Raw genomic sequence first — 57,671 nt, 5'->3', positions numbered from 1 at the left:
TGAACTCTGAGAATGTCAGAAGGGGGCGGGTAGAGTCAAATGAAATTAACACGAGAACATCTATGGAGATTCACACCCGCGCAGGTAATTGTGTTTTATTACTTTCTTGCAATTACTTTTTCCTTTTTACTTTTAAATCTACCAGGCGTTTATCAACCGGGCGTTAAAATTTCTTTGATAGACAGTCTTTTTACCGCTGTAAGTGCAGTTAGTGTAACGGGATTAACCACAATTGTTATTTCGGAAACGTACTCTCCATTCGGTATCAGTATGATTATGATTGTTTTACAAATCGGTGGAATTGGAATTATGTCGATTGGTACGTTTTTTTGGCTGCTACTAAAAAAACGTATAGGGATGCGCGAACGAGAACTGATTATGGTAGACCACAATCAATACAGCCTTAAGGGCGTCGTCGATCTTATTCGACAAATTGTGAAAATTATTTTTCTAATTGAGCTAGTAGGCGGAATCATATTAACAGTCTATATTATGAAATACTATGACACCTTTAGCGAAGCTTTTCTCCATGGTATTTTTATGGCAGTTTCTGCAACGACGAATACTGGATTTGATTTAACGGGAGAATCATTAATGCCTTATTTTAATGATTATTTCATTCAAATTGTAACGATGATACTAATTATACTTGGGGCAATTGGTTTCCCAGTACTAATTGAAGTGAAAAGTTTTTTCTCGAAGAAAGTGCCACATTTTCGTTTTTCTTTATTTACTAAGATAACGACTTCGACATTTGGTATCCTATTGGTTTTTGGTGCAGTGATGATATTTATTCTTGAATCATTTAACTCCTTCAAAGGAATGGCGTTACATGAAAAAGTATTTACATCAATTTTCCACTCTGTTTCTTCAAGGTCAGGGGGATTAACGACTTTTGACATAACTAAATTTAGCGAAGCGACTGATCTTGTGATTAGTTTGTTGATGTTTATCGGTGCTTCCCCAAGCTCTGTTGGTGGGGGAATACGTACAACAACCCTAGCTATAGCTGTATTATTTCTTGTTAATTTCGCCCGCGGACGAGGGGTCATTCATATTTTTCATCGCCAAATAAAATTAGTTGATGTCTTTCGCTCCTATGCAGTTATTCTTTTGGCGGGGCTTATGGTGATGATTGCACTTCTCATACTCTTAATCACAGAGCCGAATGTGCCAGTTGTGTCAATACTATTTGAAATTACATCTGCCTTCGGAACGAGCGGCATGTCCCTTGGTATTACGGGTGATCTTTCAACACCAGGGAAAATGATAATAATGTCACTCATGTTTATAGGTAGGGTTGGGCTAATTTCATTCTTGTATACCCTTGGAGGAAGAACTAAAAATCCTCATTATCATTATCCAAAAGAACGAGTCATTATTGGATGAAAAATTAGATGTTTTGCGGCATCTCAAATAACGTTAAGTTTATTTGTAGAAAGACCAATTTTATTGATTGAAGTAGTCGAAAGTCATACCGTGAATCCCAATAACTTTAACAGTTATTGGGATTATTTTTTTCGAGAATGTGAAATAAATAATAATATATGGGATAATTATGCAATTTTTATACCTAATCATTGTAACGAGTATACTTGTTATGAAATAACCAGTCCTTTTGGACTATACACTTATCATTCATAATGTGAAATAATTTGATTAGAGAATATTTTTAGAAAACTTGACTTTTACGCATGAATCATAAACGTTCTTCATACTGTTTTAAAATGAGGACGGGAGGAATATACGTGAAAAATGAAAAAGAAGAGGCTAATGATCGTGAATACATTCGAATTATTTTAGCAGATCCTAATAACCCAACCGTATTATTGAACCTTGATGGTGAAATTTATCAAGCCAATGACCGGTTTTTTGAATGTTTTGGTTTGGCTCGCTTTGATAATGTTGACAATCTAATGATTGAAGGGTCATCCCAGACATGGGGGAGACATATAAAACTTGCGAATGAAGTGGGATTTAGTACTTTTACCTTCGACACTATTTTACCTACTAATAAGACATGTTCTATTAAGGCGCGCCTTATATACAGTGAAAGGCTAGGGAAAACTATTGCGGATTTTACTGACCCGGTATATTTAGAAATGGAACAAAAAATAAGAAACTTAAACGTGTTTCGAAAATCGACTGAATTAATGATTATTGTTGATCGTAATGGGATTATTCAAGATGTTAATGATTTAACCTATGACTTTTTTGCATTGCCTAAGGATTACTTTATCGGAAATAATTATGAAAAAGTTACATTGTTGTTGAATGTTACACCGTCGGAATCAGAGTCTTATAGAAAGAATATTCGCGAAAAAGGTTATGTAGAAATATTGCGACGTTTTGAACACTCACCCGAAGACATTAGATACTATCAAATTAGGACGTTTCTCGATGAAGAAAGCGGATTGATAATCACTAGAGTAGCTAATCATACTGAAAAAGTTGTTTTGCGACAACAACTATCCTATAAGGAACCTTTGGCGGAAATAGGTCAACTAGCCGCCAGTATCGCGCACGAAATACGGAATCCGATGACTACGCTAAAAGGTTTTACGCAGTTACTTAGGAGTTCCGCCACAGAAGAGTCGAATAAATACCTGGATGTTTTAGATGATGAGATTGGACGAATGGAGTCAATATTAAGCGAGATGTTGGTATTATCAAAACCTAGTACAATGGAAAAAAAACTCTTATCATTGGATGTTGTGGTGGCAGATATGATTACGCTTGTTCAACCTAAAGCTAGGTTAGAAGGTGTTTCATTTGAGCAAAATGAGGAGGTCTTTCCACAGATATTAATTTATGGGGATGAGACTAAAATCAAGCAAGTGCTGCTCAATCTATTTAAAAATGCGCTTGAGGCAATGACTTCTGGCGGGGTTATTAAAATTAAGTTAGAAGAAGTTGATGAAGATCAAATCCTTTTACGAATCTCTGACACCGGAAAAGGAATGACAACGACTCAGTTGAAGAGTATATATTTGCCTTATTTTACAACCAGGCAAGAAGGAACTGGACTTGGTTTACCGTTTGTCATTAAAACAATTGAAGATCATGGAGGAACAATCGAGGTTTCAAGTATTGTTGGGGTAGGATCTGAATTCACATTGACTTTTCCAATGCCAGTTTCACAGATCAAAAATGAAGTTCTAGTTGAGAGAGAATTGTTCAATGTAGGGTTGAAAATTTGATATTGTACCTAGACATCATATTTTGACAACTACCTTTCATTTCCGTTATAATTAATTGACTAATACTGATCGGAATAATAGAAGGTGGAAAAAAGTTATGGAAAATAGCACTGATCGTGCACTGAAGTTATTTATCGTTCTATCCCGTGCAAGTAAAGTGATTTCGGAAGATGCTCATCGGTTGATCGATAAGTATGGATTAAATCCGACTGAATTTGCGGTAATGGAACTTCTTCATCATAAGGGAAAGCAGCCAATCCAAAAAATTGGTCAGAAAATATTGTTAAGAAGCGGTTCAATGACATATGTCGTGGATAAGCTTGAAAAAAGGGGATACCTAGAACGGCTACTTTGCGAAAAAGATAAGCGTGTAACTTACATTTCAATTACAGAAAAGGGCGTAGAGCTTATTGAGTCGATATTTCCTGAACACGCAAAAAATATTGAAGCGCTTATGTCTGGATTGGATGCTGAGGAACAAGATGCGGCGATTAACCTAATTCGAAAATTGGGTTTGTCTGTCAGAAATTTATCATGAAAAAAGCGGCAACTCTTCGAAGAGAGCCGCTTTTTGTTTTTGCAAATTTCCCAGAATCCAAGTTTATACGACAAATTCAACAAAGAATGGATGAGTAGTTTTGCAATACTTGCGTAATCCAATTTCATTCTGTTATTGTATTAACAGAGCGTTTTGACTTGTCAGAAATATAGGTCGCGCTTAACTTTTGCAATCCATGTGTTTTGGTAGTTAACAAAATATAGGGAGGGATCTTTTGAAGGATGAAATTGAACGTACACGGAAGTTGATGATAAGCATCGCAATTAATAAGGGCTTAGCCGCTAATGAGACAATAGAGATGAGTAAAAAATTAGATAGGCTGTTAAATCAGTATATGAGAGAAGGGAATAGAAATCAGTTCTAATCATATATATATAAATTAATGAGCTTTAATTTGAAAACTCCAACATTGTTTATGGTAAATTATATTGCTATACACGCTAATCGTTTATGTTAACAAAATTTTGGACAAGATGAGCTTGATGGAATATATCCTTGTTTTTTAAGGTGCATTTCTTAAATGAATAGGGACCAAGTGAGAACATTTATATTGTGTAAGATAAGCCAGGGGAAAGCGCTTTGTCGATTACTGGAGAAGATAGTCAGAAATTTGATTGCATATTAGGAAAAAAGAAAAAAAGAAATAATATTAAAAGATGTTTAAAGCATTCTAAAATGGGGGACACTAACTATGAACACAGTAACATTCTCATTTCCCCCTTTTAAGGACGAACCTGGTCAAAGGTTTGTCCTCTTTTTTTTGTCCTTTTATTGAAAATTAAGTCGGAACAAGCATTATCTGATAGAATAAGCAGAATAGAAGAATAAAATAGGGGGAATATAGATGTCATTAAATAAGATTGCGTTTATAGGTACTGGTGTTATGGGAAGTAGTGTGGTTCGGCATTTACTTCAGGCAAATTATGAAGTTACAATATATACACGGACAAAGGAGAAAGCAGCTACATTAATTGAAGCGGGTGCCAAGTGGTCTGAAACAGCAAGCGCGGCTACTGAAGAGGCGGATATTGTATTTACGATGGTAGGCTATCCTGCAGACGTGGAAAGTATTTATTTAGGTGAGAATGGGATTTTTGAAGGAAGTAAAGAAGGACAAATTATTGTAGACATGACGACATCTAGTCCTGCACTTGCGAAAAAAATAGAGCTAGAGGCGAAGAATAGAAATATGGCTTCAATTGATGCGCCTGTTTCAGGTGGCGATATTGGTGCTAAAAACGGCACGCTTTCAATAATGTGCGGCGGAGATCCAGAAGTGTTTGAAAAAATATCCCCCATACTTTCAGTCTTTGGGAAAGATATAGTTTATCAAGGATTAGCGGGCGCCGGACAACATACTAAAATGTGTAATCAAATTGCGATTGCGACCAATATGATAGGTGTTTGTGAAGCAATTGCGTATGCAGAACAAGCAGGACTTGATCCAAAAACGGTTCTTAAATCGATTTCTTCGGGAGCTGCTGGATCATGGTCGTTATCGAATCTTGGGCCGCGTATGTTGAAAGGTGACTTCGAACCTGGGTTTTATATCAAACATTTTCTAAAGGATATGGATATTGCTCTGAAGGAAGCCGAGGAAATGAAGCTTTCGTTACCTGGGCTAGAGCTGGCGCGAAGTATGTACAATCGACTTGTGAGCAAGGGACTTGAAGATAAAGGGACACAAGCACTATATAAAAGTTACCGTACGGCTGAATAGCATTTTGATTAAGCTCGTAAAGGAAGGGGGACTGGCTACACTTGTAATTATCAACCCCCTTCAGGTAACAAGAATTCCGCATTCACATCCATCTATAAAGTGGATGATTCAATTGCGTGGCGAGCTACTTCCTGTCGTTGATTTGTAAAAAAATGATGGGCTGAACCAGTAAGGATGACGGTACCATTCTGCTTATAGATTTTGAATAAGCGATTGGAAAAGAGTTTGAATCAGAACAGGTATATATTTATCATAATAAAAACAGGCCGATTCGCAACGATATTCATTGCGAATCGGCCTGTTTCATCTTCCGTCTAAGTAGGACGAACGAAAATTATTTGTGTTCTGCATTTTATGAACACTTTTTTTGGGTGGTCTACTTACTTTCTTTGGGTTAATTTTTGGAGGGACTCCAATAAAATCGATGAGTAGCTTTCTGGCCGTGCGCACACTCATGCGTTCTTGTGGGTTTCGGGAAGTTTGGTCTTGTTGACCAAGATGTGGTAATGATGTGAAGTCCTCCTTTTCCGGAATCATGTGGAATTGGAAGTCGCAACAACGGACTAAGGTTGTTGAGTGTTGTTTACTAAACTTTGGATTATCGACAAAATGTAATCCGATTTTAGTAGCGTGACCTTTACTTATAAGCTTATCAAGTGCCTTTTTTTTCAGCTCATATAATTCTTTATTATCTGGGGCAGTCTTTGCATGACGATTCACTGTATAAATGGCGATTGTTAGTTGGCGAATTGAGTGCAGATTCAAAATAAACCTCCTTCATTCATGTAATAATGGGTCCCATTACTGGGCAACCACTATCTATTCTACCAAGATAGGCACGATTTGTACATATAATTAAAGAGATACTCGCCAAAGAGGAAATAAATTAGTAACGTCTGAAAGCATATACTCAAAGAATTTCTTATAATACGAGCATCTGCTTCTTGCTCAAAGATATTTCTTTATCGTCATTGTATTAATTTTATGGTACTATAATGAGTGGGTATTCATTCATTCCAAAAAGGGGGAAATAAAATGTATGAGGGAAAAGTGATGATTGTTACAGGCGGATCGAATGGAATGGGTAAGTATATGGCGAAAAAGTTTGCGCAAGAAGGTGCTAATGTTGTAATCACAGGTAGGGATTTGGATCGTTTAAACGCAGCTAAAGAGGAAATCGGGGAAAACGCACACATATTTCAGATGGATGTTCGAAATGTTGAATCTGTACAGGCAATGGTCGACTTTGCGGATGAAAAGTTCGGGCGCATTGATGGACTTGTGAACAACGCAGCGGGAAACTTTATCGTACGCGCGGAAGAATTATCACCAAACGGTTGGAAGTCAGTAATCGATATTGTGTTAAATGGTACGTTTTATTGTTCTAGTGCGGTCGGGAAATATTGGATCGAGAAAAAACAAAAAGGAACAATTTTAAATATGCTTGCAACCTATGCATGGGATGCGGGAGCGGGAATTATCCATTCGGCAGCAGCCAAAGCGGGTGTAATGTCGCTAACGAGGACACTGGCGGTTGAATGGGGTACGCAATATGGAATAAGGGTAAATGGTATAGCTCCAGGACCAATCGATCGCACAGGTGGCGCAGAGAGGCTTTGGCAATCCGACGAGCAGGCAAAACGCACGATGGCGTCAATCCCGCTAGGTAGACTTGGACAGCCTGAAGAGATTGCGGAATTAGCAGCATTTATTATGTCTGATAAAGCATCGTATATGAATGGTGAAATAGTTACGCTTGACGGAGGTCAGTGGCTGAACAAATTTCCTTTTTAATGCATAAAAACAATCACATTAGCCATCCTTTGATTGAGTAGGAGGGATTGGCTATGGACATATGGAAAGGTCCGCTAACTGTTGTGGTTGTAGTGATTTGCTTGATTTGCATATTTGCGGTTAGAAAATCGTCAGGTGGAGTTCCAGAAGAAGAAGCTCGCTCTGAAATAAGTAGTACGATTGTAGAACATCCATTTACGTTAAATCCGATTCTATGGATTATTTTAATTGCGGTTACATTCATGGGAATTGTCATAACTTATTATGCAACCTCTTTCTATTGAAAGGGGTTTTTCTGATTCTTGTTCAGCAGAGAGATTAGGAATAGATAGCACTTTTCGGGAGGTTTGCCTTAGCTACTTGTGATATGATAGATAAGAAGTATTTATCTGCTTAGCAAATAGGTGTAAGGAGCCGATTTTATGATTACAGTTGAAAATAAAGAGTTTTTATTTAGACCAATCGCCGATTATATTATACCTGCTGAAAAGGTTGTGCACGTACAGATTGGCAATAATGCGGAACATGCGCTGCTTGTTTTAACAAAAACAGGTTATTCGGCAGTTCCAGTACTAGATGCGCAAGATCGACTAAAAGGTCTGCTTAGTATACGAACTGTTACCGATTCTATCTTAGGGTTAGCCCATATTGAATATGAAAGATTACCTGATTTAAAAGTAGATGAAATAATGAGAGTAGACATTGCAACAATCCGAACGGGAGACCGAATTCAAAAAGGACTCGATATGGTTATCGACAATCCATTTGTTTGTGTTGTTGAAGAAGACGGAACATTTGCAGGTATATTAACAAGAAGAGTGATTTTAAAAGAGTTTAAAAAATATATATATAATATCCATTAAACGCAGTTTAAGTGCGCCGGATATAAAGGGCATGCTAAGTATGTCAATTAAGAAAGGCTCCTTGACGGGGTCTTTTTCTGTTTGGAAGGTGAAGGAATGAAGACTTCGAGAATTACCAATCGCCCATTAGTTCTAATAGCGGTCATGCTCGCAATGTTTGTAAGCGCGATAGAAGCGACAATTGTGACAACTGCAATGCCTGTAATCGTATCTGATCTCGGTGGTTTCTCGAGATACAGTTGGATATTTTCTGCTTACCTACTTATGAGTACCGTTACTGTTCTTATTTATGGGAAATTGGCCGATTTATTTGGCAGAAAGCCGATTCTTTTTATCGGTATGTTTATATTTTTAGTCGGTTCGATTTTATGTGGATTCGCTGTATCAATGGAGCAATTAATCTTATTTAGACTTATTCAAGGTCTTGGTGCGGGTGCGGTGATGCCAATAGCGACAACGATTATTGGAGATATTTACTCAACGGAAGAGCGGGCAAAAATTCAAGGTTATTTGGCAAGCGTTTGGGGGATTTCCGCTGTTCTCGGTCCTTTAGTTGGCGGTGGAATTGTCCATTATTTTAGGTGGGAATATATATTTTGGATAAATGTCCCTTTAGGCCTCCTTGCGATGATTGGAATTGGATTGTTCCTTCATGAGCCGGAGCGAGAGAAAAAAATTTCAATTGATTATAAAGGTGCGGTACTCTTAACGTTATCCTTGTCAGCAATTTTATTTTGGCTTGTAGAAGGTGGCCAATCATTCGCTCGATTATCATTTTATAGTATTGTGTTATTACTTTTTGGTATAGGATTACTGCTATTATTCTTTCTCGTTGAGCGGACTGCAAAAGATCCAATGATGCCGTTTTCGATTTGGAAAAACCCAGTTATATTCTATGCAAATCTAGTATCGTTTACAACTGGGATTATATTAATAGGAGTCACTACATATTTACCTACCTATGTAACTGGGGTTATGGAGCAACCTGCAATCGTCGCAGGCTTTACGCTAACGGCCATGTCGATAGGCTGGCCGATTGCATCATCGGCTGCGGGGCATTTATTACTCAGGCATGGGCCATTTGTTGTGTCATTTATCGGAGGCATTTCACTCGTTATCGGGTCCGTCTTATTTATTTTGATGAATGCAACTTCAGGACCGTGGTGGGCGGCAATGGCAAGCTTCTTCGTTGGCGTCGGAATGGGGCTGACGGGGACTTCATTTACCGTTACGATACAAGGGTCCGTGCCAAGGAAAGTTCGTGGTGCTGCCACTGCGGCAAATATGTTCATGCGTAATTTTGGGAATACGGTAGGGGCTGCATTTTTCGGAGCGATACTAAATACCAAACTGATGGGGCATTTTAAAAACAAAGGGTCCGATTTCGAATTAAATGATATAAATTTACTGCTTACAGAGGAAACCCGGCAATCAATTTCAGGTGGAGAGATTCGGCTGCTTCAAGATGCGTTAAATATTTCACTGCAATGGGTTCACATAAGCGTAGGGGCACTTGCAATCATTAGTGTATTGCTTATTTTACGGATACCTCGGGGAAAGGGGCTATTAGATGTCGATGATTGAATTGGAAATAATAAAAGCGCTTGCCGAAGAAGGAAATATGCGTAAAGCTGCAGATCGTTTATTTTTATCACAACCGGCACTTTCGCAAAGACTTCAATCGATTGAAAAGGAATGGGAAACGCAGTTATTTATACGATCTCAAAAAGGATTGGAACTAACCCCAGAAGGCGAAATTATCGTTGATTATGCAAAAGAAGTACTTGTCAAACGCGAAGAAACATTTGAAATGATTGCTTCAATGATTGATAAAGTACATGGGACGTTGAAAGTTGCATGTGCATCAATTGTGGGGCAAACATGGCTTCCACAAGTATTGAAAGAATACATTGAGCGTTACCCTGATGCACAAATTTCACTTATGACAGGATATAGTTCCGAAATTGTAAAGGCTCTTAATGAGCGGGAAGCGCATGTAGGAATTGTTCGTGGTCAAACAGATTGGAAAGGGCGGAAAGTGCATTTATTCCGTGATCAATTGTATTTAGTAGACCGTGAAATTACATCAATTGATCAATTAAAAGAAACGAGCCGTCCATTTATACAATTCAAAAGTGATTCGAACTATCACCGTGAAATACAGCATTGGTGGCATCGACATTTTTCCCGAAAACCGGGCAGGCAAATAACCGTAGACCAAATTGAAACGTGTAAGCAACTTGCACTTAACGGAATTGGCTATGCTATATTGCCGGCAATTACCTTAACTGGAGATGAGGATGTAAATAAAATTCCTTTATTAAATAGCGAAGAGGAATTTGAGTTAACACGGGATACTTGGCTTATTGGCTATGAATCGTCATTCGAATTAAAACAAGTGGGCGTATTTACGGAAATGGTCCAAAAACATGCGAAAATCATAAGAACAAATAATAAGCTTTCACTAAAGTAGGAAAAAGGAGTAAAGATACTAGCTATAAAAAAGCCGTTACACCGGATTGAACTTCGGTGTAACGGCTTTTTAGCGTCTGTAAATACTAGACTATTATTTATTAACCATCCATAACTTATTCTAACTCGCTAAGTAATTCTGTACTTCGCTTCGACCAGTAAAAGGCGATGACAAAACAAACAAGCAGAAGGAATGTACCCATAATATAAGGATAAGTAATGTTAATATCGAACATAATACCAGCAAGTGCTGGACCAATCATGTTCCCTAGGCTCATATAGGCTGTTATCATTCCGGCCGCAAAACCTTGTTCATCCCCCGCAAGTTTAGAAACAAGCGTATTAACTGCCGGACGAAGAAGGGACGTTGCGGTAAAGAATATCATTGAAACAAAGAGAATCATTGAGAACGAATCAACAAATAATATGCCAATCATTCCAAATGCCGCAAAGATAAGATTTACTAGGATGACGCGCATCTCGCCAAAGCGTTTAAACAATGGATTGATAAAGAAAGTTTGAGCGATGACGCCGACAAAGCCACCAATAGTAATGATCACTGCAATTTGTGAGGGTGTGTACCCATATTTTTGATCAACGTAAAGTGAAATCGTTGATTGAAAATTAGCGAGTCCAAAGGAAAAGACAAACATAACGATGAACATAACAAAATATGGTGTTGATGCTGATCGTTTCAATTGCTGGAACAGGTTTTCGCGCTTTTTCTTCTTTTGTGTTTCTGATTGAGCCCGCGGTGGCGGATTAGGCAAGGCGAAAAATGAAATGACAGCTGCTAATAATGCGGCGGCGGTTGCAAAGTAGAAAGGGAACTCCAAGCTGATTTTCGAAAGGAAACCGCCAATTGCAGGTCCAATCATGAAACCAAGGGACATAGAAGCACCAAGAAGTCCCATTCCTCTACCACGCTCTTCAAATGTCGTAATATTTGCCACAAATGCCATCATGGGCGGGACAAGAAAAGCAGCACCTAATCCAGTGAAGAATCTTGCAACAAATAACATCCATAATTCATCGGATAAACCAAATACTAATTGAGATAACCCGAAGATAATTAATCCGACAATAATTAGATTTTTTGGCCCATGCTTATCAGATAAATCGCCCGCAATTGGTGCGAAAATAAACTGTGCAAGGGAGAATATCGCAACGAGAAATCCGAGGACTTGACCGGCAACGCCAAACGTGCCAAGATATTCTGGCATAATTGGAATAATTAGGCCGATACCAGACATAGCAATGAACATGTTAAACATAAGTATATAAAGAGCAAAGTTATTCGATTTCAAAGACAAAGCATCCCAACTTCCCAAACTATTTCGTGCTACTAAATTACTTTACCATACGTCTAATTCGAATACACCTTCTTGGAACGGTAAAGTTGTCATATTTATATAATTCACAGGTGATAGTAAGAAGAGTTATTTGAGTTGTTAATATCATCAGGAATAAATTTTACTTGAAGGTTGGCACCCACTTGAAATATGAGGTGCGTGATTTGGTAATTCAATAGAGTTGGAAAAGTCATTTAAAAAGCAGTGACTCTTGTAATTGAAATCTTAGCGTTTCGTGGTACAATATAGCGAATAAAGGGGTGAAGTTGATTGGGTAAGAAAATGGTTATTTATTTGGACCCTGATGAGCGGAAATGGACGATGGAGGATCTCGGACTTAGCTGGGATGATGTGCTACAAACGGCAGTAGAGAAGGAGCCTTTTGAAGGTATATTTCTTGCGAAAAATAGAAAGATTATTGATTGGGTTGAATTACCTAATCATTGTCCCGAGTGTTTGGAAATTCTTTCTTATAATGATGAATTCGATTCAATCTACTGTAAAGATTGTGATGAATGGCGAGACGTTCCATGTGAAGATCCAAATTGTGAATTTTGTGAAGCTAGACCTGAAAAACCTTCGAGCTGTAACTGAATATTATAATTACCTGGCACTGTCATAAATTAAACATCTTTTAATAGAAGACTCTAATCTTCAATGCGCGTTGTTTGAATTTGGCTTATTGCTTTGATTCTCTTAATAAGACTTGAGCAGGACTTAAATGTCATGACAGAATTTATGAAGGAATTTTTAATGTGAATACACATATGTTAGGTGAACAGACTCCAGCCTTTACAATGGATGCTCTAATTTTTATTTAGCTAAATCTCCACGCGAAATAACCGCTGTGGGGATTTTTTAAATAAAGGAGGATAAACATTGAAGTTACGTGAGTTAATGCCGGAACTAGTAGGCGAAACAGCTTGGTTAAACGGTGAAAAAACAAAAGCAGAGTTGATTGGTGAAAAACCGACACTAATCCACTTTTGGTCAGTAAGCTGCTATATGTGTAAAGAGTCAATGCCGACTGTAAATGATTTTCGAGATCGCTTTAAGGAACACTTGAGCGTAGTTGCTGTTCATATTCCACGTTCTGAAGCTGATTTAGATATTGATTTTATTAAATCAACAGCAATTGAGCATGACATTAAACAGCCGATTTTTGTAGACAATGAAATGAAGTTGACTAATGCTTTTGGCAACGAGCATGTGCCAGCTTATTATGTATTTGATAAAGGTGGGCAGTTGCGACATTTCCAAGCAGGTGGTAGCGGGATGCAAATGTTAGAAAAACGTGTGAAACGCGTACTTGATGAAATAAAATAAGCGGAACAAGAATAATATTTACTTTATATCAAGCCGAGCCCAGTAACGTATACCATACGTTACTGGGTTTTTCTTTTAGGTAATGGTGAGCGTGTGTTAAACTATTCCTATTCACATAGCGAACGAGGGGGAAGATTTAGATGAAGAAAGAATTTGTTGTCATAGGGCTTGGCCGTTTTGGAGGAAGTATCGTTTCTGAGCTGATAAATCTGGATGCTCACGTAATGGCTATTGATATATCACAAGATAAAGTAGAGGATTTTGCTTCTATAGCAACACAGGCCGTTACTGCTGATACAACTGATGAATCAGTCCTAGAATCTTTAGGTATCAGAAACTTTGAACATGTCATTGTGGCGATCGGTGAAGATATACAAGCGAGTATTTTAACGACGCTCATGTTAAAAGAAATAGGTGTGCCAAAAATCACAGTGAAAGCACAAAACATCCTTCATGAAAAAGTGTTGAAGAAAATAGGTGCTGATATTATCGTTCATCCAGAACGTGATATGGCAATTAGAATTGCAAATAGCATGGTATCTAATAATATACTTGATTATCTCGAATTATCCGATGAACATTCAATCGCTGAAATGAAGGCGACTGATAAAATTGCAGGAAAGACAATTATTGATTTAGACATTAGGGCGAGGTACGGGATAAATATCGTTGCCATTAAACGTGGCTATGAGATTCTCATATCCCCCCAAACAATTGAGGAAATTCAAAAAGAAGATATTCTTATAATTATAGGCTCTGATGTAGATCTTCATCTCTTTGAAAAAAAGCTACTTCGCTAATGATAATATATTAGTTCGACAAATATAAACAAAAAACCCGTTGCATTTTATATGCAACGGGATTTTTATAGTTATTATACTTCTAAAATTACAGGTAATACCATTGGTTTTCGTTCTGTTTTTTCGTATAAATAGGGTCCTAATACATCGACGATTTCTGTTTTCAGCGCCGCAACATTACCAGGAGAATTTGCAATTTTTGTTTGCAATTGTCTTGTTAACATACGCTGTGCATCATGAATCATGACACCTGATTCACGCATGTAGACAAATCCACGTGAAATGATATCAGGTCCAGAAACGACACGGTTTTTCTTTTTATCAATAGTAGCAACAACGATAACTAGTCCATCTTCGGATAGCATTTTGCGATCGCGTAAGACAACGTTACCGATATCACCGATTCCACTTCCGTCAATGTAAACATCCCCGGATGGTATACGTGCAGCAAGTCTTGCACTGTCTGCGGTTAGGGCGAGCATGTCACCGTTACCTAAGACAAACGTGTTTTCGACAGGCACATCACAGTCAACTGCGAGTTCTGTATGCATTTTCATCATTCTATATTCGCCGTGTATGGGCATAAAGTATTTTGGTTTAATAAGTCTGAGCATTAGCTTTTGTTCCTCTTGAGAACCATGGCCAGAAGTATGGATATTATCAAGTGAACCATGTAAAACATCTGCGCCAGCACGGAACAATGAGTTAATAACTTTATTTATGCTAAGCGTATTTCCAGGAATAGCAGAAGATGAGAAAATCACTGTATCCCCAGGATGAATTTGTACTTGGCGATGTGTACCGTTTGCGATACGCGAAAGTGCAGCCATTGGTTCTCCTTGGCTACCTGTACATAAAATCATGACTTCGCTTGCTTGTAGCTTATTTAACGAGTGTGTATCCACAAAAAGCTCTTTTGGTGCATCAATATAGCCAAGTTCACGACCGATTCGGATTGCGTTGTCCATACTCCGACCGAAAACGGCAATTTTACGACCGAATTCCTGTGCGGCTACGATTACTTGTTGCAGTCTGTGGATATTCGAAGCAAATGTTGCGAAAATAATACGACCATCAACTTTTCTGAATATCTCATTCAGGCTGTCGCCAACTTTACGTTCAGACATTGTAAATCCTGGTATTTCGGCATTCGTACTGTCGGATAAGAGACAAAGTACACCATCGCTACCGATTTTTGCCATTTGGGTTAAGTTTGCCGGTTCTCCAACTGGTGTGAAATCGAACTTGAAATCACCCGTATGAACAATATTACCGGATGGAGTTTTGACAACCACACCAAATGCATCTGGAATACTATGGGCAGTACGGTAAAACGATACAGAAGTTTTACGGAATTTAATGACATCGTCTTCATCGATTGGAATCATCGTCGTAGAACGTAATAGACCGTGTTCTTCAAGTTTGTTCCGAAGTAGACCTAAAGCAAGCTTCCCGCCATAAACAGGTACGTTTATTTTACGAAGTAAATATGGAATCCCACCGATGTGATCTTCGTGGCCGTGTGTAATGAAAAGGCCTTTAATCTTGTCAGCATTGCGTTCGAGATATGAGTAGTCGGGTATAACATAGTCAATTCCGAGTAGCTCGTCATCTGGGAATTTAATGCCTGCATCAATTAAGATGATTTCGTCTTGAAACTGTACACCATATGTGTTCTTCCCGATTTCGCCTAGTCCGCCTAGTGCGAAAACGCCAGTTTCATTATTTTTAATAGGATTCATAATTAAACCTGCTCAAGCTCGAAGTGTGATAAAGCTTGCTCGAATTCAAGATGCTTTCCTTCAAGTAGTTGAATGTACTCGACATTGTAGTTGCGACCCTGTAATAGTTCGCGCACCTTTTTTTCTGAGTCGGCTTGGATATACATGCTTTTGGTATTTTCGCGGACTGGCACTTCTAGCACATTTTCTTGGTAATAGACTTTGTAAATCATCATTTTAGCTCTCCTTTTAACGTTCAATTGAAATCATTCTCTATATAATAGCATGTCATTTGGGTAAAATAAAGAAAAGCCGACAAATTATTACTGTCGGCTTAAATGTTATGCGATTGTTTTTTTTCCGAGTATGCCATTAAGCCGTCTTAACACTTTTCGTTTTAGGCGTTTATACATGGCTATATCACTCCTTACTACTGATTATAGTCCATTCAGAACTTTCTGTCAAGTTAGGAGTTTGTTTATTAGTCTCGGTAAAAGTAAGTAAAGGGGTTATTCTAATCGCGCATGAATGGGACCGCACCGGGAATCTCTTTATAAGGATCAGCTTTATCTATATGGTCATAAAACATGATACCGTTTAAATGGTCGAGTTCATGTTGGAAGGCGATTGCAGCTAATCCCTTCAGTCGCAATTTAAATTCATTACCTTCAACGTCAAAGGCTGTGATAGTTATTCGTTTGTAGCGGGGAACATAACCTTCAATATTTCTGTCTACGGATAAACAGCCCTCACCAGATTCCAAGTATGTTTTTTCAACAGAATGGCTAACAATTTTAGGGTTGATGGCGATAAAGCTTAAAGTCTCACCTTTTAGCTCAGGCAGATGCAAAGCGAAAACTCTTTTAGTTACATTTATTTGCGGTGCGGCTATTCCGACGCCAGCACGCAAGCTATATTTTTCTGAAATCTCGGGATCAGCACTATTTTTAAGATAGTTAAGTAAATCATCGCAAAGTGTTCGGTCTTCAGTAGATAGTGGGAATGTAACCTCTACCGACTTTTTGCGCAGGGCAGGGTGTCCTTCCCGTACAATGTCTTCCATTAAAATCATCTTAATAACATCCTTTCAGTCTTTATTATATACAAAAGTATAAGGGAATGGGAATAAGCATGAAAGGAATTTAGCACGTGGTTGAGTTTTTTGCAAAAACAAGCTATAATTCAAAGTAAATTGGAGGGGTATAATTTTGAGAAGATACATAGCAGGGTTAGCAATAGTTGGTACATTACTCCTTTCAGGGTGCACTTTCGGTTCTTCTACTGAAAAAGAGCTTTCAAATGCCTTATCGGATATGAGCAATGCTGAAAAGGACTACCGTGGATTACAAGAAGAGCTTAATAGTCTTGAGAAATCAGAACAAGCGACCTTTAACGAAATGATGAATTTAACACAGGAACAAAAGGATGAGTTGAAAACAAAACTAGGGGAAGTTGAAGAGTCCCTTGAAAAACGACTTGAACAAATCAAGGACGAAGAAGCTTCTATGAAAAAAGCGAAAGAAACAGTTGCATCTTTTGACAAGGTAATCGAGAAGGCGGAAGGCAATACGAAAAAAGAAGTTGAGGAATTAAAGAAAGCGATAAATAGTCGATATGATAATCATTCGATTTTTATTGAAAATTATAAGAAATTAAGTGAGATGCAAAAAGATCTTTATGTAAAACTTTCCGATGAGGAAGTAGATATTACGGTGTTACAAGAATTAGTTGGTGAGGTAAACAAGCAAAATGATGTAGTTAAAGAATCAATCGAATCGTTTAATGGGTCGACTGTTAAGGTGAATGATATTAAAGAAAAAATTTTTAACGACCTAGAAAAAGAGTAACATTAAAGAATTAGGGAAAGGACTAGTAGCTTAAGCAGCTTATTAGTCCTTTTTATTATTGGCGAAGATGACATTAAACGACACACTTTGTTATAACACAGCTCCCTCATTGTACTAATACAGAAGGGGGCTGTGTGTGAATTCCGATTATTGTATCGGTATAATAGGCTTGCGAATACAATGTTTGACCGTACGGTTTCAATTAAGTATACTTACAAGTGAATAGATTGTACCAATAAACACACTACGGATTCATAATACAGTTACGAAGGAGAGTTGCCGAAAATGGCTGCAAAAACTAATAAGAGCTTTGATCCAGTTAAAACGCTTCACGAGATTGAAGACAAGTTTGAAATGGTTCAAATATTAAATGAAGAAGGCGAAATCGTCAACGAAAGCATGGACCCGAAAATGTCCGACGAGGAACTTGTCGAATTAATGACGAGAATGGTTTATACGCGTATTTTGGACCAACGATCAATTTCACTAAACCGACAAGGCCGTCTTGGTTTCTACGCACCTACTGCGGGACAAGAGGCTTCACAAATAGCATCTCATTTCGCGCTAGAAAAAGAAGATTTCATTCTACCGGGCTATCGTGATGTTCCACAAATGATTTGGCACGGACTTCCATTATCAATGGCGTTTTTATGGTCACGTGGTCACTATATGGGTGGAGCTATTCCAGAAGGCGTTAATGTATTCCCACCACAAATTATTATCGGAGCACAATATATCCAGGCGGCTGGAGTTGCGCTTGGTTTCCAAAAACGCAAACAAAAATCAGTTGCAATGACATATACAGGTGACGGTGGAACTTCTCAAGGTGATTTCTATGAAGGAATTAACTTTGCGGGCGCTTACCGTGCTCCAGCAATATTTATTATTCAAAACAACCAGTTTGCAATTTCTACACCAAGTAGTGTGCAATCTGCTGGTAAAACATTTGCGCAAAAAGGAATTGCAGCAGGAATTCCAAGTATTCTCGTCGATGGTATGGATCCACTTGCAGTCTACGCAGCTACAAAAGATGCACGTGAACGCGCAGTAAATGGCGATGGACCGACATTGATCGAGACCTTCTGCTACCGCTACGGTCCACATACGATGGCCGGGGATGACCCGACACGTTACCGTACGTCTGAAACAGACAGCGAATGGGAAAAACGCGATCCACTTATCCGCTTCCGTAAGTACCTAGAAGCAAAAGGAATATGGAGCGAAGAGCAAGAAGCTAAAGTGATCGAAGACGCAACAGAAGACATTAAAGTTGCGATTAAAGAAGCAGACGCAGCTCCTAAACAAAAAGTGAGCGATTTCATCAATATTATGTATAAAGGCGAGCTTCCATATAACTTGAAGGAACAGCTTGATATTTACACTGAGAAGGAGTCGAAGTAATCGATGGCACAATTAACGATGATTCAAGCGATAAACCAAGCGCTAAGTACTGAGTTGAAAAATGATGAAAACGTTCTGGTCTTCGGTGAAGATGTTGGAAACAACGGAGGAGTATTCCGTGCCACTGAAGGGTTACAAAAAGAATTTGGCGAAGAGCGTGTATTTGATACGCCGCTAGGAGAATCTGGTATTGGTGGATTAGCAATCGGTCTATCTCTAACAGGATTCCGTCCAGTTATGGAAATACAGTTTTTCGGCTTTGTTTATGAAGTTATGGACTCTATCAGTGGACAACTTGCACGTATGCAGTTCCGTAGTGGAGGACGCTTCAATGGTCCTGTTACAATACGCGCACCATTTGGTGGTGGCGTAGCAACACCAGAAATGCATGCGGATAGTCTTGAAGGACTAATGGCAGCGCAACCTGGATTGACAGTAGTTATTCCGTCAACACCATATGATGCAAAGGGACTTCTTATTTCAGCAATCCGTGATGAAAATCCGGTCGTCTTCCTTGAGCATATGAAACTATACCGCTCATTCAGACAAGAGGTTCCTGAAGAAGAGTATACAATTCCGCTAGGTAAAGCAGACGTGAAGCGCGAAGGTTCTGACATTACGATTATTGCTTATGGTGCGATGGTTCAAGAAAGTTTGAAAGCTGCTGAAGAGCTAGAAAAAGAAGGGCATTCTGTTGAAGTAATCGATTTACGCACAGTGCATCCACTTGATATTGAAACGATTATCGCTTCTGTTGAAAAAACAAATCGCGCAATCGTTGTACAAGAAGCACAGAAACAAGCTGGAGTTGCGGCGAATGTTGTTTCTGAAATTACAGAACGTGCTATTTTGAGTCTTGAAGCACCGGTACTTCGTGTAACTGCACCAGATACGATCTATCCATATGCACAAGGTGAAAATGCTTGGTTACCAAATGCTACCGACATCATTGAGGCAGCTAATAAAGTTTTGACATTCTGATTTAATGAATGTCATTTTGAAACATTGTTATTTATAAAAAGGAAGGGTGAATTATGTGTCGTATGTATTCCGTTTACCAGATATTGGAGAAGGAATTCATGAAGGAGAAATTCTGAAGTGGCTTGTTGCCGAAGGCGATAAAGTTAATGAGGATGATATTCTTTTTGAAGTTCAAAATGATAAGTCAGTTGTAGAAATTCCATCACCAGTTACAGGTACTGTTGAAAAACTATTGGTACCTGAAGGAACAGTTGCAATTGTTGGAGATAAACTAATTCAAATAGATGCACCTGGTTATGAGGATTTACATGAAAAAGATACTGAGGTTGAAGCAGAAAAACCAACAGAACAAGAAAAACAAGAGGTTAATGCGCCAGCTAAAGAAGTAGAAGCGCCGAAAGAAGAAAAAGAAGCATCTACACCAGCACCCGCTGCTGAAACAGACGTAGATCCCAATCGTCGGATTATCGCAATGCCATCTGTTCGAAAATTTGCGCGCGATAATGATATTGAAATACGTCAAGTAGCTGGCTCGGGTAAAAATGGTCGCGTTTTGAAAGAAGACGTTGAATCATTTATGAGCGGTGGTCAAACATCAACAGAAACTACAGAAACTATAGAAACTTCTGAAGAAACAAATAGCGCAGCACCAGCTCAAGAGCAGCCGGTAACACTTGAAGGTGATTTCCCTGAAACGCGTTCTAAGATGCCGAGTATGAGAAAACTTATTGCCAAAGCAATGGTTAATTCGAAACATACGGCTCCTCATGTTACACTACTAGATGAAGTAGATGTATCAGAACTCGTTACACATCGTAACAAGTTCAAGCATATCGCAGCTGAAAAAGATATTAAACTTACGTATTTGCCTTATGTTGTAAAGGCTCTTGTAAGTACGTTGCGTAAATTCCCAGAGCTCAACACTTCATTTGACGATGCTACTGAGGAAGTAATTCAAAAGCATTATTACAATATCGGTATTGCGGCGGACACAGAGCGTGGCCTAGTCGTACCTGTTGTGAAGAATGCTGATCGTAAGTCGATGTTTGCTATTTCAAGTGAGATTAATGAACTAGCAGTAAAAGCTCGTGACAGCAAATTAACGTTAGCTGAAATGAGTGGAGCTTCATGTTCGATTACAAACATTGGCTCTGCAGGCGGCCTATGGTTTACACCGATTATTAACCATCCGGAAGTTGCTATTCTAGGAATTGGTCGTATCGCTGAAAAGCCGGTCGTGAAAAACGGTGAGATTGTTGCAGTTCCGGTACTTGCTTTATCACTTGTATTCGACCATAGAATGATGGATGGTGCTACAGCACAGCGTGCATTGAACCATATTAAGGAAATGCTTAGTAATCCAGAATTATTATTAATGGAGGGGTAAACAAATGGTAGTAGGAGACTTTCCGATTGAAGTAGAAACACTCGTTGTTGGATCAGGACCTGGAGGATATGTTGCAGCAATTCGTGCAGCTCAATTAGGTCAAAAAGTAACAATTGTCGAAAGAGGCAGTATTGGTGGCGTATGCTTGAACGTAGGGTGTATCCCGTCTAAAGCACTAATCTCTGTAGGTCAGCGTTTCGCGAAGGCGAAAGATTCTGAAGCGATGGGTATTACTGCAACTGATGTAAAACTAGATTTCACGAAATCACAAGAGTTTAAAGATGGCGTAGTTAGTAGATTAACAGGCGGCGTTGAAGGACTTCTTAAGGGAAATAAAGTTGAAACTGTTCAAGGGGAAGCTTACTTTGTAGACGGAAACACAGTTCGTGTTATCACTGAGGACTCTGCTCAAACCTACAAGTTTAAAACTGCAATCGTTGCGACAGGTTCGCGTCCAATTGAAATCCCGAGTTTCAAATTTACAGAGCGAGTGATTAACTCGACAGGCGCATTAAGCTTGAAAGAAGTACCGAAAAAACTTGTCGTAGTTGGCGGCGGTTATATTGGAACTGAACTTGGTTCGTCTTATGCGAACCTTGGATCTGAAGTTACAATTATTGAAGGTGCTAATGACATTCTTGCTGGCTTTGAAAAGCAAATGACAGGTATTGTTAAACGTGGCTTGAAGAAAAAAGGCGTTACAATAGTTACAAAAGCTTCTGCAAAAGGCGTGGAAGAGACTGAAACAGGCGTTACAGTTACATATGAAGTCGGCGGAGAAGAGAAAAAAGTTGAAGCTGATTATGTACTCGTAACAGTTGGTCGTCGCCCGAACACGGATGAAATGGGTCTTGAAGAGATAGGTATTAAAATGGATGATCGTGGCCTTGTCGAAGTTGACAAGCAGTGCCGTACTAGCATTCCATCAATCTATGCAATTGGTGATATCGTACCTGGATTACAGCTTGCACATAAAGCTTCATATGAAGCGAAAATTGCAGCTGAAGCAATTTCAGGAATGAAATCAGAAGTCGATTACATGGCAATACCCGCTGTTTGTTTCACAGATCCAGAAATGGCAACTGTTGGTTTGAATGAAAAGCAAGCAAAAGATGAAGGTTATGAAGTAACAGGCGGACGTTTCCCATATGCTGCGAACGGGCGTGCAATCGCTCTTGACGCAACAGAAGGATTTGTGAAACTTGTTGCACGTAAAGAAGATGGACTACTACTTGGAGCGCAAATCGTAGGGGAAAGCGCATCAGATATGATCGCTGAACTTGGACTTGCTATCGAAGCGGGTATGACTGTTGAAGATATCGCAATGACAATTCATGCTCACCCAACACTAGGTGAAATTACTGTTGAAGCAGCAGAAGTGTTATTAGGTCGACCAATTCATATGATGTAATAAGTACAAAAATAATCGTCTGCAGGGTGTTAATTACACCTTGCAGACGATTTTTTTACTTAATTATTTTATTATGTTTTCTTGAATATTAGTAAATTAACAGGAAAAATTAAGCGCAATATCTTTAGTCTTAGATAAATAACTATGATACATAATAGAATGGCATCAATTAGCACATATAACTCCGGATTTACGGTTAATTATCAATTGTTTGCAACCTAATAATCGCGGTTTAATTCAGAACGGTCTCTATGATATAATGTACAATTGAGAGGATGGTAACTAACTTGAAAAAACAACTACTATTTATAATTGCGGCACTTACACTGTTAATATCTGCTTGTTCAGGTGGGAGTGCAACAGAGAAAACTGAAAAAGAGGTATTGGAGCCAGAAACGACTGATAGCGAGCAAGAACAAATTGAAGAAGTAGCAGAGGTCGAAGAACCAGTAGTTGAAATTGTGGAACCTGAATATGAATTAGACGCTACGTGGGGATTTACCCCGATTGGTGATGCCAATTCAAAAGTGGCCCTTCTAACGATTGACGATGCACCAGATAAGCGTTCGCTTGATATGGCGAAAACATTAAAAGAATTAAATGCGCCCGCAATATTCTTTGTCAATGGCCATTTTATTGATTCCTATGAAAAGAAAGAAATTATTAAAGAAATTCATGATATGGGATTTGAAATTGGGAACCATACAATGACACATGCAGATTTACAACAACTTTCAGAAGATGAACAACGGGAAGAAATCATTTTAGTTAGTGATATGGTTGAAGAAATCATCGGCGAGCGTCCGCGATTTTTTAGAGCGCCGTTTGGACAAAACACTGACTTTAGTAGAGATTTAGTAAAAGAGGATGGAATGCTTCTTATGAACTGGTCCTATGGCTATGACTGGGAAAAGCAGTATATGGAAAAAGATGCAATCGCAGATATTATGATAAATACGGAGTTATTACGCGACGGTGTCAATCTTTTAATGCATGACCGTGAATGGACTGCGGATGCATTGGAAGAGATAGTTGTGGGATTACGCGGGAAAGGCTATGAAATGCTGGATCCTGCGCTCATTAAGGGTGTGGAATAACAAAGAACTATAAAATCGATACATAATGGGGGCATTGATTATGGAATGGAAAACACGTTTGACTGACTTACTTGGGGTAAAGTATCCCATAGTGCAAGGAGGGCTTGCGTATCTTGCTTACGCTGATCTTTGTGCAGCAGTATCGAATGCAGGGGGATTGGGACAGATCACAGCTATGAGTTTGGATTCACCCGAAGCGCTGCGTGAAGAAATAAAAAAAGTGAAAGAAATGACAGATAAGCCGTTTGGTGTCAACTTTGCTATTGGCCAACATGGTCGACCGTTTTCACATATGGTAGATGTAGCAATTGAAGAGGGTGTCGAGGTAGTATCTGTGACGGGAGGAAATCCAACCCCATTTTTTGAGCAACTAAAAAATACGGACATTAAGAAGCTTGTCCTGGTCGCTGCTAAACGCCAAGCCGTGAAAGCAGAGGAGTTAGGTGCAGATGCGGTAATGGTCGTTGGGCAAGAAGGCGGCGGCCACCTGGGTCGTGATGATATCGGCACGATGGTGCTGACCCCACAAGTGGTGGATGCTGTTTCGATACCTGTAATTGCATCGGGAGGTATTGGAGACGGTCGTGGTTGGATGGCAGCCCATGCGTTGGGGGCGGAGGGCGTTGAAATGGGTACAAGATTTATCGCAACGAAAGAGTGCGTACACGCGTCTCAGGCATACATAGATGCACTACTTGCAAGTAGTGAAGTAGATACGACTGTTATTAAACGGACGCTTGGGGCTCCGGCACGAGCATTAAAAGGCCCGTGGACGGAAAAAATAGTGAGTATGGAAGCGGAAAATGCTGATTATGATGCCCTTAAAGATTTGATAAGTGGCAAAGCTAATCAAAGATTTATCCACGATGGTCAAGTAGAAAATGGATATGGTTGGGCTGGGCAAGTTGCTGGTCTGATTCATGATGTGCCATCTGTTGAGGACTTATTCAGACGCATGGTGAGGGAAGCAGAAGCAATACGCAACGGTTGGAATTTCGAAAAGAGAACGGATGAAATATAATGGATTATAGTTACCCGCTTAGGATAGATTGGACAACGAATGAAATCATTAGCGTAACTGCTTTTTATGATGTTGTAGAAAAGGGGTATGAAGATGGGGTAGAACGGGCAGAAGTAATAAGAGCATATCGTGAATTTAAAACCATCGTACCTTCAAAGTCAGAAGAAAAGACGTTATTTAAGGAGTTTGAGCAGGCTAGTGGATATAGTAGTTATCAAATTGTAAAGGCCGCACAAGAAGGAGAGGATGGGCAATTGATTAAAGGGAAACAGCGATAAGTTGCATCCCTTTAACTTTTACCAATAATAACGTCGTAGATGGGTAATAATAAGTCAATTGTTTCTTCAGCAAACGCAATAAATTCTTCATTTGACATCCGGATGGCATCTTCGCTTAGTAGATGGCGTCCAACAAGTAACTCGGCTTTTTTGACAGATTTTAGTCGAGTAAGCAATTTCTCAATTCCATCGTTTCCTGCTTCACTGATATGCACGGCCTCAGGTTTCATATGATCACCAGACACGACATAAGATTCGGGAAGTGATGTGAGCATGCTCACGTTACGCTCGAGTCGTTCGGAAATTGCTATTTTATCCGGATTTTCATAAATGACAGCAATGATTATGAAAAGATGTGTATTCCATAAGCCGACTTGGAAATGTGGCAATGCTTTATATCCTCGTTTTGCCGGGGCAATAGCAACCCAGCTATCGGTTGGTGGATTTACTGTTCTGCGTATATGTTTTGCGACGTGCGGGAAGAATTCATCGCTTCCATGGGCCGACAAACGATCTGCAAAATGCCTCCCAAGAACTTCAAATTTCGGTTGGACTAAAGTTTGAAGTGCGCTCATTCGATTTTCTAATCCCTCTATTGTGAAAACATCAAAATCATCGGGAATCCAAAAGTATTTTGTCAACCTTGTTCCTCCTTTGTAGATTTAACGTTTATCGTAACAGAAATTTGGGGATAATAAAGTAAACAAGGCTTAAGACTAGAATAACTAACTTGAGCCGCATATTGTAGTTATAATAGACGGAATAATTAAAATGAATTTGAAGGAAGGGGTGTTCACGATGAAGCAAGTTGTTCATGTAATTCGAAAAGCTGATGTTGAAAAAGAGTATGTGAAAGTACTTCACCTTGAACTTGACTATGAATTGGCTGCCTTATTTGATGCAATCCAACAAACTGACGAGAAGCAAGTAGTGAAAAGCAAAAACAGATTACGGGAGATTCACCGGGAGTTGGAAACGTTAAATGGATTCGCTTGAAGACATTGAGTTGGTTCAAATAGGTATTCGAATACAACATTCCAATTGGGAAATGTGTATCGGATGCCTTTTTTTGTTATACTTAAAGATATAGTTAGTTGAATGGAGAGGGGTGACTATTATTGAACTGGGAATTGGTTGATCGTTATGCAAAATCACTAATTAAGGAAGCGGGTCATAAAATACGTGTATCATTTTTTAATCGCTTAGATATTGATACAAAAACGAACGCTAATGACCTTGTAACAAATATCGACCGTGAAATTGAGCAGTTTTTTATTAGTCGAATTAAATCAGATTTTCCGGATCACAAAATTCTTGGTGAAGAGGGCTTTGGCGATACGGTTGAGACGCTCGCTGGAGTTACATGGCATCTTGATCCGATTGATGGGACGATGAATTTTGTTCATCAAAAAATGAACTTTGCGATTTCGCTTGGTATTTATCTGGATGGCGTAGGCATACTAGGGTATATCTATGATGTGGTACGCGACGACTTTTATAATGCTAAAAAAGGTGAGGGGGCTTACTTAAATGATGAGCGGCTCCCGCAGTTGGGTGTGGTACCTCTGAGTGATGCGATTGTGGGGATTAATGCAAGGTGGGTTGCACCGAACCGCTTTATTGATAATGAGAAAATGATTGGACTCGTTCTCGAGTGTCGTGGAACCCGTTCATATGGCTCTGCGGCGATTGAGCAGGCTTTTGTGGCCACGGGAAGGCTCGATGCATACATATCCATGCGTTTGTCCCCGTGGGATATAGCCGGGGGGCTTGTTATTGCACAGGAAGTGGGTGCTGTTGTGACAAATTTAAATGGGGATGCGCCACATTTGCTTGGGCAAGAATCATTTATAGTCGCGCGGCCTGGTTTGCATAATGATATTTTAAGTAATTATATTCGATTGAAAAAATAAAAGCTGCCAAAGGACCGTAAATCGGTCCAATTTGACAGCTTTCTAAAATATTTATAGTACGCCTTGTTCGCGCATCTTTTTCTTTGTTTTGAAGCCGTATCCCATAACAAGAATCAGGGCGATAATTGCGATAAATGCGCCCGGAATGCTTCTAAGTCCAACAGATACACCTATGGCACACATTGATAAAATGGCACCAATTGAATACAGAACAAAAATCCATTTGATATCTTTCACTGAAAACCCTCCGTAAAATTAAATTGAAAAGATTTTATATTATTGCTTCTTGTGCTATAATAGCACAGTTACTCGTATGAAAAAAGTTAATGGAGTGAAAACATGACAACAGAACGTAGAGACTTAAGAAACATAGCGATTATTGCACACGTAGACCATGGTAAAACGACACTTGTCGACCAACTATTGAAACAATCCGGTATTTTCCGGTCAAACGAACAAGTAGATGATCGGGCAATGGATTCGGATGCTATTGAACGCGAACGCGGAATTACAATTCTTGCGAAGAACACAGCGGTTGAATATAAAGATACTAAAATTAACATTCTAGATACGCCAGGTCACGCCGATTTTGGTGGGGAAGTTGAACGTATCTTGAAAATGGTTGACGGAGTTATACTCGTTGTCGACGCATACGAAGGATGTATGCCACAAACTCGTTTCGTACTTAAAAAAGCGCTCGAGGAGAATTTGAAACCAATCGTTGTCGTAAATAAAATTGACCGCGAATTTGCACGCCCGGAAGAAGTCGTTGATGAGGTACTTGAACTGTTTATCGAACTTGATGCTAATGATGAGCAACTTGAATTCCCAGTCGTTTATGCTTCTGGTTTTAACGGGACAGCAAGCTTGGATTCTGATCCAGCTTCACAAGACGAAACACTTGAGGTTCTTTATGATGCAATTCTTGAGCATATTCCAGCACCAGTCGATAACAGCGACGAGCCGCTTCAATTCCAAGTATCTTTACTTGATTATAGCGACTATGTTGGTCGTATCGGAATTGGACGTGTCTTCCGTGGAACGATGAAACTTGGCCAGCAAGTAACGGTCATCAAACGTGACGGGAAAATGAAAAACTTCCGTGTAACGAAAATGTCTGGTTTCCTAGGACTGAAACAAATTGAAATTAAAGAAGCGTTTGCTGGAGACCTTATTGCGATATCTGGAATTGAAGGAATCGACGTAAGTGACACAATTTGTCCAGTTGACCATCCAGAAGCACTTCCGGCACTTCATATTGATGAGCCAACATTGCAAATGAGATTCCTTGTCAACAACAGTCCTTTCGCAGGACGAGAAGGCAAGTGGGTTACTTCTAGTAAAATTGAAGAGCGTCTAAATGCCCAACTTCAAACAGACGTTTCATTACGTGTTGAATCAAGTGGTGCTGACTCATGGATCGTTTCTGGACGTGGAGAATTACACTTATCAATATTGGTTGAAAATATGCGTCGTGAAGGCTTTGAACTTCAAGTTGCGAAACCAGAAGTTATTGAGCGTGAAATCGACGGAAAGCTTTGCGAACCGATTGAACGTGTACAAATTGAAATACCTGAAGAGCATACGGGATCAGTAATCGAATCACTTGCATCACGTCACGGTGAAATGATCGATATGGTTAATAACGGAACTGGAACTGTACGATTGATATTCCAAGTACCTGCACGTGGCCTTATTGGATATACTACTGAATTCCTTACAATGACTAGAGGATATGGTATTTTGAACCATACATTCGATAGTTATCAGCCAAAATCATCTGGTCGTTCAAGTGGACGAGCTATAGGTGTTCTCGTATCTATGGAGAATGGTACGGCTACTCCTTACAGTATTTTAAATGTGGAAGAACGCGGAACTATATTTGTTGAACCGGGTACAGAGATTTATGAAGGAATGATTGTCGGGGAGCATAACAGGGACACTGATTTAACAGTGAACTTGACGAGAGCGAAGCAACAATCAAACATTCGTACAGCTAATAAAGATACGACTGTTGTTATTAAAAAACCAAGAATTATGACACTTGAAGAGTCGCTTGAGTACCTTGATGACGATGAGTATTGTGAAATTACACCATTATCAATTCGTCTTCGTAAGAAAATTCTTGGGAAAAGTGAACGTGAACGAGTTACGAAAAAGTCAAAGTCTGACAAGTAATTTGTAAATGAAGGGAATGTTTTAAATGAACGATAGCGTTGCAGATACTCAGTTTGTATTTGATCGAATGTCTGGAATTTCTCGCTTCATTTATGAGACCTTTGCAACTACAACAAGTACCGGTGAAATGGATTATAAGATGGCAGGGTTTATACTTCTTGCTGTAGTATTTCTTATGTCAGCACTTGTCTTTAAACTTGGATTTGCGAGAAAATTAAAGTTAGTTCAAACGATACTAATATACACATTTTTATTTCTTGGTTGCCTTATTTTAACGTTTCTTGCATTCTTCCTCCCGATTGTCGAGGGATTGATTGTGGCGGCACTCATTTTGATTATCTACCGTGTTCGTCGGATGTTTGAATATAAAGGTGACGATAAAAAAGACTCCATCGCTTAAGCGATGAGAGTCTTTTTTTTCTATATATTGGTGTGATTTTTTGAAGAAGTGTGTAAATTCAATGTGACCGTCTCATTTTTTGCGTGTCGAAATATAAAGACTACTGCTAAATAAGGGAGTTATGTGTTCATATTTATTAGTTCAACCCATGTGGATTAAAAATCATCTTCAATTGGTTGGGAACTGCGTCTGAAAACAAAATTACCTGTAGCAACACGGGCGAGCGTTTTAGTTTTTATTCGTTCGCTGCACGTGGGGCACATATAAGTGTGAATCGGACGGTTTCTCAGTTTTTTTGATAGAGGTGCTTCATCAGGAAGTTTCCCGATCTCGTCACATATCACACATTTGACTCGCATTTTTGTTCCTCCTATTGAACATTGACAGCTACTACACCCTTTATCGGATTGTCTATATTTGAACCATCCTTAAAGAGAATATGAACCGGTCCATTTTCACGGATAGGTTTTCCGTCGATGCTATATTTTAAAATAATTGTATCTAGAATATCCAACGAAAACGTATGAGATTCGCCGTTATCTGTTTCGAATGTGATGGTCTTTGCATTATCATTTGGCACTGCATTTTTTAAGAAATGATGTAGATAAATGCCGAATGTGCCAGTTAGTTCCTTAGATTCTTCAAACTGCTTTTCAGTTTCTAGTGTTGGGGGAAAAGTAGCGCCTTCCATTATTTCACGGGACCAGTGTTTCCCCATCGATTTCATGTATGCTTCGTTCTCGTCAACTTCAACAAAGCCATCAGTGAAAAAAGAATCTAAATCGATTCGACGATCGTCAAAAATCCAAATTCCTGGGTCTAGAGTTATTGAATATTGAACATTACCTGTGATATGAATGACTGATTTCAATTGTACATCCTCCTAGATTATAGCCAACTCCTTCTAGTATAACCCTTTCAAGCTGAGGAGAAAAGGTTTCGTGTAACTTCCTTTTAATTAAGAGGAAAAACTTGCAATTTACATGTGTGAAAGATACAATTTATGAAGAATACCATGGAAGAAATAATAGCTTGATGGGGGCGTCCTCATGGATATAAACTTGCAGGAAACATATCAGGAAAAAGCAATTAAGCAGCTACAAGCAGATGCTAATAAAATTGCGCAATTGATTAAAGTACAGATGGATCATTTGACGATGCCACAATGCCCTTTATACGAGGAAGTGTTAGACACTCAAATGTTTGGGCTAGCCCGTGAAATTGATTTTGCTGTAAAAATTGGTTTAATTGAACGGATGAATGGAAATGAAATACTTTCATCTCTCGAACAGGAAATGACCGTCCTCCACGATTTATATACGAGTAAATAAGACAAAGACTCAAACTCATTTAAAGGTTTGGGTTTTTTCTTTAATGTAAATGAGGGTTTTTAATGCAGACTTATTTAAAACGATTTTTACGAAATTTTGATTTCCCACTTTTTTTTGTTTACCTTTCTTTAGCTTTATTTGGCCTAATTATGATTTACAGTTCCAGTTTTGTTTATGCAGTTGGTCATTATAAGTGGGAATCGGATCATTTTTTTAAAAAACAATTATTTAATCTTTCCATCGCTTTTCCCGCATTCTTATTAGCTGCTTTTTTCCCTTATAAAAATTACAAACGAAAAAAGTTTATGATATTTTCTGTAATTGGAATGTTTGTCCTGCTGTTCCTTGTTCATTTTATTGGATATGGTGATGATGTAGGTGCTCGGAGTTGGATTAAAGTAGGTGTTGGAAGTTTTACCTTGGGAAGTATTCAACCTTCTGAAGTTGCAAAGCTCATTATCATTATTTATTTTGCTAGCTTTTTCGCTAAAAAACATCAATCGGGAACACTTGATAGTCTAAATAAATCTATTGGTCCACCTATTATTATCTTAGTATTAGTAGTAGGTTCGGTAATGTCAGAAACAGACATAGGGACATCATTTATTATTGTGATGGTTGCATTTTCAGTAATGGCGGCAAGTGGTATAGGGATGAAAGTGTTCTTGAAATTGAGCGGTTTAATCTCATTAGTTATGCTTCTCATAGCACCATTATTGTACTTCAATTGGGATACAATAATGACACCGAGTAGGCAGGGGCGTTTCTTAGCGTTTCTAAACCCATTTGATTACGTTTCTGGTTCAGGGTACCAAATTGCCAACGGGTATATTGCGATAGGTTCCGGTGGTGTAAAGGGCCACGGACTTGGTAATTCGATCCAAAAGATGGGATATTTACCTGAACCACACACGGACGTGATAATGGCAGTTATTTCTGAGGAATTGGGAATCGTCGGAGCAATCATAGTAATTGGCGGTCTTGGATTTATAGTATTAAGAGCCTTATCTATAGCTCTTAAGGCAAAGGATCCCCACGCCCGGATGCTCGCCGCTGGACTCGGTAGTATGATAGCAATCCAAACGTTTGTTAACTTAGGTGGGTTGACAGGGTTAATCCCGCTTACGGGAGTCCCACTTCCGTTAATAAGTTATGGAGGGACATCTGTAATATTAATGTCAATTGCAATAGGTATATTGATGAATGTCTCAATGTTTGTTAAGCTAGAAAATGATAAGTGAATAATTAACTAGTTAAACAACTTACTATTTTAAGAGGGAAGTGTTGAGGATGGAAAAAATCACTAAAATACTCGTAGCGAATCGCGGAGAAATTGCGATTCGTATATTCCGAGCATGTACTGAGTTGGAAATAGCAACGGTCGGAATTTATTCGGCCGAAGATAGTGGTTCATTCCATCGATACAAAGCTGATGAGTCCTATCTGATCGGAGAAGGTAAAAAACCGATTGATGCTTATCTTGACATCGAAGGGATTATTGCTATTGCTAAAGACTCAGGAGCAGATGCAGTCCATCCGGGTTATGGTTTTTTAGCGGAAACAGCAGAATTTGCAAGACGACTTGAAGAAGAAGGAATTATTTTTATAGGACCAACATCCAAACATCTAGAGATGCTTGGGGATAAAGTAAAAGCACGCGATCAAGCAATTGCAGCCGACTTACCAGTAATACCAGGAAGCGATGGTCCTGTTTCTACGGTTAAAGAAGTCGAAAGATTCGGGGATTACAGCGGTTATCCAATTATTGTTAAAGCTTCGTTAGGCGGAGGCGGGCGCGGAATGCGTATTATAGAATCTGCCGATGAAGTTGCCCAAGCGTTTGAACGTGCAAAGTCAGAGGCGAAAGCAGCATTTGGCTCAGACGAAATGTATGTGGAAAAATATATTGACAAACCGAAACATATCGAAGTTCAAATTCTTGGAGATACCCATGGGAATGTTGTACATCTGTATGAAAGGGATTGTTCAATTCAACGTCGACACCAGAAGGTCGTTGAAATTGCACCATCGATTTCACTAGAGGATGGCATGCGTGAAGAAATTTGTGCAGCCGCGGTGCAACTGATGAAGAAAATAGGGTATGTTAACGCGGGTACGGTTGAATTTCTTGTGGCTGACGGTCAGTTCTATTTCATCGAGGTCAATCCAAGAATTCAAGTAGAACATACAATTACGGAAATGGTAACCGGTATTGATATTGTGCATTCACAAATTCATATTGCTGATGGAAAGAATCTGCATGATGAAACGGCACAAATACCAGCACAAGAAAAAATTCCTTTGTTCGGTTTTGCAATCCAGTCACGTGTTACGACGGAGGATCCATTGAATGACTTCATGCCTGACACAGGGAAGTTAATGGTTTATAGATCTGGAGGCGGATTTGGCGTTCGATTAGACGCTGGAAACGGTTTCCAAGGAGCAGTTATTACACCACATTATGATTCACTCCTTGTTAAAGTATCTACGTGGGGTATGACATTTAAGGAAGCTGCGGCCAAAATGGACAGAAACTTGCAAGAGTTTAGAATACGTGGGATAAAGACAAATATCCCGTTTCTTGAAAATGTCGTCAAGCATAAAAAATTCCTTGTAGGCGATTATAATACAGGGTTTATTGACTCAGCACCTGAACTATTCATGTTCCCGAAAAGGCTAGATCGTGGAACGAAGATTCTTAATTATATCGGTAATGTTACGGTTAACGGATTTCCTGGTATTGAGGACCGCTCAAAACCAGTATTTAATGCCATCCGTAAACCTTCAATTGACCTATTAACGCCACCAAACCCAGGTACAAAACAAATACTTGACGAACGTGGAACAGAAGGCTTGATTCAATGGATTAAAGAGCAGGATGATGTGCTGTTAACTGACACGACATTCAGGGATGCTCACCAATCACTTCTAGCGACGAGAATGCGTACTGCAGACATGACTGAGATTGCGTCTGAATCAGCAAGACTTATGCCGGATCTATTTTCTTATGAAATATGGGGAGGCGCAACATTTGATGTGGCCTATAGATTCTTAAAAGAAGACCCATGGGATCGATTGCTTAAGCTTCGCAAACAAATCCCGAATACATTATTCCAAATGTTATTCAGAGGGGCTAATGCGGTTGGCTACACAAATTATCCGGACAACGTAATTCGCGAATTTGTGAAAAAATCTGCGGAAGCCGGCATAGATGTATTCCGTATATTCGATAGCTTGAACTGGATTAAAGGAATGGAAGTTGCAATAGATGCAACGCGTGAGGCTGGAAAAGTTGCCGAAGCGGCAATTTGTTATACCGGCGATATCCTTGATACTTCCCGCGATAAATATACAGTGGATTATTATAAGAAAATGGCAAAAGATCTTGAATTCGCAGGGGCACATATTTTGGCGATTAAAGATATGGGAGGCCTTCTGAAACCAGAGGCTGCTTACCGCCTAGTATCTGAACTTAAAGATGTTACAGATTTACCAATTCATCTTCATACTCATGATACGAGTGGAAATGGAATTTACACGTATGCGCGTGCGATTGACGCGGGAGTTGATATTGTAGACACTGCTCTTGGTTCAATGGCAGGACTCACGTCACAACCTTCTGCTGCTTCCTTGCATTATGCCATGAAAGGCGGCAAACGAGCCGTTAGGGCAGATGCCAAGCCGTTAGAAGACCTTTCGCATTACTGGGAAGATGTTCGCAAGTATTATAAGCACTTTGAAAGTGGCATGATGAGCCCACAAACAGAAATATACGTACATGAAATGCCAGGCGGACAATATTCTAACTTACAACAACAAGCGAAAGCAGTTGGACTAGGAGAACGCTGGGAAGAAGTAAAAGCAATGTATTCACGAGTCAACTTGCTATTCGGTGACGTAGTGAAAGTAACTCCATCATCCAAAGTTGTTGGAGATATGGCTTTGTTCATGGTTCAAAATGAACTTGATGAAAACACTGTGTTAGTTCGTGGGAACACAATTGATTTCCCGGAATCGGTTATTGAGTTTTTTGGCGGGCATATTGGACAACCCCACGGCGGATTTCCGAAAGAGCTTCAGAAAGTTATCTTGAAAGATCGAGAAGCGATTACAGTACGTCCTGGAGAATTACTTGAGGATGTCGACTTTGGGCTGCTACGAAATGAGCTTAACGAAAAATTAGGCCGTCCAGTTACGAGTCATGAAATATTATCTTACGCTTTATATCCGAAAGTATTTGAGGAGTATTCAGCGACTAATAAAGAGTTTGGCGATGTGTCGGTTATAGATACACCTGAATTCCTCTATGGAATGCGACTAGGTGAAGAAGTCGAAATTGAAATACAAAAAGGGAAGACGCTAATTGTTAAACTCGTATCCATAAGCGAGCCACAATCAGATGCAACACGAGTAATCTATTTCGAAATAAATGGCCAACCACGTGAAGTAATTATTGATGATGTGAACGTTGAATCAGATGTTGTGCGAAAAGTTAAAGCTGATACTTCGAATGTCTCTCATATTGCAGCAACGATGCCAGGAACTGTTTTGAAAGTTGCTGTATCGGTAGGCGCTAAGGTGAAGAGGGGTCAACATCTTATCATAACGGAAGCAATGAAGATGGAAACAACAATCCAAGCCCCGTTTGATGGCGTTATTAAAGAGATTTACGTAACTGCAGGAGAGTCTATCTCAACAGGGGACTTGCTCATCGAATTAAAATAAACGTGAAAAGCATCCAGTTAGTCGAAAAAATTCGATTACTGGATGCTTTTATGATTTAAAAGCTAAAAAAAGGGAAGTGATATGAAATGGGTTATTCGCAGTTTCACTTTAGAGGAATAAAAAAGCCACTCCATAAAAACAATAGGAATGGCTTGCTTTTTATTTCTTAGCTGATCGACTTCTAGAAAGAAGAAGAATCATATAAGTCAGTAACCCGAAAAATAAAGTTATAAATAAAGAATGAAGCAAGGCAATGTAAAGATTCAATTGAGTAAGTACTACCGTCATGCCTGTAATTGCTTGGGATGTTACAAGGATAAGTGCTAGAATCCAACCCCAATAAATTACACGTTGGTGCTTGTAATTTTTAATTGCATGAATAGTTATGTACAGAACCCAAATGAATATGAGCCCGGCGGCTACGCGATGTCCCATTTGTACCCATTCGTTAAGGGTGTTTGGTAAGCCGATGGCGCTGTTATTACAAAATGGCCAATCGAGACAGGCAAGTTCAGACTTTGTATGTCGGACCAGTGCGCCCGTATAAACAACGATGTATGAATAGACAGTGACACCAACAGTATGCCATTTTAGGTGCTTGCCAATATTGATTTTTTCAGCATCGTATTTCTTGTCAACTTCAAATATGAGAAGCGCCAAGAGTAGTACCGATGCGAATGATATGAGTGAAATACCAAAATGTAGCGCCAAAATGAAATCGCCTTGACCCCAAAGAACTTGAGCCGCACCAATTAAGGCTTGTAAAATAAGGAAGAAAACAGCCATTATGGATAAAAATTTAGTTTCACGGACATGTCCAAGCGCTTTCCATGACCAAACGGCCAAAATGACAATTAGTATACCGACAGAACCTGTTACAAGACGGTGAGAAAATTCGATTAATACTTCAGCTGTAATTACGTCGGGAATAAGTTGACCGTTACATCCTGGCCAGTGGCGACCACAACCCATTCCACTGTCGGTCTTTGTAACGAGTGCTCCACCGAGCATAATAAGAAGCATTCCAAATGTTGAGGCAACAGCCAGCCATTTTAAATATCTATTATACTTCAAAAACTACACCTACTTTATTAAAATGACGAGCACCAAATCAGGTCCCCGCTTATTTTATGATAACGAATTAGAATAGAAAAAACAATGTATTGTCATTTGAGAAATGCGTTCTTATAGTCTTTTCACAAATCGTTCATAAAAAAGTGCTCATAAGTTCACAATTAAATTGTCGAAATGATTTACTATAGATAGTGGACTGTGACAAATGTGTCGCTTTTATTTGAAATTCGAAGAGATTTTTGTATATGTATAGAAATCTTACGCGAATTTCGATATAGTTAGGTATAGGAAGTATTATTTACAACTTTGAAAGGGGGGGTATCATGTCAAACAGTCGCGTGCTTGCGACATCTGTTGTTGAAACAAAACCAATGACTACATCTGCGTATAAGGATTTCTTAGCGCTTATTAAAATTGGAATTGTTAACTCCAACATGATTACAGTCTTTACTGGCCTGTTTCTTGCGATGCAATTGAGCGGGTTAAGCTTTCTTCAAAATCTGGATTTACTCTTCTTTGCATTAGGAGGATCAGGTTTGATCATCGCGGGATCGGCGGCGCTTAATAATTTAATCGACCGGGATATCGATCCAATTATGTCGAGAACAAAATTAAGACCGACGGTAACAGGTCGATTTAAAGCATCATCGGTTTGGGCGCTGGCCTTTACTTTCATCGTTGTAGGTGAAGTCTTATTATTCTCAGCATCAGTCTCAGCCGGATTGTGGGGACTTGCGGGGATCTTCAGCTATGTAGTACTATATTCTATGTGGTCTAAACGTAAACACGTAGGTAATACAGTCGTTGGAAGTATTTCTGGAGCTATTCCTCCGCTTATCGGTTGGGCGGCAGTGGAACCGTCGCTGGGCATGGGAGCATGGGCATTGTTCCTTATTATGTTCATATGGCAACCACCACACTTCTACGCGCTTGCCATGCGTCGTACGGACGAGTACCGTGCTGCAAACATTCCGATGTTGCCTGTCGTGAAGGGTTTTGCTAGAACGAAAAAGTCAATGTTAGGATGGGTACTTTTACTATTCCCATTACCATTCCTACTTACTGAACTTGGAATGGGTTTCATCATACTTGCATCAGCCTTGAATCTAGGATGGCTTTATCTTGCGATTAGAGGATTCAAAGCAAAAGATGATTTAAAGTGGGCAACAGGTATGTTCGTATACTCACTCAATTATATGACGATATTATTCGTATCTATAATTATTTTCTCGCTTTTCGTTTAACAGTTGGAATTCTTTCTTTTAAATAGGAATTCATATAGAGGGGAACAATCCCCAAAAATAAAGACATTATTAGAAAGAGAGGTATGATTAGGCGATGATGAAAGGACTTAAAAAGTGGCGTCTCTATTCTCTGCTTGCAGCACTAACCGTTTTCCTTTCAGGATGCGGTCAAGAAGAGTTATCTATACTGCTTCCAGCAGGTCAAGTCGCTAGAGACCAATTTACTTTGCTGATGTTAGCTTCAGGAATTATGTTATTTGTCATTTTGGTAGTAGTACTCATCTATGTAGTAGCTATTGTTCGTTTTAGACGCTCGAAGTTGGGTGAAGACCATATTCCTGTGCAAACTGAAGGAAGCAATTCATTGGAACTATTATGGACAGTAATTCCAATTCTTCTTGTTTTTCTTTTGGCAGTGCCAACAGTTTATTTCACATATAAGCTAGGGAACGTAACTGCAATGGATGCAGTGGATGAAGATGGAATTGCTGAAAATCTTGTCGTAGATGTAACTGCAAAACTGTACTGGTGGGAGTTTGAATACCCAGAGCATGGAATTGTTACTGCGCAAGAACTAGTTGTGCCGATGGATGAGAAAGTATATTTCAATTTGATAGCTGCTGACGTTAAGCACTCATTCTGGATTCCAGCCGTCGGAGGAAAACTTGATAACAACGTCGAAAACGTTAATAAGTTTTACCTAAGTTTTGAAAAAGATTCGAGCGAATTAGATGAAGGCGTGTTTTTCGGTAAATGTGCGGAACTATGCGGTCCATCACATGCTCTTATGGATTTCAAAGTGAAAACAATGCCTCGTGCAGAGTTTGACGAGTGGGTAGTCGCTATGCAAGCAACGGATGGCGTTGTAGCAGAAGAAACAGCTACTGACCAAGGCGAGCAATTGTTTGCACAAAGTTGTATTCTATGTCACGCAGTTTCTGCTGTCGGTGAGTCAAACGAAAAAGCGGGGCCTAACTTGACTGCTTTCGGTGACCGTAACCGCGTTGCTGGGTTTATGGATCACACAGAAAAAGCATTACAAGAATGGATTAATGATCCACAGAAATACAAACCGGCAAACCTTATGCCTGGGTTTGAAGGCGAGTTTAGTCAAGAAGAACTCGATGCTCTTACAGGTTATTTAATGGGATTAACAGTTGAAAAGTAATTAATAATGAATTTGAATAGGAGGTAGAAATAGTGAGTTCAGTTGCTCAAAAGCAAAGTTTTGGCTCGTGGTTATGGGACTGGTTGACAACGGTTGACCATAAGAAGATCGGAATCCTTTATCTCCTAGGTGGTGGATTCTTCTTCGTACTTGGTGGTATTGAAGCAATGATTATCCGTGTTCAGCTTCTGACACCAAATAACGATCTCATCAGTGCAGGTTTATTTAACGAGATAATTACCATGCACGGAACGACGATGATATTCTTAGCAGCGATGCCAATATTATTTGGTTTTATGAACGCCATTATGCCACTTCAAATAGGTGCGCGTGATGTTGCATTCCCATTCCTTAACTCATTAGGATTGTGGATGTTTGTTTTCGGTGGTCTGTTCTTGAACCTTTCATGGTTTATGGGTGGAGCTCCAGACGCAGGTTGGACTTCTTATGCATCCCTTGCGATGGCATCTGAAGGACATGGTACAGATTTCTATGCGATAGGGTTACAAATAGCAGGTGGAGGTTCACTCATAGCAGGGATTAACTTCCTTGTAACAATTATTAACATGCGTGCACCAGGGATGACGTATATGCGTATGCCATTATTTACATGGACAACGTTTGTTGCGTCTGCAATGATATTATTTGCATTCCCACCACTTACTGTAGGATTATTTTTACTAACATTCGACCGAATGTTTGGCGGTAACTTCTTTGACCCAGCGATGGGCGGGAACACCATAATTTGGGAACATATTTTCTGGATTTTTGGTCACCCTGAAGTTTATATATTAATATTGCCAGCGTTTGGTATTTTCTCTGAAATATTCTCGATGTTCTCACGCAAGAGACTCTTTGGTTATTCAGCGATGGTATTCGCTACCGTCCTGATTGGTTTCTTAGGGTTTATGGTTTGGGCCCACCATATGTTTACGGTCGGTCTTGGGCCAACAGCGAATGCGATATTCTCGGTAGCTACTATGGCGATTGCCGTGCCAACCGGGGTTAAGATATTTAACTGGCTACTTACAATGTGGGGCGGGAGTATAAGGATGACGACTCCAATGCTCTATGCATTAGGTTTTATCCCAACGTTTCTTATGGGGGGAGTTACAGGTGTAATGCTTGGAACTGCGCCTCTTGACTATCAGTTGCATGACACCTATTTCGTAGTAGCTCACTTCCACTATGTAATTGTTGGAGGTACTGTTCTCGGAATACTTGCAGGGGTTCATCTATACTGGCCGAAAATGTTCGGTGTAATGTTGAATGAAACGCTTGGTAAAATTACGTTTTGGTTCTTCTTAATCGGTTTCCATATGACATTCTTAATTCAACACTGGTTAGGATTCTGGGGAATGCCACGTCGCGTATTTACGTATATGGATGGGCAAGGTTGGCATTTGTCAAACGTAATTAGTACTGTTGGTGCCTTCTTAATGGCCATCGGTATCATTATTCTCATCTACAACATTATTGCAGCAACTATTAAAAATGTACCTGTTGCTAATGATCCGTGGGGCGATGGACGTTCGCTTGAATGGGCGATTCAATCACCACCACTTTATTACAACTTTACTCAAACACCACTTGTTCGTGGTCTTGACACTGTATGGCTTGAAAAACAAGAAGGTAATGCATCTGGTTTAACGCCAGCGGTACCTGTACAAGCTATCCACATGCCACACGGTTCTATTATTCCGTTGCTCATGACAATCGGTATGTTTGTAGCAGGTTTCGGTGCGATGTACCGTACTGAAACGGCTTGGGGTCTACCGGTATTAGTACTTGGTCTATTATGGACGTTCATAGCTATGGGTGTCCGTTCATTGAAAGATGATTTAGGCTATTATGTTCCAAAAGAAGAAATTTTGAACGATATTAAACGTGAAAGGGGTCGAAACTAATGGATTTAAACAAGAAGTTTACCCCTGAGACGTGGCCCGACAATCCAGAGACAGCAACATTTGAAGCAAAGAATAAGTTTGTTGGCTTCTGGTTATTCCTTGGCGGGGAAACAGTATTGTTCGCTACTTTATTCGCAACGTACTTGGCTCTTAAGAACAAGGGCCCTGCTGGTTTGGAATTCTCAACACAAGATCTTTATGAATTACCGCTTGTGTTTGTGATGACGATGCTTTTACTTACATCATCATTAACCAGTGTATACGCGATGTATCACATGAGAAACTACGATTTCAAGAAAATGCAACTATGGCTTGCCATTACTGCTTTCCTTGGATTAGGATTCTTAATCCTTGAAGTGTATGAATTTGTGCATTACACGGGTCTAGGTTTTACCTTTGATAACAGTGCGTTTAGTTCGGCGTTCTATACGCTTGTCGGAACTCACGGTTTTCACGTAGCTATCGGACTTGTTTGGATTACATTACTTATTTACCGTAATTCAAAACGCGGCCTAAACTTGTATAACGCAAGTAAGTTTTACACATTTTCGTTATACTGGCACTTTATTGACGTAGTCTGGGTATTTATCTTCACTGTAGTCTACTTGATGGGAGTGATAGGTTAATATGGCTGATTTGGAAATTTACGCAAAGACACCCGGAGAATATGACATTGGGAGACGACGTGGTCGTCAGGAGATGCGTAGTCAAGTAATCATGTTTTCACTTATGATATTCTTAACGCTTATCTCGTTCACAATGGTTATTGCATCCAATGCTGAAGTTATCGGATTTTCAAAATTCATGGTAATTCCTGTATTAATGCTATTTGCAGGAGTGCAGGTAGGTTTGCAACTGTTTTACTTCATGCATATGAAGGAAAAAGGACACGGTACGCCAGCGATGTTTATGTTTACTGGTGCATTGCTTGCATTCCTTACAGTACTAACATTCGTTACAATTGTATGGTGGAACTAAGAAAAAAAGAGAAGCTTGGGGAAGATTTCTTCCTCAGGCTTCTTTTTCTTATCAATTTGCAGGCTTTTATAAAATTGTCATAGTTCGTCCATTGAGTTATTGCGGTATTAGTTTTATAATAACTAGACAGACTGAAATGAAGGAGCGATGGCCTAATGCCGTTAAGTATATTCGGATTCCGTGCTTTGTGGAGTCCATGGTTTTTATTGTCACTTGTTGCTGTCGTCATATTGTATTTTCTAATAACGATGACATGGAGACACCGATTCGAAAACTCTATTCCACCAACGATAAAAGAGATCACTCTCTTTCTAAGTGGAATGATTTTACTTTATACATTAAAAGGATCTCCAGTGGATTTATTGGGACATATTTTGTTTTCTGTCCATATGATCCAAATGGCAGCACTGTTATTTATAGTAGTGCCACTGCTCATAATGGGAATACCAGGTTGGGTCTGGCAAATAGCATTAAAGGTGAACATAATTAATCGGATGTTCCGGTTATTTACTAATCCAGTAGTAAGTTTAATGGTGTTTGCTTTTGCATTTTCGATATATCATGTACCGATGGTTCTTGATTATTTGAAAATGAGTCTAATTTTACATGCTGTTTTCACAATAACAATATTTATGTCTGCCGTGTTTCTGTGGTGGCCAATAGTGAATACTGTCGAGGGCCAACCTAAATTGCACGGCTTGAAAAAGATTGGCTACGTTATTCTAAGCGCAATATTAATAACACCTGCATGTGCGCTCATTATATTTGTAGATGTGCCCGTTTATGAAACCTATATGGGCGGCGAAGCTTGGTTGAAAGCAATGGCGCTTTGTGTGCCGGCTGGTACGCTATCGGGACTTGCAGGTCTTGGTGTTTCAGGACCTGAAATGTTTACGAATATGACTACATTGGCTGACCAGCAATTAGGTGGAATCATAATGAAGACGGCTCAAGAACTTATATATGTAGGCGTGCTCGGAAGAATCTTCTTTACATGGGCCGCTGAGGAACGTAATAACGCCGATGAAATTACACGTCTAGATTTAGTTAAAAGACAAAAGCTTCACGATTCTGGGACCTATTAAACGAGCACTTATATAGAGTAACCAGTGTATGTATATAGGATGTACCAGAGAGAGTAAAGTGCAATCAAATATAAAAATGCTTCCGCTATCAAAATAAGCGGAAGCATTTTTATATTTTAAAATTAATTTTGATAATGCCAGAATCCCTGGCAGCTGTGAATAAAATAACAAGTAGTGGGCCGATAAAAAAACCGATGAATCCGAAAAGTTTTAAACCGACGAACATTGCAACCAAAGTAGGGAGTGGATTGAGTCCAATTTGTGCGCCCATGACCTTAGGTTCAACTATTCTACGAATGACAAGTAGAAGAATCGCCAGGATTGTAAGTTTCGTTCCAGTTCCCACATCACCACTAACAAAGTAATATAAAGCCCAAGGTAAAAGGATAATGATTGAACCCAAAATTGGAATTAGATCGATAATCCAAATGATGAGCGCCATAACGATTGCAAATTCGGGCTTAATAATTAATAAGCCTACGAATGTCACTGCCAAGATAATAAGGCTGACAAGAAATTGTGCTTTGGCAAAACCAAAAAAGGTAGAATTTAATTTTCTTACCATAAACCGAACTTTTTCTGCTGTTGAATGCGTAAGGTATTTAAACACGCTTTCTTTCAAAGCGGGTAATTCGAGCATAAAAAGGAAAAGAGCAATTATGAAGACAATAAAGCTAACGAGAAAGTTAGGAACATCTGTTAATAATCCGGTTATTTTCTCATAACTTACCAAATCAAGAATTGCGATTCGCATCGAATTAAATACAGTTTTCAGTTCGGATTGTATACCTTCAGTTACCTCTATTGGCATACCGACAGTGTATTGGAAAAGTTTGTTTTGCATATCAATCCAAATGCCGGAAAGTGTATTAAAGTATCCTGGGGCTGCTTTAGTAAAATCAATTATTTTCCCTATTAATTGGGTTACCGTATAATATAATGTGGATGCGAGTATTACTAAAATAAATATAAATACTGAAATAACAGCCAATTTACGTTTCCATTTAAAGTTCTTTTCAACAAGTCTTACAAGTGGGTCGATAAGCAATGCAGTAAGCAATGCTAAAATGATCGGTAAAGCAACAGGAATAATGTAAATAAAAGTAAGGATAGTGATTATAATACCAAGTATAATGAAAAGGTTACGTTTTGTGAAAAATTTCACCAGCGATCATTCCCCCATTTCTGTCCGTAACTTCATTATAACCATAATACATAACATTTACATATTAAAAAGTCGAAGAACATAAATGTTCTTCGACATGATGTACCATTATACTTTTTTCATATTATACGGCTGAAGCGCCTCTTTTACTGCTTTTAAAGTGGCCTTACAGTCCTTCAAAAGGCTGTCTGGGAAATGTTCGTCTTCTCCGTATTCAACGCCAAATGGATAGTAATGTTTTCCAATGACCGGTTTTTTTAGGTTCATAATTGCGTTTCGAGTATCCACATCACCATCAGTTGTGTAACCGAAAATTCGCAAGTAGAATGTACCTTCTTTAATTACATATTTTTTATCATATGTAACCCGTTCATAATCCCACTGTCCTGCACGAACAAGGTCGTGATCTAACATGAGATCATCAAGTATTGATAAATCGGCAACGATATCTTCAATGCCTGTATTTTCAAAATACATGTTTCGAATCCTCCTTCTAAATGTCTTCCAGCTAAGTCTCTATACATATCCATAATAGAACAATTTCACAATACTTGCAATGACAACATTGTGTCCATAAAATGTAAGTATGTTTAAAGGACTTTACTGAAAACTTTATTATAGGGTCTTGCGTATAGAAAGAAGATCGATCAATCCCTTTTTTGTTCATCAATCAACATAAATTTAATTGAAAGCAGGGATATTAATGAGAGTTTTAATAAAGGTAGCTATCCTGCTTATCCTAGTTCTAGGCGTTTTTTATATTACGGGAACCAGTGTGAAGGAAAATAGGCCCTTAGAATCTTCTGTTAAACAAGGTACGGCAATTCCGGTTCCTGAAAATGGTGTTGGATCAGTAGTGCCTCAAACATCGCGCCCCGAGGAAGGCGTATCTACTTTCGTTGGTAAAGATAAAGAAGCCCTAATCAAGGCAAAGGGAAAGCCTGAACGTATAGAACCGTCAGGCTACGGTTATGATTGGTGGGTTTACTTAGGAGAATTTAAATTTATGGCTAGCGTGACGAGTGAAGGGATAGTAAATCAGATTTATACGACCGATGTTACTTTAAATGTCACGCCATTTGAAATCGGGCAAAATATAACCGATATTTATCGCTTTACAATAGTGGAGTCTGAAATCAATGCAGAGGTCGCTGACAGCCTTTATACTTTCTCATTAAATAATGAAGATTTACAAACACGACCCCTCATTGTTTTTAAAGGATTGTTCGTGCAACTATATATAGACCAAATCGATGGTGAATTGGAAGCTGTTCGATTTATTGATCCGGCTACACTTGTTCAGCATCAGCCATACGAAATGACTTATACTGGTGATTTACTCGTTTCCAAGCCGCTATCATCCACTCAACAATCGGAGGTAAATCATACCGCTGAACGGCAAATTTTTGAAATAACAAATACATATCGTGCAAGACACGGTATGCCAGAGTTGCAAACGACTTATAAGCTTAACTTGTTTGCACGTGAATACAGTAAGGAGTTAGCATTAGAAAATTATATTGCAGCTGAATCTTCTGAGTCAGAAAAACTTTCAAACCGGTTAAAGAATGCGGTCATTGAACACCAGAAGGCCGGTGAAAATATAGCGTTCGATTATGTTGATGCGATTGAGGCAGTTCACGGCTGGCTAAATTCACCCTCGCACAGAAAAGTACTTTTAGATAAGGATTTCACCCATATCGGGACGGGAGCCTATGGCAATTATTATGTGCAAGATTTGGTGAAATTAACTAAGGAAGAAATTAGGCGAAATTAGTCTTATTCTGTCCTAAGGTGAAATCCATGTACCCGTTTCAATACTAGCGATGCCTCGAATATAAAGGGGCATCGTTGTTTTTTTTGCATGGAGTGCAGCCCGCAATTGGATTATCGGTTTATCGCATTGTAGAAGTTGAAGGAATTGGTCGAAAGTTAGCGTATCCAACTTTTGATAATTACTTACAAGTGCAGGATCTCCGGTCATAACACCAGGAACATCTTTAAAAAACTCTACGTGAGAAGCTTGGAGTGCTTCCCCAAGTGCGACGGCTGTCAAATCGCTGCCTCCTCTGCCGAGGGTCATAACGTTACCATAGTGATCCATGCCTTGGAAACCAGGAATAATGACGCAGTTAGTGTCATTTAAAACGTGTCTAATTGTCGTTGTGTCTATGTCGATAATTGAAGCATCCCCAAATTGACCGGAAGTTAATATACCAGCTTGCTGACCGTGAAGAACTTTATTAAGAATTCCTAAATGGGTTAATTCTGCCGAAAGAACAGATGCAGCGATAAGCTCGCCACACGACGCGATAAGGTCCCTTGCTGCTTTGTCTGATGTGAATGCCGTTGTCAGGTTAAGGAGGCTGTCAGTTGCGTATGGGTCGCCAAAACGACCGATAGCGGAGACAACAACGACTATTTTCCCATATTGCTCAATTCCTTTTTTTATATGATTAATACAATACGTTCGCATTTGTTCGTTTTGCATGGCGACCCCACCAAACTTTTGAATAATCATTTGAGTCCCAACTTTCTTCGTGACATTTGAAAGACCTTCTTCATAGGATAAAGTAGGTTGTTCTCAATATATTCGATGAAACTTAAAATGTTCGGGAAGGGGAGTCAAGTGCTGCTTTTACAAGAACTATTGAAAGACTGGCCATGTACGATTTCTGGGGATAGATTTAGGGTTTCTGTGACAGGAATTACGGAGAGTTCAATTAATGTAAAACCAGGGTTCATTTTTGTTGCAAGAAAAGGGGAAAAAGAAGACGGGGACTTGTATATCGAGGAAGCGCTTCAGGCTGGGGCGGTAGCTATTGTCATTGAGAAGCCGTCAAATATAGCTGTGCCAATGAGTGTACCCGTTATCCTAGTGCCAGATTGTCGGCACTTTTTATCCCATGCGAGTGCAGTATTTTTTGGTAATCCATCGGAAAAAATGACGATTATTGGCGTAACAGGAACGAATGGTAAAACAACAGTCAGTCATTTCATCGGGCAATTACTTAAAGGACTGGGCGTCCGAGTTGCGGTAATCGGGACAATGGGTATTTATATAGATGGTCTTCGTATTGGTTATAATATTCCTCAAATGACGACCCTTCCAGCCGAGTTTTTACATCCATTGCTAAAGGAATGTTTAGATAGAGGGGTAACTCATGTCGTATTAGAAGCTTCTTCGCTTGGATTATCGACCTTTCGTCTTGATCATTGTGAAATTGATGTAGGCATTCTGTTAAATGTCGGTGCGGATCATTACGACGAGCATGGGGGAAAACAAGCCTATGTGAATGCAAAGACAAAATTATTGAAAATAGCAAAACAGGTAATTGTGAATCGGGATGATAATATCTGTGTGGACATGGCGAAATCAAGTTCAGGACCTGTTCTTTATTTTGGAACGCATACAGATTCGGATGTCTGTTTGGACGTTCAAGGAAATAAATCGTTTATGGCGTGGGACGAAGAAAGTGGGGAACTAGATTTACTAATTCCCGGTGCTTACAATCATATGAATGCGGTCGCTGCAATAAGTGCACTGCGTTCTTTATCCTATACATTGGCTGAAATATTACCACATACTCCATTGCTGCAATTACCAGAAGGGAGAATGCAGCAAATTCTGTTAGGAGGAGTGATGGTCGTAATTGATTATGCGCATACGCCGGATGCCTTGGAAGCTGTATTGTGTTCGTTGGCACTTACTAGTAATGGTCGATTGATTACTGTATTTGGGTGTGGAGGGGAACGCGACAAAGGTAAAAGATCCGAAATGGGAGAAATTGCAGTTCTTTACTCCTCTGGTGTTATTGTGACCTCTGATAATCCAAGAAATGAAAATCCGCTTGCAATAATAGCAGATATCATGGAGGGATTTGGCGAGGGTTGTGTAGCAGTTCAAGCGGAGCCGGATAGAAACCTAGCGATAAATAAAGCAATTGCCAGCGCTAGGGTTGGTGACATTGTACTGATTGCAGGAAAGGGACATGAGAAAACCCAACATATCGCGGCAGAAATTATCCCATTTTCAGATGAAAAAGTTGCAACCCAAGCATTAATGGCTAAAATGGATAAGGTGTAGAGAAGTTGAAATCATGGATTCACGGACTCGCAGAAGTCTGTTATAATGGTTTTGAGTGAAGGAGGATGGATTTATGATGACGGACGAATGGGTGACCATCATCGAAAAAGCGGATGATCTTACTAAAATCATGCTATCTTCGGAATTAGTCGAGGAATATAATAAGGCCCGCGAAGCAGTCTATTCGAATGAACATCTTGTGAAGTCTATAAAAGAGTTCACAGTGATGAAAGAGCGTTATGAAGAAGTTCAACGATTCGGGCGGTATCATCCGGATTATAATATAGTAATGAAGGATATACGATTGCAGAAAAGGGCGCTAGATCTGAATGAAAAGGTTGCTGCGCTTCGTCTTGCGGAAAACGATGTCCAGCATTTGTTCGATGAAGTAGGCTCGATTATTGCATTGTCAGTTTCGGAGTCAGTGAAAGTTCCGGCTGGGAGCGCATTCTTTACAAGTTCCTCATGTAGTAGTGGTAGCTGTGGAACCGGCGGCAGTTGCTCATGCTCAGCATAAGGTACCTTTGGTGATTGCTGAGCCGTATTTTCACTTATAAAGTCATCTTTAAACGATTACTTTCTGCCGTTATAAAATAAAAACGACTTGTTACTGGTTTTGATTGCCAGCGAACAAGTCGTTTTTTTATTCTTTTATATATTCTTGGATAGTTTTTATAGCAAGTGAGGGACTATTTGTAATGAATCCTGCCGCACCTGCGTTAATAAGCGTGATCATAGCGTCGTGATCGTCCACATTTACAAAGTAAACGTGAACATTTAGTTTTGACAAAAAGGATATAAATCCTTCCCCGCCAAGTGGGAAAACACCAAGTTTTACAGGAATGCGAAATAGATCGGCCCGTGGGTTATATAAATGCCCAAATTGACTGGCGAAAGCAGCAAAAGATTTTTTTACTTCCTCATAGCTTGCGCCGGTAGCAATGCGATCTTGTGCATATAAATTAAAGCGGTCTGTCTGCTCGCCATAAGGACTTGTTATGGCCACCCGGTCCTCAACGCCTAAAAGTTCGATTAGTCTCCATAGTTTTGACGGAATAAGACTACCTTCATATGTTTCAGGCGATTCTTTAATGTTAATGCTAACAAACATATGCGGGAATCTGTCTAGAAGTTCCTGCAATGTTATCAGTTTTTCGCCCTTGCCCCGATAGGTAAATTCACCATATTCATTGGTGAATTGATGACCCGCATCGGCTTTCTTTAACTCCGATAGATTAAAGTCGGATACTTTACCATTGAAATCTGTTGTTCTTTCTAAGTATTCGTCATGGAAGACTAGAATTTCTTCGTCTTTCGTTAAGCGTACGTCTATTGCAAAGCCATGAACGCCAAGTTCAGCGGATTTCGTGAATGCGGCTAATGTATTTTCGGGGGCTTCCAAAAGTCCGCCGCGATGCGCTAAAATGACCGGATTATCAAAATCAAGTGCTTTTTTAGCTTTACGTGGGACGGGTTTTGCAATGACCTTTGAAGCAGCCCATGCGGTTACGCTCGCCATTCCAACAGTTAGGGCCATATTTGTTTTTCTACCCAAAATTCAAGACCCCCTCAATTAAAATATAGTTTGTTCTGATTATATGATAAAAGTCTTACTTTGTCAGCAATGGATGGTTGCGGCTCTTTTCCGATATATGGTATTGTAGAGATTAGAAAAGAGGGGAACGCGATGATCAATCGACAAGGTGTAATCATTTACCTTCATCACTTAAGACAAGCAAAATCGCTCCGGAAATACGGGCATGTCCATTATATATCTAGAAAGATGAAATATGTTGTCCTCTATTGTAATCAGGAGGACGTCGAGTCTGTCATAAAAAAAGTAGAACAATTACCTACGGTAAAGAAAGTATTGCCTTCTTATCGTCCATTTGTTAAAACAACATACGAAAATGCAAAAAGGGATAAGGCGAAGGAATATGATTATAAGGCAGGGCTTTAATGAGTATTATATAACCAAAACTTTCATCAACAATTCTTTCGGCCGCCATCATATAATTATATCGAATACAAACCAATTATATCATGTTTAATCAAAGGTATTATGTAAAAATAATCTTGTTAGTAAATGTCAATGAAATTTATTTTTCCGAAGCACTATTTATACATGTTTTGTAGTTGAAAAAAGACGACAGAAGAAATTGATATTGTACCGATTGCAACATTTGCGGAAGGGGATGCAATGAATTGAGGATTATTGCGGGTGAAAGAAAAGGATTGCACCTAAAGTCGTTGAAAGGCCTGGACACGCGCCCAACGTCAGATATGGTGAAAGAGTCCCTATTTAATCGGATTGGTCCTTATTTTGATGGTGGGATTGTTGTTGAATTGTTTGGCGGTAGTGGAGCGCTTTCGCTTGAGGCGCTTTCACGTGGAGCGGATGAGGCGTTTGTTTTTGAAAAAAATAGAAAAGCTTGTGACGTCATCCGTTCAAACGCTGAAAAATGCCATTATGATGAAGTAGTACATATTCTACAAGTTGATGCGCAGCAAGCATTAAAAGTCATGCAAAAGCACGCCAAGAAAATTGATTTATTGTTTCTGGATCCACCATACGCGGAAGCTAAGTTTTATAATCTTGCGCAGAAGTTTGTTGATGATGGGTGTCTCACAGACAGAGCGGTTATCGTATGTGAACATGATAAAAAAACTGAGTTGCCTGAAGCATATGGTTTATTTCAAAAGAGTAACTGCACGTCTTATGGGAATGTTGCGATATCAATTTACGAGAAATGGGGCTTTACTAATGTCTAAACTAGCAGTTGTTCCTGGGAGTTTCGATCCTATAACAAATGGTCATCTTGATATTATTAAACGGGGGGCAAAAGTTTTTGGTGAAGTGAATGTTGTCATAATGAATAACTCTGCCAAGAATTCACTTTTTTCTGTTGAGGAGCGGATGGCTTTAATTGAGGAAGTGACTGCGTCGATTCCCAATGTGAAGGTGGAGACGTCCGCCGGATTGATGATTGACTATGCGAAAAGTGTTGGAGCAACGGCGGTGATTCGTGGGCTTCGGGCAGTTTCTGACTTTGAATACGAAATGCAAATCACTTCCATGAACCGGGTACTTGATGAGAGCATTGAAACCTTCTTCATCATGACGAATAATCAGTACTCATTTCTTAGTTCAAGCATCGTAAAGGAAGTTGCAAAGTACGGCGGTAATATTTCAGAACTCGTTCCGAAACAAGTGGAAGTTGCCTTAAGCAAAAAGTTCGAAAAATAATAATCGGCGAAGGGCTATCACTGAGAAGTGTTCATGATAGCCTTTTTAATTTATCACCTGGATTGATTATAAGTGAAAATCGTCCTAATGATGACTTAGCCAATCATGTAATGATCCTCGTTATAGTAGTAAGTAAAAGATAAAAGGGACGAGGAAAATGCTCCATAACCTACCGAGGACATATGGGCGCAATGATAGCTGGGCGGACTTCGCAATGACTGCAACTTGAATGTGGATACTTAACCCGTTCATTGAAATAATGGCTGCGATGAGAAGAGGGTATATGGCTAATCCGCTAAAATGGTCGGTTGCTGATTGAACACCCGTTGTCATCTCGAATATAGCTAACGTGATTGTTTCAACAATTCCGGTGTCTACTGAAAAGGTTGAGGCGATGATAGTAGCCAAGACGATGCCAAGAGAAGAGAAGAAAATTACAGTTGTAGCAACAAGTATGATTATGTTTGAACTTTCTTTTATTGCATCCAGCAGAGGCATGGAACTCTGTTGTTTTTTTATAGGTGAATGAGTGCTCTCTATATCATTGTTTACCTTTAAGAAAAATAGTGTTATGAAAAAAAATAATATATTTGCAATGTGAATCGCTAGTAATAACTTCCAGCCCATACTATTATTGTCGAATAGTTCCGTTCCGACAAAACCAATGACGAACATAGGACCAGGGGCGTGACAGGCTGCTAAGAGTAGCCCGCCTTGTTTTCGATTTATCTCCACGTTCTTTGTCATTTCAGAGACGGTAACTGCCCCAACTGGAAATCCTCCAAAAGATCCGAGAACATACGCCTTTATAAATCGCTTCCACGGTGCTGTTTTTTTTATGGGAGTGGGCATCTTTAGCAACCATTGAGTTAAAATAATATAAGGTAATAGGTAGGGAAGCAACGCATGCATAAAGAGTCGTGCACCATTTTCAGCTCCGTCATGTGCAACACCAGGTTGTAAGATGAATAGTATAATTAGCGCCCAAATCATGAGGATGTTAATCATTTGTCTAAGACATACTTTTGTTCATTGCTAGGCATGCACTTCGCTCCCCTCAATATTAAGCATATGAAATCATACAATTTATATTTTTATTGCTACACTACTTTATATGTCAAAACAGTACAGGCTATTAATCAAATGGAGGTGCATAAAATGAGAATGAAAAGAATTGGTTCATTTGCCATCATGTTTATCATAATCGCCGCTCTATTTGTGTACCCAATGGATATATATATATCCAAACCTGGAGGCGCTTATGACCTCGCCCCCCTAGTTGAAGTGATTGGCGGGGATGAAGACGACATAGGAACATTTAGTTTAATGACGATTTCACTGTCGAAAGCTACTGTTGCTTCATACGTTTATTCGCAGTTCTCTGATAAGAGGAAGGTTCTACCGGCCACGAGTGTGAGAAGAACTGGCGAAGATGATAATGAATATAATGTGCGTCAATCAAAACTTATGTCAGATTCACAATTTAATGCCATTACAGTCGCATTTGAAAAAAACGGACAGCCAGTTGATATCGAGTTTGATGGCGTCTTCGTCATGAGTGTCTTGAACGGAGGTGCTTCTGACGGTTTGTTGGAAGCGGGAGATAAAATTCGTTTTATTGATGGTGACGAATTAGAGGAGTCGGGAGCTTTTGTCGAAATCATCTCACAGAAAAAACTAGGTGATGAGGTCGTACTGACTTTGGAAAGGGATAAAAAACAACTTGACGTGACAGTAACGTTGGCAGAAATACCCGGGGGCGATGGTCGTGTCGGACTTGGTATTGGTTTTGAAGAAGATCGTATACTGACGACTGATCCTGAGGTTATTATGCATACATCGAATATTGGTGGTCCATCCGCGGGTTTCATGTTTACTTTGGAAATTATGAACCGATTGATAGATGATGATATTACAAAAGGTTATAACATTGCAGGTACCGGTGAAATACTGGAAGATGGAACAATCGGAAGGATTGGCGGCGCTGACTTTAAAGTAATCGCCGCATCAAAAGACGGTATGGAGATATTCTTTGCGCCGGATGATGATTTGCCAGAAGAGGTATTGGTGAAAAATCCTGATTTGCTAACGAATTATGAGGAAGCGAAAAAAATGGCCGAACAAATTGGAACCGAAATGAAGGTCGTTCCGGTCAAAACGATTGACGATGCACTCGACTATTTAGATAATCTTGAACTGAAAAAATAAGTTTTTTAAAAAATGATGAAAGAAGATTAATGCAATATAAAAAATCGTTGAATGGGCACCCTTTAAAAGGGGATCACCTATTCAACGATTTTTTTACCTTAGACCATTATTGTGCTACATTTTGACCGAAATCCACAGTTCTAAAGTCCTCACTTGCAAGCAAATATTTTTGAGCGCAAGCAAATTTCCCATGAGTGCAAGCAAACCAAACAATCCACTGGTGATCGTGGATTGTTTGGAATTCTTACTTCACAAAAATTGGATGAGTCGTATAATCCGAACCCACGGAAGATCTATCGGCACCTTTGGCAATTCCAAGAGCATACATATTTGCCGCGTGGATATCCATCGTCATTGATGGATCGGAAAAGGCTGCGGCTTTGCTGACGAGTGGAAGCTTGAAGTCTTTTTTATTTTGATTGAGATAAAGTCTTCCATTTTGCGTCATCCCCAATAATCGTAAGTAACTAGGAGACTTGATTTCGTTACGCATTTCATACGTATATCCATTAAAGATATGTGTCAGCATTCGTTGAATTCTAGTCCACGTATAGCGTTTTGATTTTACGTCCTTCATGAACCCTTCGAAAGTTTCATTCTTAGTGGCGGCGCGATAGAACAGATTTTCAATCCCTTCTTTTATATCCGCAATTTGAGCAAGGCGTCCCGGGCCGTCCCGGAGGATTGTAAATCGTAGAAACGGGTAGAAGGTTGTCCAATTCCCAAAAGATGGTTGGTTTTCTTGCCATGCCGTTAAGCTTTTGTGCGTTGATTTTGGATAAAAATTACGGATTGAATCGACATCTAGAGTTTCAAAAAAAGATTTTCGAATTCCTGTCGCGCTTGCAATTGGTTGACCTTTTTTCGTATCTTCATGATAACCCGCACCGATTCGTGGAATTGTGATGGCTTTCATAGAAGATGAAATGTCGTTGGCTGTTTGTATATAGTGAAAGCCTAATATGTTATTTGGTTTCGTTAAATCTGCAATAGGTAGTTTTGTATCAGTCGATTCAACCGCTAAATTATAGGCTTCGTTTAACGCTTTTGGATAGCTCATTCCAAGAGCTACGGCATTCTTGATTGTTTGTTCATATTCGTTGCCTGATCTTTTAATAAGTTCCAGGCTATTTTCAAATGAGCTAATATCTCCATCCTCGCTGCCGAAACAAAAAGATTGGCAATGTGCGGCGTCCAAGATTTGGATGGCACCTTCGGCAAATACGGGAGCATGGGAAGTTGCGAATGCATAGGGAAGCTCAATTACTAAATCGACTCCATTTTGAAGTGCCATTTTAGTTCTCGCCCACTTATCGACGAATGCAGGCTCTCCTCTTTGAAGAAAGTTTCCGCTCATGACGGCAATCACAACATCAGCATTTGCTTGACTCCGCGCCTCTTCAGCGTGGAATTTGTGTCCGTTATGAAAAGGATTATATTCAACTACGATTCCTGTCGCTTTCAAAGCTGTCACTCCTTTGCTACAATGTATACTATTATACCTGTGGGAACGATAGGGTGACAAGAAAATATCTTGACATCTCTTTTATCCCATTATATAATTAAGAATGTTGTCTTGAGGTGATCGAGATGAAATGGTCTATTAATCAATTGCAGAGATACAGGCAAGGGGACATGCCATTTGACGAAATGGTTAACCTTGATTCCGTAAAAAAACGGAACCCGGAAATTCGGGATATCGCGCCTATGCATGTAACCGGAAGTTGTACAATCGGCTCGAGTAAACTCGTCTGCCGATTCCGGCTCGAAGGAACGATGACACTACCCTGTGCCCGAACGTGGGAAGATGTCGCATATCCATTTGTGATTGAATCTGTGGAACGATTCAGTTGGGATGAGATTGTACTTGCGGCAGATGATGAAGTTCATCCAGTTACTGGAGACTTTGTCGAACTTACCCCCGTCTTCGAGGAGCTCGTCCTCCTCGAATTGCCACTTCAGGTTTTTAGTGAAGAATCTAAAAAAATGAATGAGGCTGAAGGTAAGGATTGGTCATTCGCGACAGAAGAGACGTACAATGCTCGGCTCCAACAAGAAGAACCTAGAGTGGATCCGAGGCTTGCCGGCTTGGCAAACTTTTTCGATAAGAAAGACGAATAAGTAATTCGTTTAAGGAGGTGCCCCTGATATGGCTGTACCAAAAAGAAGAACATCTAAAACAGTAACAAAAAAACGTCGCACACATTTTAAATTACAAGTACCAGGAATGACTACATGTGATAACTGTGCCGAGGTAAAATTAGCACACCGCATTTGTAAATCATGCGGACACTACAAAGGAAAAGAAATCGTAAGCGAATAATTTAGATTTGCTTACATAGATAGGCTGCCGGGGGACCATGGTCCCCGGCAGCCTTTTTTCTATTTTAAATTTCTATCGATTATGGTTATACTTACAGATAAGCAAATCAAAGGAGGAATATTATTGTCGTATTTAATTAAAGTCGAAAAGAGTATTGCTACGTTTACAATTGACCGCCCAGAAATGAGGAATGCGGTAAACACAGAAGTGGTGAACGGGCTTGAATCATTTATAAATCAAATTGAAGATGACGCATCTGTCTCATTCGCTATTATCACGGGAACGGGAGAGCAGGCTTTTTGTTCTGGAGGCGATCTATCTGAATATCATAGTCTTAGAACCGCCGAAGAATCATTTCCGATGCTAAGTCGCATGGCAGGCCTTCTCCACCGTCTCGCGACACTAACAATACCTACAGTTGCATTGGTCAATGGGACGGCTGTTGGAGGTGGCTGTGAGCTTGCAATGGCTTGTGATTATCGTGTTGTTTCTAACAAGGCAAGGGCTGGGTTTATCCAAGGGACGCTTGCAATTACCACGGGGTGGGGCGGAGCTACTTTGTTATTTGAAAAAGATGGAAAGCATGACCGGGTGTTTCGGTTATTATCTGAAGCAAAGATACATACGGCTAATGAAATGTTGGAGATGGGGTGGGCTACTGAAATTTATGAGGGGTCCGCTGAAGAAGGCCTTTCACAATTTTTAGAGAAAATGTTGGCGGTTCAGCCATCTGTTCATAAAGCGTATAAAACAATCGCCGTGCGGAAATGGACGGCAGACTTTATAAAAGATCGAATGATAGAAGAGGCACGACAATGTTCTATTTTATGGGAAAGTGAAGCGCATCACGAGGCAGTAGAGCGGTTCCTAGCTGGCAATAAATAAACTTTTAGGTTTGAATTAATTAAAGAAAGTAGATTTATTTCAGACAAAGGTTGAAAACGCTTACACTTATCGTATAAACTAATAAGGAATGGGAAAGTTCACTTTCATAAAGTTTGGGGGATTAAAATATGAAGAGGATACTAATTGCAAATCGTGGGGAAATTGCAAGTAGAGTCATAAATACATGCAAACGTCTAGGTATTGAGACAATTGCTGTATATTCAGAAGCTGATGCGGACATGCCATTTGTAGAAGCAGCGGACAAGGCTTTCTTAATAGGGCCACCGCCAGTCCAACAATCGTATTTAAAAGGGAAAGAAATTCTTGCAATTGCGGTTCGTGAAGGTGTAGATGGCATTCATCCGGGTTACGGATTACTATCCGAAAATGCTGATTTTGCAGAGCTTGTACAAGAGGCGGGCATTAAGTATATCGGTCCGGATGCTGAAACGATTGCGAAAATGGGTGATAAAATTGTTTCGCGGCGGACAATGGAAGCTGCATCAGTTCCCGTTGTTCCAGG

Annotated in this window: 62 protein-coding genes (1 of these 62 cut by a window edge); 46 read left to right on the top strand and 16 right to left on the bottom strand. The window is 39.6% G+C overall.

Annotated features, from left to right (window positions below; translation table 11 throughout):
* The first annotated feature begins 39 nt into the window (after positions 1-39).
* The 6 genes from KSU66_RS01615 to KSU66_RS21320 all read left to right on the top strand — a co-directional run bounded on the left by KSU66_RS01615 (position 40) and on the right by KSU66_RS21320 (position 5,627).
* Positions 40-1,389: a TrkH family potassium uptake protein gene (locus KSU66_RS01615; protein WP_269049653.1), complete on the top strand. Its 1,350-nt coding sequence runs from the start codon at positions 40-42 to the stop codon at positions 1,387-1,389.
* Positions 1,390-1,748: 359 nt separating this feature from the next.
* On the top strand, positions 1,749-3,200 hold the full coding sequence (locus tag KSU66_RS01610; protein WP_269049652.1) for an ATP-binding protein: 1,452 nt from the start codon (positions 1,749-1,751) through the stop codon (positions 3,198-3,200).
* Positions 3,201-3,297: 97 nt separating this feature from the next.
* Positions 3,298-3,738, top strand: a complete 441-nt coding sequence (locus tag KSU66_RS01605) for a MarR family winged helix-turn-helix transcriptional regulator (protein ID WP_269049651.1) — start codon at positions 3,298-3,300, stop codon at positions 3,736-3,738.
* A gap of 235 nt (positions 3,739-3,973) precedes the next feature.
* On the top strand, positions 3,974-4,123 hold the full coding sequence (locus KSU66_RS01600; RefSeq protein WP_269049650.1) for an aspartyl-phosphate phosphatase Spo0E family protein: 150 nt from the start codon (positions 3,974-3,976) through the stop codon (positions 4,121-4,123).
* A gap of 480 nt (positions 4,124-4,603) precedes the next feature.
* Positions 4,604-5,479, top strand: coding sequence for an NAD(P)-dependent oxidoreductase (locus tag KSU66_RS01595; protein WP_269049649.1), 876 nt, complete (start codon positions 4,604-4,606; stop codon positions 5,477-5,479).
* Positions 5,427-5,627 (top strand): chemotaxis protein CheW, encoded by a 201-nt coding sequence (locus tag KSU66_RS21320; RefSeq protein WP_329958755.1) that lies wholly within the window; start codon positions 5,427-5,429, stop codon positions 5,625-5,627. The genes KSU66_RS01595 and KSU66_RS21320 overlap by 53 nt, the downstream gene beginning before the upstream one ends.
* 155 nt (positions 5,628-5,782) lie before the next feature.
* Here the strand turns inward: KSU66_RS21320 and KSU66_RS01585 are convergent, their stop codons facing one another.
* The gene (locus KSU66_RS01585) at positions 5,783-6,244 is read right to left on the bottom strand and encodes a YkyB family protein (protein WP_269049648.1); all 462 of its coding nucleotides are present in this window, start codon (positions 6,242-6,244) and stop codon (positions 5,783-5,785) included.
* 270 nt (positions 6,245-6,514) lie between these two features.
* Between KSU66_RS01585 and fadH the strand changes: the two genes are divergently transcribed.
* The 5 genes from fadH (at position 6,515) to KSU66_RS01560 (ending at position 10,609) form a co-directional block, all read left to right on the top strand.
* Positions 6,515-7,273 carry a 2,4-dienoyl-CoA reductase gene (gene fadH, locus KSU66_RS01580; RefSeq protein WP_269049647.1) on the top strand — a complete coding sequence of 253 codons (759 nt, stop codon included), beginning with the start codon at positions 6,515-6,517 and terminating at the stop codon, positions 7,271-7,273.
* A 53-nt stretch (positions 7,274-7,326) separates the two neighbouring features.
* On the top strand, positions 7,327-7,557 hold the full coding sequence (locus KSU66_RS01575; RefSeq protein ID WP_269049646.1) for a hypothetical protein: 231 nt from the start codon (positions 7,327-7,329) through the stop codon (positions 7,555-7,557).
* Positions 7,558-7,695: 138 nt separating this feature from the next.
* Entirely contained in the window at positions 7,696-8,136 is a 441-nt protein-coding gene (gene cbpB / locus KSU66_RS01570) for a cyclic-di-AMP-binding protein CbpB (protein WP_269049645.1), read from the top strand.
* 96 nt (positions 8,137-8,232) lie between these two features.
* Positions 8,233-9,720, top strand: a complete 1,488-nt coding sequence (locus KSU66_RS01565) for an MDR family MFS transporter (RefSeq protein ID WP_269049644.1) — start codon at positions 8,233-8,235, stop codon at positions 9,718-9,720.
* The gene (locus tag KSU66_RS01560; RefSeq protein WP_269049643.1) at positions 9,707-10,609 is read left to right on the top strand and encodes a LysR family transcriptional regulator; all 903 of its coding nucleotides are present in this window, start codon (positions 9,707-9,709) and stop codon (positions 10,607-10,609) included. Before KSU66_RS01565 ends, KSU66_RS01560 begins: the two co-directional genes overlap by 14 nt.
* Positions 10,610-10,724: 115 nt before the next feature.
* On the opposite strand, the gene KSU66_RS01555 is transcribed toward KSU66_RS01560, so the two are convergent.
* Positions 10,725-11,921: an MFS transporter gene (locus tag KSU66_RS01555; RefSeq protein WP_269049767.1), complete on the bottom strand. Its 1,197-nt coding sequence runs from the start codon at positions 11,919-11,921 to the stop codon at positions 10,725-10,727.
* 309 nt (positions 11,922-12,230) lie between these two features.
* Between KSU66_RS01555 and KSU66_RS01550 the strand changes: the two genes are divergently transcribed.
* The 3 genes from KSU66_RS01550 to KSU66_RS01540 all read left to right on the top strand — a co-directional run bounded on the left by KSU66_RS01550 (position 12,231) and on the right by KSU66_RS01540 (position 14,086).
* On the top strand, positions 12,231-12,554 hold the full coding sequence (locus tag KSU66_RS01550; protein WP_269049642.1) for a hypothetical protein: 324 nt from the start codon (positions 12,231-12,233) through the stop codon (positions 12,552-12,554).
* A gap of 285 nt (positions 12,555-12,839) precedes the next feature.
* The gene (locus KSU66_RS01545) at positions 12,840-13,286 is read left to right on the top strand and encodes a TlpA family protein disulfide reductase (RefSeq protein WP_269049641.1); all 447 of its coding nucleotides are present in this window, start codon (positions 12,840-12,842) and stop codon (positions 13,284-13,286) included.
* Positions 13,287-13,426: 140 nt separating this feature from the next.
* Positions 13,427-14,086, top strand: coding sequence for a potassium channel family protein (locus KSU66_RS01540; RefSeq protein WP_269049640.1), 660 nt, complete (start codon positions 13,427-13,429; stop codon positions 14,084-14,086).
* A 74-nt stretch (positions 14,087-14,160) separates the two neighbouring features.
* Here KSU66_RS01540 and rnjA read toward each other — a convergent pair whose 3' ends face one another.
* The 3 genes from rnjA to def form a co-directional block, all read right to left on the bottom strand.
* A complete protein-coding gene (rnjA, locus tag KSU66_RS01535) occupies positions 14,161-15,828 on the bottom strand; it encodes a ribonuclease J1 (RefSeq protein ID WP_269049639.1) in 1,668 nt (555 codons plus the stop codon).
* Positions 15,829-15,830: 2 nt separating this feature from the next.
* On the bottom strand, positions 15,831-16,040 hold the full coding sequence (locus KSU66_RS01530; RefSeq protein ID WP_269049766.1) for a DNA-dependent RNA polymerase subunit epsilon: 210 nt from the start codon (positions 16,038-16,040) through the stop codon (positions 15,831-15,833).
* Positions 16,041-16,321: 281 nt separating this feature from the next.
* Positions 16,322-16,879, bottom strand: coding sequence for a peptide deformylase (gene def / locus KSU66_RS01525; RefSeq protein WP_269049638.1), 558 nt, complete (start codon positions 16,877-16,879; stop codon positions 16,322-16,324).
* 136 nt (positions 16,880-17,015) lie between these two features.
* On the opposite strand from def, the gene KSU66_RS01520 reads away from it, so the two are divergent.
* From KSU66_RS01520 to KSU66_RS01485, 8 genes are all read left to right on the top strand, one after another.
* Entirely contained in the window at positions 17,016-17,654 is a 639-nt protein-coding gene (locus KSU66_RS01520) for a YkyA family protein (RefSeq protein WP_269049637.1), read from the top strand.
* Between the two features lie 285 nt (positions 17,655-17,939).
* Positions 17,940-19,055 carry a pyruvate dehydrogenase (acetyl-transferring) E1 component subunit alpha gene (gene pdhA, locus KSU66_RS01515; RefSeq protein WP_269049636.1) on the top strand — a complete coding sequence of 372 codons (1,116 nt, stop codon included), beginning with the start codon at positions 17,940-17,942 and terminating at the stop codon, positions 19,053-19,055.
* A 3-nt stretch (positions 19,056-19,058) separates the two neighbouring features.
* Positions 19,059-20,036, top strand: a complete 978-nt coding sequence (locus KSU66_RS01510; protein WP_269049635.1) for an alpha-ketoacid dehydrogenase subunit beta — start codon at positions 19,059-19,061, stop codon at positions 20,034-20,036.
* 55 nt (positions 20,037-20,091) lie between these two features.
* Positions 20,092-21,423 carry a dihydrolipoamide acetyltransferase family protein gene (locus tag KSU66_RS01505; RefSeq protein WP_269049634.1) on the top strand — a complete coding sequence of 444 codons (1,332 nt, stop codon included), beginning with the start codon at positions 20,092-20,094 and terminating at the stop codon, positions 21,421-21,423.
* Between the two features lie 4 nt (positions 21,424-21,427).
* Positions 21,428-22,834 (top strand): dihydrolipoyl dehydrogenase, encoded by a 1,407-nt coding sequence (gene lpdA / locus KSU66_RS01500; RefSeq protein WP_269049633.1) that lies wholly within the window; start codon positions 21,428-21,430, stop codon positions 22,832-22,834.
* Positions 22,835-23,121: 287 nt separating this feature from the next.
* Positions 23,122-23,931 (top strand): polysaccharide deacetylase family protein, encoded by an 810-nt coding sequence (locus KSU66_RS01495; protein ID WP_269049632.1) that lies wholly within the window; start codon positions 23,122-23,124, stop codon positions 23,929-23,931.
* 40 nt (positions 23,932-23,971) lie between these two features.
* Positions 23,972-24,952, top strand: a complete 981-nt coding sequence (locus KSU66_RS01490; RefSeq protein ID WP_269049631.1) for an NAD(P)H-dependent flavin oxidoreductase — start codon at positions 23,972-23,974, stop codon at positions 24,950-24,952.
* A complete protein-coding gene (locus tag KSU66_RS01485) occupies positions 24,952-25,230 on the top strand; it encodes a UPF0223 family protein (RefSeq protein ID WP_269049630.1) in 279 nt (92 codons plus the stop codon). The genes KSU66_RS01490 and KSU66_RS01485 overlap by 1 nt, the downstream gene beginning before the upstream one ends.
* Before the next feature lie 11 nt (positions 25,231-25,241).
* Here the strand turns inward: KSU66_RS01485 and KSU66_RS01480 are convergent, their stop codons facing one another.
* On the bottom strand, positions 25,242-25,871 hold the full coding sequence (locus KSU66_RS01480; RefSeq protein ID WP_269049629.1) for a YktB family protein: 630 nt from the start codon (positions 25,869-25,871) through the stop codon (positions 25,242-25,244).
* 157 nt (positions 25,872-26,028) lie between these two features.
* Here KSU66_RS01480 and KSU66_RS01475 point away from each other — a divergent pair, with 157 nt between their 5' ends.
* The gene (locus KSU66_RS01475) at positions 26,029-26,226 is read left to right on the top strand and encodes a hypothetical protein (protein WP_269049628.1); all 198 of its coding nucleotides are present in this window, start codon (positions 26,029-26,031) and stop codon (positions 26,224-26,226) included.
* A gap of 122 nt (positions 26,227-26,348) precedes the next feature.
* Positions 26,349-27,143, top strand: coding sequence for an inositol monophosphatase family protein (locus tag KSU66_RS01470; RefSeq protein ID WP_269049627.1), 795 nt, complete (start codon positions 26,349-26,351; stop codon positions 27,141-27,143).
* 51 nt (positions 27,144-27,194) lie between these two features.
* Here the strand turns inward: KSU66_RS01470 and KSU66_RS01465 are convergent, their stop codons facing one another.
* Positions 27,195-27,380 carry a YlaF family protein gene (locus KSU66_RS01465; RefSeq protein WP_269049626.1) on the bottom strand — a complete coding sequence of 62 codons (186 nt, stop codon included), beginning with the start codon at positions 27,378-27,380 and terminating at the stop codon, positions 27,195-27,197.
* Positions 27,381-27,482: 102 nt separating this feature from the next.
* Here KSU66_RS01465 and typA point away from each other — a divergent pair, with 102 nt between their 5' ends.
* Both typA and KSU66_RS01455 read left to right on the top strand, forming a co-directional pair.
* On the top strand, positions 27,483-29,321 hold the full coding sequence (gene typA, locus KSU66_RS01460; RefSeq protein ID WP_269049625.1) for a translational GTPase TypA: 1,839 nt from the start codon (positions 27,483-27,485) through the stop codon (positions 29,319-29,321).
* 25 nt (positions 29,322-29,346) lie between these two features.
* Positions 29,347-29,721, top strand: coding sequence for a YlaH-like family protein (locus KSU66_RS01455; RefSeq protein WP_269049624.1), 375 nt, complete (start codon positions 29,347-29,349; stop codon positions 29,719-29,721).
* 155 nt (positions 29,722-29,876) lie between these two features.
* On the opposite strand, the gene KSU66_RS01450 is transcribed toward KSU66_RS01455, so the two are convergent.
* Together KSU66_RS01450 and KSU66_RS01445 are read right to left on the bottom strand one after the other, a co-directional pair.
* A complete protein-coding gene (locus KSU66_RS01450) occupies positions 29,877-30,080 on the bottom strand; it encodes a YlaI family protein (protein ID WP_269049623.1) in 204 nt (67 codons plus the stop codon).
* An 11-nt stretch (positions 30,081-30,091) separates the two neighbouring features.
* Positions 30,092-30,592, bottom strand: a complete 501-nt coding sequence (locus KSU66_RS01445; protein WP_269049622.1) for a peptidyl-prolyl cis-trans isomerase — start codon at positions 30,590-30,592, stop codon at positions 30,092-30,094.
* 178 nt (positions 30,593-30,770) lie between these two features.
* On the opposite strand from KSU66_RS01445, the gene KSU66_RS01440 reads away from it, so the two are divergent.
* From KSU66_RS01440 to pyc, 3 genes are all read left to right on the top strand, one after another.
* Complete coding sequence (locus KSU66_RS01440; protein ID WP_269049621.1) at positions 30,771-31,052, top strand: YlaN family protein; 282 nt, start codon at positions 30,771-30,773, stop codon at positions 31,050-31,052.
* A 62-nt stretch (positions 31,053-31,114) separates the two neighbouring features.
* Positions 31,115-32,293, top strand: a complete 1,179-nt coding sequence (locus KSU66_RS01435; RefSeq protein WP_269049620.1) for an FtsW/RodA/SpoVE family cell cycle protein — start codon at positions 31,115-31,117, stop codon at positions 32,291-32,293.
* Positions 32,294-32,342: 49 nt separating this feature from the next.
* Positions 32,343-35,777 (top strand): pyruvate carboxylase, encoded by a 3,435-nt coding sequence (pyc, locus tag KSU66_RS01430; RefSeq protein ID WP_269049619.1) that lies wholly within the window; start codon positions 32,343-32,345, stop codon positions 35,775-35,777.
* A 159-nt stretch (positions 35,778-35,936) separates the two neighbouring features.
* Here pyc and KSU66_RS01425 read toward each other — a convergent pair whose 3' ends face one another.
* Positions 35,937-36,851 carry a COX15/CtaA family protein gene (locus tag KSU66_RS01425; RefSeq protein ID WP_329958754.1) on the bottom strand — a complete coding sequence of 305 codons (915 nt, stop codon included), beginning with the start codon at positions 36,849-36,851 and terminating at the stop codon, positions 35,937-35,939.
* Between the two features lie 323 nt (positions 36,852-37,174).
* On the opposite strand from KSU66_RS01425, the gene cyoE reads away from it, so the two are divergent.
* The 6 genes from cyoE (at position 37,175) to ctaG (ending at position 43,233) form a co-directional block, all read left to right on the top strand.
* Positions 37,175-38,095 (top strand): heme o synthase, encoded by a 921-nt coding sequence (gene cyoE / locus KSU66_RS01420; protein WP_269049618.1) that lies wholly within the window; start codon positions 37,175-37,177, stop codon positions 38,093-38,095.
* A 94-nt stretch (positions 38,096-38,189) separates the two neighbouring features.
* Positions 38,190-39,263 (top strand): cytochrome c oxidase subunit II, encoded by a 1,074-nt coding sequence (gene coxB, locus KSU66_RS01415; RefSeq protein ID WP_269049617.1) that lies wholly within the window; start codon positions 38,190-38,192, stop codon positions 39,261-39,263.
* Positions 39,264-39,295: 32 nt separating this feature from the next.
* The gene (gene ctaD, locus KSU66_RS01410) at positions 39,296-41,170 is read left to right on the top strand and encodes a cytochrome c oxidase subunit I (RefSeq protein WP_269049616.1); all 1,875 of its coding nucleotides are present in this window, start codon (positions 39,296-39,298) and stop codon (positions 41,168-41,170) included.
* The gene (locus KSU66_RS01405; protein ID WP_269049615.1) at positions 41,170-41,796 is read left to right on the top strand and encodes a cytochrome (ubi)quinol oxidase subunit III; all 627 of its coding nucleotides are present in this window, start codon (positions 41,170-41,172) and stop codon (positions 41,794-41,796) included. Before ctaD ends, KSU66_RS01405 begins: the two co-directional genes overlap by 1 nt.
* 1 nt (position 41,797) lies before the next feature.
* Entirely contained in the window at positions 41,798-42,148 is a 351-nt protein-coding gene (locus KSU66_RS01400) for a cytochrome C oxidase subunit IV family protein (RefSeq protein WP_269049614.1), read from the top strand.
* A gap of 155 nt (positions 42,149-42,303) precedes the next feature.
* Positions 42,304-43,233, top strand: a complete 930-nt coding sequence (gene ctaG / locus KSU66_RS01395; protein ID WP_269049613.1) for a cytochrome c oxidase assembly factor CtaG — start codon at positions 42,304-42,306, stop codon at positions 43,231-43,233.
* Positions 43,234-43,342: 109 nt separating this feature from the next.
* Here the strand turns inward: ctaG and ytvI are convergent, their stop codons facing one another.
* Both ytvI and KSU66_RS01385 read right to left on the bottom strand, forming a co-directional pair.
* Positions 43,343-44,398 (bottom strand): sporulation integral membrane protein YtvI, encoded by a 1,056-nt coding sequence (gene ytvI / locus KSU66_RS01390; protein WP_269049612.1) that lies wholly within the window; start codon positions 44,396-44,398, stop codon positions 43,343-43,345.
* 108 nt (positions 44,399-44,506) lie between these two features.
* Positions 44,507-44,875 carry a YugN family protein gene (locus KSU66_RS01385; protein WP_269049611.1) on the bottom strand — a complete coding sequence of 123 codons (369 nt, stop codon included), beginning with the start codon at positions 44,873-44,875 and terminating at the stop codon, positions 44,507-44,509.
* A 226-nt stretch (positions 44,876-45,101) separates the two neighbouring features.
* Between KSU66_RS01385 and KSU66_RS01380 the strand changes: the two genes are divergently transcribed.
* The gene (locus KSU66_RS01380; protein WP_269049610.1) at positions 45,102-46,175 is read left to right on the top strand and encodes a CAP domain-containing protein; all 1,074 of its coding nucleotides are present in this window, start codon (positions 45,102-45,104) and stop codon (positions 46,173-46,175) included.
* Positions 46,176-46,187: 12 nt separating this feature from the next.
* On the opposite strand, the gene KSU66_RS01375 is transcribed toward KSU66_RS01380, so the two are convergent.
* On the bottom strand, positions 46,188-46,919 hold the full coding sequence (locus tag KSU66_RS01375) for an amino acid kinase family protein (protein WP_269049609.1): 732 nt from the start codon (positions 46,917-46,919) through the stop codon (positions 46,188-46,190).
* A 75-nt stretch (positions 46,920-46,994) separates the two neighbouring features.
* Between KSU66_RS01375 and KSU66_RS01370 the strand changes: the two genes are divergently transcribed.
* Positions 46,995-48,485: a UDP-N-acetylmuramoyl-L-alanyl-D-glutamate--2,6-diaminopimelate ligase gene (locus KSU66_RS01370; protein ID WP_269049608.1), complete on the top strand. Its 1,491-nt coding sequence runs from the start codon at positions 46,995-46,997 to the stop codon at positions 48,483-48,485.
* A gap of 73 nt (positions 48,486-48,558) precedes the next feature.
* Positions 48,559-49,002: a YlbF family regulator gene (locus KSU66_RS01365; RefSeq protein WP_269049607.1), complete on the top strand. Its 444-nt coding sequence runs from the start codon at positions 48,559-48,561 to the stop codon at positions 49,000-49,002.
* Between the two features lie 126 nt (positions 49,003-49,128).
* Here the strand turns inward: KSU66_RS01365 and KSU66_RS01360 are convergent, their stop codons facing one another.
* The gene (locus tag KSU66_RS01360; protein ID WP_269049606.1) at positions 49,129-50,040 is read right to left on the bottom strand and encodes a glycerophosphodiester phosphodiesterase family protein; all 912 of its coding nucleotides are present in this window, start codon (positions 50,038-50,040) and stop codon (positions 49,129-49,131) included.
* Positions 50,041-50,172: 132 nt separating this feature from the next.
* On the opposite strand from KSU66_RS01360, the gene KSU66_RS01355 reads away from it, so the two are divergent.
* From KSU66_RS01355 to coaD, 3 genes are all read left to right on the top strand, one after another.
* Positions 50,173-50,445, top strand: a complete 273-nt coding sequence (locus KSU66_RS01355) for a YlbG family protein (protein ID WP_269049764.1) — start codon at positions 50,173-50,175, stop codon at positions 50,443-50,445.
* Positions 50,446-50,666: 221 nt separating this feature from the next.
* Positions 50,667-51,257, top strand: coding sequence for a 16S rRNA (guanine(966)-N(2))-methyltransferase RsmD (gene rsmD / locus KSU66_RS01350; RefSeq protein ID WP_269049763.1), 591 nt, complete (start codon positions 50,667-50,669; stop codon positions 51,255-51,257).
* Complete coding sequence (gene coaD / locus KSU66_RS01345; protein WP_269049605.1) at positions 51,250-51,732, top strand: pantetheine-phosphate adenylyltransferase; 483 nt, start codon at positions 51,250-51,252, stop codon at positions 51,730-51,732. Before rsmD ends, coaD begins: the two co-directional genes overlap by 8 nt.
* Before the next feature lie 120 nt (positions 51,733-51,852).
* On the opposite strand, the gene KSU66_RS01340 is transcribed toward coaD, so the two are convergent.
* Positions 51,853-52,740: a hypothetical protein gene (locus KSU66_RS01340; protein WP_269049604.1), complete on the bottom strand. Its 888-nt coding sequence runs from the start codon at positions 52,738-52,740 to the stop codon at positions 51,853-51,855.
* A gap of 150 nt (positions 52,741-52,890) precedes the next feature.
* Here KSU66_RS01340 and KSU66_RS01335 point away from each other — a divergent pair, with 150 nt between their 5' ends.
* Positions 52,891-53,940 carry a SepM family pheromone-processing serine protease gene (locus KSU66_RS01335; RefSeq protein WP_269049603.1) on the top strand — a complete coding sequence of 350 codons (1,050 nt, stop codon included), beginning with the start codon at positions 52,891-52,893 and terminating at the stop codon, positions 53,938-53,940.
* A 244-nt stretch (positions 53,941-54,184) separates the two neighbouring features.
* Here the strand turns inward: KSU66_RS01335 and KSU66_RS01330 are convergent, their stop codons facing one another.
* Positions 54,185-55,414: a nucleotidyltransferase gene (locus tag KSU66_RS01330; RefSeq protein ID WP_329958753.1), complete on the bottom strand. Its 1,230-nt coding sequence runs from the start codon at positions 55,412-55,414 to the stop codon at positions 54,185-54,187.
* 116 nt (positions 55,415-55,530) lie between these two features.
* Here KSU66_RS01330 and KSU66_RS01325 point away from each other — a divergent pair, with 116 nt between their 5' ends.
* The 4 genes from KSU66_RS01325 to KSU66_RS01310 all read left to right on the top strand — a co-directional run.
* Positions 55,531-56,061, top strand: a complete 531-nt coding sequence (locus KSU66_RS01325; RefSeq protein ID WP_269049601.1) for a YceD family protein — start codon at positions 55,531-55,533, stop codon at positions 56,059-56,061.
* A 28-nt stretch (positions 56,062-56,089) separates the two neighbouring features.
* On the top strand, positions 56,090-56,263 hold the full coding sequence (rpmF, locus tag KSU66_RS01320; protein ID WP_269049600.1) for a 50S ribosomal protein L32: 174 nt from the start codon (positions 56,090-56,092) through the stop codon (positions 56,261-56,263).
* A gap of 123 nt (positions 56,264-56,386) precedes the next feature.
* Entirely contained in the window at positions 56,387-57,148 is a 762-nt protein-coding gene (locus tag KSU66_RS01315) for an enoyl-CoA hydratase/isomerase family protein (RefSeq protein ID WP_269049599.1), read from the top strand.
* Positions 57,149-57,276: 128 nt separating this feature from the next.
* Positions 57,277-57,671, top strand: partial view of an acetyl-CoA carboxylase biotin carboxylase subunit gene (locus KSU66_RS01310; protein WP_269049598.1) — the 5' portion only. 967 nt of this gene lie beyond the right edge of the window; 395 of the gene's 1,362 nt are visible here — the first part of the coding sequence; the start codon lies at positions 57,277-57,279; its stop codon lies beyond the right edge, outside the window.

It is taken from the genome of Sporosarcina sp. G11-34 (assembly GCF_026931025.1).
Note: the sequence above shows the minus strand (reverse complement) of the source record. Positions and strands in the feature narration are given on the sequence as shown.

Coding starts and splice junctions, on each gene's coding strand:
- KSU66_RS01355 (WP_269049764.1), top strand. CDS start 50,173: ATGATCAATCGACAAGGTGTAATCATTTACCTTCATCACTTAAGACAA.
- KSU66_RS01385 (WP_269049611.1), bottom strand. CDS start 44,875: ATGTATTTTGAAAATACAGGCATTGAAGATATCGTTGCCGATTTATCA.
- typA (WP_269049625.1), top strand. CDS start 27,483: ATGACAACAGAACGTAGAGACTTAAGAAACATAGCGATTATTGCACAC.
- KSU66_RS01575 (WP_269049646.1), top strand. CDS start 7,327: ATGGACATATGGAAAGGTCCGCTAACTGTTGTGGTTGTAGTGATTTGC.
- KSU66_RS01400 (WP_269049614.1), top strand. CDS start 41,798: ATGGCTGATTTGGAAATTTACGCAAAGACACCCGGAGAATATGACATT.
- KSU66_RS01490 (WP_269049631.1), top strand. CDS start 23,972: ATGGAATGGAAAACACGTTTGACTGACTTACTTGGGGTAAAGTATCCC.
- coxB (WP_269049617.1), top strand. CDS start 38,190: ATGATGAAAGGACTTAAAAAGTGGCGTCTCTATTCTCTGCTTGCAGCA.
- cbpB (WP_269049645.1), top strand. CDS start 7,696: ATGATTACAGTTGAAAATAAAGAGTTTTTATTTAGACCAATCGCCGAT.
- KSU66_RS01340 (WP_269049604.1), bottom strand. CDS start 52,740: ATGATTAACATCCTCATGATTTGGGCGCTAATTATACTATTCATCTTA.
- lpdA (WP_269049633.1), top strand. CDS start 21,428: ATGGTAGTAGGAGACTTTCCGATTGAAGTAGAAACACTCGTTGTTGGA.
- KSU66_RS01615 (WP_269049653.1), top strand. CDS start 40: ATGAAATTAACACGAGAACATCTATGGAGATTCACACCCGCGCAGGTA.
- rpmF (WP_269049600.1), top strand. CDS start 56,090: ATGGCTGTACCAAAAAGAAGAACATCTAAAACAGTAACAAAAAAACGT.
- KSU66_RS01510 (WP_269049635.1), top strand. CDS start 19,059: ATGGCACAATTAACGATGATTCAAGCGATAAACCAAGCGCTAAGTACT.
- KSU66_RS01560 (WP_269049643.1), top strand. CDS start 9,707: ATGTCGATGATTGAATTGGAAATAATAAAAGCGCTTGCCGAAGAAGGA.
- KSU66_RS01365 (WP_269049607.1), top strand. CDS start 48,559: ATGATGACGGACGAATGGGTGACCATCATCGAAAAAGCGGATGATCTT.
- pdhA (WP_269049636.1), top strand. CDS start 17,940: ATGGCTGCAAAAACTAATAAGAGCTTTGATCCAGTTAAAACGCTTCAC.
- KSU66_RS01335 (WP_269049603.1), top strand. CDS start 52,891: ATGAGAATGAAAAGAATTGGTTCATTTGCCATCATGTTTATCATAATC.
- def (WP_269049638.1), bottom strand. CDS start 16,879: ATGATTTTAATGGAAGACATTGTACGGGAAGGACACCCTGCCCTGCGC.
- KSU66_RS01405 (WP_269049615.1), top strand. CDS start 41,170: ATGGATTTAAACAAGAAGTTTACCCCTGAGACGTGGCCCGACAATCCA.
- KSU66_RS01485 (WP_269049630.1), top strand. CDS start 24,952: ATGGATTATAGTTACCCGCTTAGGATAGATTGGACAACGAATGAAATC.
- KSU66_RS01440 (WP_269049621.1), top strand. CDS start 30,771: ATGGATATAAACTTGCAGGAAACATATCAGGAAAAAGCAATTAAGCAG.
- KSU66_RS01325 (WP_269049601.1), top strand. CDS start 55,531: ATGAAATGGTCTATTAATCAATTGCAGAGATACAGGCAAGGGGACATG.
- KSU66_RS01380 (WP_269049610.1), top strand. CDS start 45,102: ATGAGAGTTTTAATAAAGGTAGCTATCCTGCTTATCCTAGTTCTAGGC.
- ctaG (WP_269049613.1), top strand. CDS start 42,304: ATGCCGTTAAGTATATTCGGATTCCGTGCTTTGTGGAGTCCATGGTTT.
- KSU66_RS01435 (WP_269049620.1), top strand. CDS start 31,115: ATGCAGACTTATTTAAAACGATTTTTACGAAATTTTGATTTCCCACTT.
- KSU66_RS01455 (WP_269049624.1), top strand. CDS start 29,347: ATGAACGATAGCGTTGCAGATACTCAGTTTGTATTTGATCGAATGTCT.
- KSU66_RS01605 (WP_269049651.1), top strand. CDS start 3,298: ATGGAAAATAGCACTGATCGTGCACTGAAGTTATTTATCGTTCTATCC.
- KSU66_RS01565 (WP_269049644.1), top strand. CDS start 8,233: ATGAAGACTTCGAGAATTACCAATCGCCCATTAGTTCTAATAGCGGTC.
- cyoE (WP_269049618.1), top strand. CDS start 37,175: ATGTCAAACAGTCGCGTGCTTGCGACATCTGTTGTTGAAACAAAACCA.
- KSU66_RS01595 (WP_269049649.1), top strand. CDS start 4,604: ATGTCATTAAATAAGATTGCGTTTATAGGTACTGGTGTTATGGGAAGT.
- KSU66_RS01540 (WP_269049640.1), top strand. CDS start 13,427: ATGAAGAAAGAATTTGTTGTCATAGGGCTTGGCCGTTTTGGAGGAAGT.
- fadH (WP_269049647.1), top strand. CDS start 6,515: ATGTATGAGGGAAAAGTGATGATTGTTACAGGCGGATCGAATGGAATG.
- KSU66_RS01370 (WP_269049608.1), top strand. CDS start 46,995: ATGAAACTTAAAATGTTCGGGAAGGGGAGTCAAGTGCTGCTTTTACAA.
- KSU66_RS01375 (WP_269049609.1), bottom strand. CDS start 46,919: ATGATTATTCAAAAGTTTGGTGGGGTCGCCATGCAAAACGAACAAATG.
- KSU66_RS01530 (WP_269049766.1), bottom strand. CDS start 16,040: ATGATTTACAAAGTCTATTACCAAGAAAATGTGCTAGAAGTGCCAGTC.
- pyc (WP_269049619.1), top strand. CDS start 32,343: ATGGAAAAAATCACTAAAATACTCGTAGCGAATCGCGGAGAAATTGCG.
- rnjA (WP_269049639.1), bottom strand. CDS start 15,828: ATGAATCCTATTAAAAATAATGAAACTGGCGTTTTCGCACTAGGCGGA.
- coaD (WP_269049605.1), top strand. CDS start 51,250: ATGTCTAAACTAGCAGTTGTTCCTGGGAGTTTCGATCCTATAACAAAT.
- KSU66_RS01475 (WP_269049628.1), top strand. CDS start 26,029: ATGAAGCAAGTTGTTCATGTAATTCGAAAAGCTGATGTTGAAAAAGAG.
- KSU66_RS01450 (WP_269049623.1), bottom strand. CDS start 30,080: ATGCGAGTCAAATGTGTGATATGTGACGAGATCGGGAAACTTCCTGAT.